We start from the raw sequence: 57,671 nt of genomic DNA, 5'->3' as shown, positions 1-57,671 counted from the left end.
TATGAATTGCACGTACTCTGGTTTTCCATCCTCCTACAATTCCGCCGGACTCACTTAGTTCAGGGACCCCTTTTGAAATGGATGAAATATCGGTACTTGTACCCCCGACATCTATTGTGACACAGGTATGCCTCCCACTTAAATGAGAAGCTCCGATAAGACTTGCAGCCGGTCCTGAAAATACGGTTTCTATAGGTTTTTTGAGTGCATCCTCGATACCTGTTACAGACCCATCACATTTAAGCATCAAGAGTCTGGCACTTATCCCTCTTCTTCTGATGTCTTTGATTATAGTTTCAATAAATTGCTTTATTACAGGAATAAGCCGTGCATTCAGTGTAGCTGTTACAGCTCTTTCATAGGCCCCTATATCCTGAGAGAGTTCATGACCACAAACAACTGGCATATCAACAATTGTTTGAATCAATTCTCTTGTTTTTATTTCGTGATCAGGATTACGGATGCTGAAATGTGATGAAATTGCAAATGCAGATACTTTATCCTTTACATCCTTGACAAAGGACTCGATGGACTTAACGTCAAGTTCTTGCATTTCCAGGCCTTTGTGATCATGGCTACCTTTTGCATGAAATATATGCTGAGAAGGAAAACCTTCACTTTCGCTTCCGTGTTCCCCAATAAGTATAAGTGCTACGGGATATCCGGTATTTTCAAGGACCGTGTTTGTGGCAAGGGTTGTAGAGACAGAAACGACTGCAATATCTTTAAGATATTGAAAATCAAGTCCATCTATTGAATTTTCGATGCCTTCAAGTAAGTCAGGATATGTTGTAAGTGCTTTGTTTGAACTGACTACTTTTCCTGAATTGTTTTCAATGATGACTACGTCAGTATAAGTTCCACCGGCATCTATGCCCAGGCTATATTTCATATAAAGTCTCCCTTCTTTTTTCCAGGTTCAATATGTATGGTAACATCCCTGACTGATGAATAACTTGCTTTTAAGGACGATTCTATTTGTTCAACGATTGGTTTGGTCTGGATGATCTTTATTTTTGGATCCATACATACATGTAGATCAACATAAAGATCGGAATCTGTTCCATGTGCCCTTACATTGTGACATTCACTGGCCCCATCGATTGAGTTTACAAGATTGCATATTTGCTTTTCATCCAGGGTAAATGTATCACTCAAAAAACTGCTACTTTCCCAGATTACAGAAAGGAGTTCTTTTATCAAAAATGAAAAGAAAAAGATTGAAAGGACAATATCCAGGAAAAAATATCCATGTTCAATACCCACCAGACCTATTAATGTAATAATGGTTAAACCCACTTCTTTTTTGATATTGTTTGAATTATTATATTTCTTTTCATCCTGCAAGGAGAAGTGAACTTTTTTCATGGAATAAATTAACAGAAGATAAAATGTGACAGAAAGCAGGACTATAATGTATCCGGACATATCAATAGACGGAACTTTCTGATCACTATATCTGGCTATAAATGAATGGCCTACCAAAAACAACGAAATTATTCCAATTCCAAGAGCTATCAAAAACTGACCCATTTTTGCATATTTGGAATAACCATAAGGGTGCAGGGAATTGGGTGAAAGGGAAGTAACATAAAAACTACCGGCAATAAACACGATTGAAAATCCTCTCAGCAGTGAATAATATCCACTGGTTTCGAGGTAGATTATATTATAAAAATATCCATATAATATCTTTGGTATGGAAATAAAAAATATCAGGAAAACAAATATGAAAAAATATTTTTCCAACAAGGTTTTCCTGTACATTTCTGCTCCTCCAGCATAAATAACATAAGTATATCCAAATATGTTGCTTTAAATACCTGGAGCCACAGGTTTCTCACAAATTTCATTCAGTACCATACCAAGAGCTGCATATAGTGAACCAAATCCAAGTAGGAGTCCATCGATACCTGCAATAACAAGTAAACCGGTCATTCCTGTAGCATTGATAATTGCAAGCAGGATGAACAGGATGAACAGGGTAAGGAACACAAATTGTATGGCTTTGCTGCCATTGCACATTTTCAAGGTACCTATAAGCATCACAAAGGTGTAAATACCCCATATGAAGAGATAGGCGGCCATTGATATTGGTTCAGCGGCAGCGGCCCATCCAAGAGACTGCAGAATAATCAGTCCTGCAAGTGAGAACCAGAAAAGCCCGAATGCATTAAAAGCAGTTCCGGCAAAGACATCTCCTTTCTTCCATGCCATTATCCCTGCAAACACCTGGGCAAATCCACCCAAAAATATTGCCATCGAGACTACCATTGAATCAAGTGGGAATAAACCTATATATGTCAGGCTGAGCAAAACTGCTGAAAGCCCAAGTCCAGTGAAACCAAGTGGTGCCGGGTTGGCCGTTTTATCAGCTACTTCGGCTTGCACCATTTCAATATTTCCTTCCATAAATATCACCTCTATCATTTGAATTAATACATCGATACAGACTAAAAGTTACAATAACTCACAAGTAATTTAAACTAAAAAATAGGAGTAAAGGGAGGTTGTAAGTATTGCATTGCTTTTATATCTCCTCCTTGTTTAGCTACGCCATATAGAAGATTACAAGGTGATTGGGGCTGTGAACTCTTTAAAGGAGCCCACAGCTAAACGTCTGTATGTTTGCCGTTCAGAGACCGTAGTTCTCCGGCCTGAATACCTTGACTTCTTCTTTGTATTGTTCAAGGGAATCACTCATGAACTTATCTGAATCATCAGTAAGTCCAGCCAGAGCCTCACTTGCATCAGCAAGTGCATTCTTTTCGAATCTGGTCATCTGTAGTTTGGGATCTGCATTTTCAAGCAGGTTCACACACTCTACAGCAGCGTTCTTTGCACGCAGATAGATGTCGTCTGAATCCTTGACAATTGCTTCACCGATCTTGTAGGCATTGTCATAGGCCAGGATGTATCCCTGTGGGTCCCTGTACTTGTCGGAGAGAACCATCATGTCCCTGAGGTTCTTGGATTGACCTGTCTGGAGGGCGGAATTCATCAGGGCACAGTCATATGCGAGGGATTCGCCCCAGCACTGCACAGTTGTACCGCCGAATTCACCGTGATATTCTATGGATTCATTGGACCAGAGATCACAGCACTGCATTACAAGATTACCCATTACATCGGAGTGAGCGCATGTGGAGGTTTTACCTTCCTGGGCAATAGGGACACCTGCAATGGACTTTACAATGGTGTTCTCATAAGCACAGTCTTTACCCGGACCAACTGCACCTGCTTCATAGGCGGCAAGGGTACGTGGTGCGGATATAGCCCTGGCAATTATTGCAAGGGTGTGGGCCAAGTTCTTGTCAAGAAGTCCACCTGCAATGAACATTGCAGTGTTTGCCTGTGCACAGTCAGTATCACCAGCAGATACAACATTGTTCTTCTTGGCGATTTTTGTAATGTCCTGCCAGATGTATTCCATATCCATGGTACCCAGGCAACCAATTGCAAAAAGCATACCCGGCACATCATTTCTTAGAATTGCACGGTCAAAGACTTCTTTACCACCCATAGTTTCGATGGATAAGAGATCTGCACCGTTTGATGCAACTTCTTCGAAGGATTCCATCAGGGTGTTGTATTTTTCTCCCCTCAACTGTAGATAATCGCGGTCTTCACGAATGTCACCAGGAGTGTGTCTCAGAGCGCATTTGATGCCATATTCATCATGGTAATCTTCCATAATGGCTTTCTGTGCATTTGCGACCTCTCCTCCCCAGGTTGGGTTATTGGTCATTTGCTGAACGTGCTCGGTCTCCAGTACGACTGATGGAAAACCAACCTGGACCATCCTTTCCATTGAGTCACGGGTAATACGCTCATATTCTTTGATGAGTTTTTCCTTGGTCTCACCGGCTTCTGGCCTTGGTGCATAGTTTATTTCAGGTGTGGTGTAACCGCCACCAATCTCTAAGTCCAGTCCTGCCTTTACAGGATTGGGAGAATTTCCAAAAATCATATCGTCTGCGCTGGCATATGCCATCTTGGTGTATCTGTTTACTGTCATTTTGCTCACCTCTTCAGTGTTGATGGAATTGTTCCTTGAGTTTGCCAAGATCTGCGCCTGCAAGAATTGCCTCTGCCATCTTTGGTGCATCGGCAGCCTCTTCTCCATATACTCCGAGCTCATAGGTAGATACGAAGTCCTGGTTCACAGCACCGCCACCACACTGGAATGGGACTTTTAGACCTGCTTCAAGAAGCCTGTCATTGACAGCTTTGAAAGCATACATTGTAGTGGTCATCAGAGCGGTTCCTGTCACCATTATTGGCTTTTCTTTCTTCACAGTTTCAATTACTTCGTCTACCGGTACATCACGTCCAAGATCCACTACATCGAAAGCATTTGCTCTCAGGAGGGCTGTGACAATGGATTTACCGATGTCATGTACGTCACCTTCTGCAACATGACATACGATCTTTCCTTTGGATACAGGTGCTTCCTTGGCCTGGGATTTACAGAAATCAATACCATCAAGCATTGCATCTGCAGACATCATTACATTTGGCAGGAAAATTATTCCTTCATCGTAGAGTTTTGTTACTACTCCCATTCCTACCATCAGGGCATCATCGATTAAGGCAATTGGATCCTTACCGGCATCAATTGCTTTCTGAAGGGCCTCTACTGTGTCATCTTCTTCGCCTTCATAGATTGATTCTGCAATCGGGCGAATCAGTTCGTCTTTTGGATAAAGTTCTGCTGCCGCGTCATCCGGCGTCATTGCTTTTTCCATTTTGACGTTATACCTTTCCAGAATTTCACTGGGGTCTAAGTCCAAACTGGTCATTCTACACTTCCTTCCATATTTGTTTTAAATATATCCAGGGTCAATGCCTGATGGCGATTGGCCCATCTCCAATCTATTGCGAGGTTTAATCAAACCTCATATTCAAGTGTGATATTATAATATATAAGTATTTCTATTGTTAAATGCTAATATATAAAACTTGCTTATTATTTTGCAAATGCATCCGTATATTTATACAGTATAAAAAGCGCTTATTGTTTGCTTTTTTGAGCATATATGCTTGATTTTAAAAAATAAGTATTATCAATTACAATAATACTTATATATAATAATAAAATAGGCGGGCTGAATAAATATTATAAATAGATAATTACAATCAAATGAATACTATAAACAATTATAATCATACGCACGTTGCAGCATAGCGTTTTCAAAAAAACATTCAAAACAATTAAATTATGATATAATGAATAGAAATAACTATATATATGAGGAATCGAAAAAGCAATATTAGTAGTTAAAATCACAGAAATTAAAGGCCATAATTTGATGGGTTAAAAGTATCCACTTCAGATGAATAGATATCCAGGCAATTATCAATAAAAGATTCCATATTTTCGTCTAATGATTTCAGGTCATTTTGGGCTTTCTTTATTGTAGCTTTTTCAAACTTGGATAACTCCAGAAATCCCGCGGAACCACTTTCTATTAATTCACAAGCTTTCATGCCTGCCTCTTTTGCCCTCAGGTACAAATCATCCGGATGAGCAGTTATTACTTCACCAATACGATACGCATTATCGTACGATAATATGAATGCCTGCGGATCCCTGTATCTGTCCGAAACCATTAACACATCACGCAGGGTTTTACCAACTCCGGCTTCCAATGCCGTATTCATCATGCTGCAATCGTAAGAAAGGTTTTCTCCCCAACACTGTACAGTGGTTCCTCCAAAATCTCCACGGTATTCCACAGATTCATTGGACCAGAGATCGCAACATTGCATGGCCATATTGCCCATCAGATCTGAGTGGGCACATGTAGAACCTTTGCCTTCCTGGGAAATAGGGTATCCTGTAATTGCCTTAATGATATTGTTCTCATAACCACAATCCTTACCCGGACCAATTGCACCTGCTTCATATGCAGCAAGGGATCTTGATGCAGAAATCGCTCTTACAACAGACGCTACACTATGGGATAACTTGAAGTCAAGCAGTCCCCCTGCAACAAACATTGCAGTGTTTGCCTGTGCACAGGCCGTATCGCCGGCTGCGACGACATTGTTCTTCTTGGCAATACTGCAGATGTCCTGCCATATATATTCAACATCAAGCGCGCCAAGTATACCAACTGAAAAGACAACTCCCCGCATGTCATTCCTCAGGATAGCATGATCAAATACTTCTTTACCTCCAAGGGATTCAATCGACAACATATCCGCTCCTGAAGAAGCGACTTGCTCAAACGATTCAAGAATCCGGGAATAAGCATCTCCTCGCAGATCAATGCTTTCCCTGTCTCCCCGGATATCACCCACTGTATGCCTCAGGGCACATTTGATACCATATTCATCATGGTACTTTTCCATGATTGCTTTTTGGGCAGTTGCGACCTCTCCACCCCAAGTTGGGTTATTGGTCATCTGCTGAACGTGCTCGGTTTCAAGTACGACTGATGGGAAACCAACCTGGACCATTCTTTCCATTATATCGCGGGTAATACGCTCGTATTCATTTACAAGCGTTGCCTTATTTTTAGCCGCATCAGGCCGAGGGGCATAATTGATTTCAGCAGTAGTATATCCAGCACCGATTTCCAGGCCAAGACCGGTTTTTACAGGATATTTTGAGTGGCCAAAAAGAAGGTCTTCAAAATTGTCATATTCCATTGAAGAATAACGTTTAACAGACATAATATGGATCTCCTTAGTGTTTATGGAAAGTATCCCTTAATTTCCTTATATCCAACCCCTGCAGGATGGAATCTGCAATTTTGGGTACGTCTGCAGCTTCCTCGCAATATACCCCCAGATCATAATCAGAAACAAAGTCTTGGGTTACAGCACCCCCGCCACAAACTACAGGTACATTTATATCACTTGCCAGCAGTCGCGAATTCACGTCTTTGAAAGCATGCATTGTAGTGGTCATCAGGGCGGTTCCTGAAAGCATGATAGGTTTTTCTTTTTTGACTGCGGCTACAACTTCTTCAACAGGCACATCTTTTCCAAGATCAATAACCTCATAACCATTGGCGCGTAAAAGAACAGTTACAATCTTTTTCCCGATGTCGTGAATATCACCCTCTACAACATAAGAAATGATCTTGCCCTTTGATTCATGAGTCTGTTTGGATTGTTCCTTGCAATATTCTATACCTTCAATCATTGCCTGGGCAGAGATAATAACATCCGGCAGGTACAGCAACCCGTAATCATAGAGAGTAGACACCACTTCCATTCCTGCCATCAGGGCATCGTTTATAAGTGAAAGGGGATCTACTCCTGAATCAATTGTATTTTGCAAAGCAGCGACAACTTCATCCTCATCACCTTCAAAAACAGCTTTGGCGACCTGAAGAATATGGGGGTCTGTGGGGTACAGTTGTTCTGCCACTTCTTCAGGAGTCATGTCGCTTTCAACCAATATGTTGTAGCGTATCAAGATGTTTTTAGGATTGATATCTATCATTTTTACCCCACTTTACTTGCATTCCTTGTTTAATATGCGTCTATATTAATAATTTATGAATTTATCATCATTCAACAATTCTATTGACAACTACGACTACATCACTACCGTTCCATTCCCCTTTTTGCATTGTAGTATCGACATTTATTAGATCACTATTTTTGTCCATCAAAGTGAACAAATGTTTCTGTTTGTTGCCATTAAGTGCTTCGTTAAAGGCATTTGCAGCATCAAGTACCTGAGTATGGGAATGAATTTTCATAAAATTCATACCTGTTATTTCCTGTTTGGAATATTTCAGGGCTTTTGCAACATTAAGATTGGAGTAAAGGATACAGCCTTCCGAATCCACTACAAAAATCAGCTCAGATATTGTGTCAAAAAGCACCTGTAAATCATACTGCCCTTTCTGGATACCTCCCTCTTTTTCAATCCTATCAAGCACAGAACCTATCTGGTTTGCCACAGTTTCAAGTGAGTTACGTATAGAATGTGGAATCTCATAATTTTTATGGGAGCCCAAAAACAGTACTGCAGATAAATTATCATTGGTTATTACAGGTATAATGGCTGCTGCCAGAAGGTTATCTTTGCCTTTATTGGATCTAGAGAAAGGATAGATTTCAGAATAGAGTTTGTATATGGGATATTGTACTGACAGGAACTTTCCTCTAAATGAATCCTTTTCAATTGTAGCATGTTTTTCAACAAAATCATCGGAAATATTACGATGAGCTACAATATTAAGGTCTTTACTGGATTTGTCAACAATATAGAGGACACCTGCATCCACACCTTCAATATGAAGGGCCAGCTCTAGTAACTGATCAAACATTTCTTGCATATTACCGGTGGGTGTCAGGAAATTCCCCACATCAATATCAATATCTAAAAAACGATTTACTCTTTTTCTTTCAGTAATATCAAGGATTATACCCTGGTAGTGGCTTATTTCATTCTTTTCATATTGGATGGAACCCCGTTCTTCAACCCAGCGCACGTCTCCCTTTTTTGTGATTATACGGTATTCAATATTGTAATCCGACAGTCCTTCATCTGAATACTTTGCAAGCTTCTGATGGACATACTCAAGATCAGAGGGATGTATAATGTCCCCATACTGTAATTTTCCGGAAGTAAATTCCTCGGCCCTGTAACCAAAATTTTCAATGTTTTCAGATACAAACTCCACCGGCCAATCTTCTTCCGGGGCCCAAAAGAAAACTATTGCAGGACTGGTACGAATTACAGATTGAAGTACTTTTAGTACTTTAAAAGTTTCAAGAAGTTCATTTTCTTTTTCTTTCTGTTGTGTAATGTCACTTATAAATGCCATTACTGCGGGTTTGCCTTCATGTTCGATTACAGATGTGCTTACGATTACAGGTATTTTCTTGCCGTTTTTTGTAACCAGTTCAATTTCATCCCTGGAATGAGACATCTCATTTTGCTGTATATACTGCTGGTTTTTTTTGGTCACCATACGGCGATATTCTTCAGCAACGTAATTCCTGAAATCTGTATTAAGTATTGAATCACAATCATTGCCCACAAATTCACAAAACATCGAATTTGCAAATTTAAGTTTACCATCCTGAATTACTACTATTGCATCATTGCCATTTTCCACAAGGGAAGAATATTTCATTTCAGAGTCACGTAACGATTTCTCGGCTATTTTCTGTTTGATTGTAGTCCATATATCCTGCACAAAAAGTTCTAATTGATTTATTTCCATTTCTTTGAAAGCTATATTCCTGCTAAAACCTGCAACAATTACAAGCTGGTTCTTTTCAAAAAGAGGTATTTCAATGGTTTTTCCCACATCCATAACATTGGACTTTCGATCTTTGAAATCAAGATTTTCAAATCTTCCAGATACAAATGATTCCAGATCTTCTGTATCAGGAGTATACAGTATTTTTTCAGGGTTGTTATCCTCTCCCATCTTGCAAAGATAGACGCAATCACTGCCTGTGAATTCAACTGTAAGTTCAAGAGCAAAACGAGCTATTTCATCGAAAGAAAATACTTTCATCTGGTTTAATTTTAAAAGGGCTTCGAGTCTGGATTTGTTCATTTGGAGAGTGGCTTCAGCACTTTTTTGCAGGGAAATATCTTCAAAGATACCTATTCCACCCTGTAAAACACCATCCAGTAGCAAGGAATTACATGTAATTTTTATCGATTTGGATGAAGATTGAGTATTAACTTCGTATTCTCCCCTGTAAGAAAGAGCATTTCCGGAAAGCACCTGTTTTATTTGGCCAAATACTTCTGTATCTGGAATATAATCAAAAATTTCAGGTTCTGCCTTTTCATCAATAAAAGATTTGAATATATAATTGAAAGCTTCATTGGAATTTCTTATTTTGCCTTTCCTGTCAAAATAAACGATTCCAATCGGTGTTTTTTCAAAAATTGACCTGTATTTCTTTTCAGCCTCTTTGAGATGTTCTTCTGCTTCCTTTTTAGCCGAAATATCCCGAAATACGACCATTACTGCAGGCCGATTGCCATACTCAACGAGTGATGAGGACAGTTCGAAAGGAGTAACTTTACCTGATGTTGAAAGTAATTCGATCTCATATGTCATTTCCCTGTATATTTTCTTTTCAATACGTTTGGTATATTTTTTGTACAACATTCGCCGATATTGAATCGGAAAATAATCCAAAAAATGTGTGCCTTTTATTTCATCCCATTTTTTACCAACTATTTTTCCAAATTTGCGGTTTGCAAACTGGATTTTCTCATCTTGAATTATGATTATTCCTTCAGAAATACCCGATGTGAAAATGGAGAGCAGGTCTTCAAATTTTTCAGTTTCATTTTCAGAAAAAGGATGTTTTTCAAGTGTGAGCATAAATGCAGGTGTATCAGGTAAATCAGGATTCAAGTAATGAGCTGTAAAATTGTAGGCTTCACCTGCACTATCTTCAATGGAATGAATCGTTGGTTTATTTTGTGAGGAGATACTTTTGAGGGATTGAACAATTTCTTTTTTGGTAAAGGGCCATATTTCAATATCAAAAACTGATTTTCCATAAGGGTTTTCAGGAATTTCTAAAAGATTGCTGATTTTGGAATTTAGATATAGTATATTATATTTACTATCAAGTAAAAGAATACCAGTGTCCAGAAAGTCTAATGCGGGCTCAAGATTAAGTTGCCCTTCTTTTAAAGTCGATTTTTCCATAATGTTCCTGCCAATATATTGACAATTAATATTATACAATGCAAATCAATATTATGTTTATAAGAGGATTGCGTAACTATTATATATATCCTTTTTCAATGGTAACATGCTCACACCGAAAACTCGCTTCCTTCACTCCAATCGATGATTCGTGTTCATAAGGTGTGAGCATATCCTTTAGCAACAATTACACTTACACACCTTCTGGGTGATTGTGATTGTCGTGGTTGTGACTTTCATGGTTGTGCTTATGGACAGCAGTTTTTACTATTTTTATACCATGATTTGTGAAAATTTCCTTGACAAAGAAATCCACAAGTTCCATTAATTCCGATCGGGAAACATTTGAAATTGCAGAGAGAATCTTGATAGAAGGGTTGGAAGAATATGATTCTATAGTTTCAATTTGAGGTTTTTCCTCGGCTCCTGTGACACTGGAACGTACATTTACGGTACCGGCTTGCAAAATCACTTTCATGTGACCGACAAATTCCGGATTCATCACGATTATCTCTTTTTTTAGACCTTCCATCAGGTTTGAGACTATTGATTGGGCTTTTTCAGACTCAAGATAATCATGATTTAGACTGTATTCAGATGCATAAGTAGCCATTTTTGAATACTCTATCGAATTTTCTCCACTAGCGGCAACAATTTCTTCTGCATCGGGACCTTTATCAATACTTCCTTTTCTTCTATCTACTTCAAGGGATGTTTCATCACTTAATAGTGTACTAATGAATTCTGCAAACTCTTCATCCCTGCTTTTCGCGGAAAAACGAACCGTATGCGCCTGCGGATTCATCTGCTGGACTGAAGATTCAACTATCGGTATATATAAATCCTCTATTAAATCCACTTTGTTGATGGCCAGGATTTCAGCATCAATGATCTGTCTTTTGGAAAACTGTTTCGTTTCTTTCATTATTTGCTTGAAACGACTGCCGTCAATTACTGTTACAAGAGGTGCAAATTCGACATCTTTCAAATTCATCAGCATGATATCTTCTTTTATTACAGCAGGAAATGCAATACCAGTGGGTTCAACAAGTAGTATATCCGGTTTCATTTTCCTATAAATTTCATCTACGGTATACCTCATATCTCTCTTGAGAGTACAACACACACAACCATTTGTGAGCTCGATGGAATCAAAACCATAACTGGATATGATATCAGCATCAACCCCGACCTCGCCTATTTCATTTACTATTATAGCAGCTTTCTGGCCCCTTTCTCCAAGATATTTCCCAATACGGAGGATTGTAGTGGTTTTCCCACTTCCTAAAAATCCTCCTACAACGAGTACTTTCATTCGTTAAACCTTCCATCGATTATTGTTCCATTGATGGTTCCTGCATCATAACATCCAGATTTTCCCATTTAAACAGATCATGAGGACAGGCATGTATGCATTTCTGACAATGAGCACCATCGCATAGATCAGTACGTATCATTACTCTGTTATCTTCCATAGAAAGGGCATCATTAGGACAGACCTTGACACACTTATGACAGGTTTCACATCCTTCAATGACCATCGTAAGATATGTTCCAACCTTGTCAAGAACGTGAAGACCTTCTTCTCCCAGTACAGGAATATCTTTCACTACACGCTTTTCAACATCAGGAACTGATTTTACGACATCTATTGTAGGTAATTTCTTTTTCTTCAGGTATTTTTTAAGCACTTTGAAAGGCATGCCTTCTCCCCAATAAGAAAGTTCGAGAATGTAGGCTTCCTTAAATGCATCATCCATAGCAAACATGACATGTGTTCCAACGATTTCTTCTGCAATTTCCTGCAATTCCCATAACCTGTCCTCTGAGAGCAAAATTTCTTTGGCAACTATCAGGGAGGTGTTCCCAATCTGGCTGATTTGACCTACATCATAAGGGATCATGCCAATATTATGCGCCTTAATAGTGTCCATATAGGTTCCTGCAGCACCTGACATATACGCAGTTTGTATGTCCTCCATCCCTATTCCGGCAGCATTACAAAGAGTTATGTGGCCTGCCCTTATGGCCCCAATAGCCCTGCCAGCTTCTACAAGATCATGTTCGTTAAATTTTATTCCATCCTGCAATTGGATGACGTTGTTTTTCAGGTTGATTTTTGGGAGTACTACAAGACCATTTTTAATAGATTCATCAATTAAAGAGATTACACCTGTTCCTGTAATACCATGTGCTTCTATATCTCCCTTATCTATTACCGTGCCATCATCTGGTTTTACGAGGTCACCCTGTACAGCATCCATTTCATCATTAAGGACATAGTTACGTAGTGCTTTATCCTCAAGGGACACATCAGATATCGCATGAGGTCTGGCAATCGTACCATCTGCAATTTCCTGTCCTTCCAGGGCCGGTCCAGCTGCAGCTGAGCCTGTATATATTACATTTCCTACTTTCAAAGCCATCTCGGCATTTGTTCCGTAATCCGTTGCAATTGAAATGTCTGCATTGTCCAGCATACCGGATTTAACAATAAGTGCAAGAGCATCAGCTCCCACTTCATGTTTGATTGCAGGAGGAATAACGACACTGCAATTATCAAGATCTTCAAGACCCGGGATAAAGATACTTTTTACAACAGCAGATTTGCGTTCCTGTTCTTTTATGTTATATTTTGCTTTTTTTTCTCTGCCCCGCATATGCAAGATCATCAATGGGTATTCCCTGAAACAGGGATAACTGGATGGGATTTCCGCAAATCGCGATTTTATCAGGAGATGAATGAATCCCAAGTTCCTCAAGAATATTACGGAAAGCACCTATTACTAGTTCATGGGCAAGATCCTGTCCATAATTCATGGCAAAATCCAAATGGTCCATGACATTGGCTCCCGGAAGAGGATTGTTCATGGTAATTACCGTTTTATGGATATCGCCACTTTCAATATCTATTTTCTGAGCCCTGAAACCACTGGTTCCAAGATCAATAGCAACTCCTACTTTCATATAACCACCTTTTTTGATAAAGAGAGGGATGCGATCAGGCATCCCTTATACAATCAGGAAAAGTATTCATCTCTTGCTTCAACCAGTGCCTTTACGTTCTCAAGAGGAGAATTTGGAGCAATACCACAGCCAGGGGCAACTACCGAAATTCCGTCATCCAGAGCTTTTTTCGCATCCTCTTTTACTTTGTCAGGAGTGCCACTGAGTATTGTGAAAGGACTGGAAACGTTACCAACAAGTGTAGCACGTCCTTCAAGTGTTTTCTTGGCTTCCTTTACATCCTTCACCTTTTCTTCGATACTCAAGCCTTCAAATTTACAATCTCCCATCATATCCAGAATTGGTGTTACATTTCCACATATATGTAGTACTTTTACACAATCAACAGCTTCTGCAAATTTTGCAAGACAGGGTTTAAGGGTATCATTGAATGTGGCCGGACTCATAAGGTCAGGAGAAGCCACCGGGTCTGGCACACATATCATATCTACTCCACTATCCAGAAGTATATTGGCATATTCGATACATGCATCAGTGGCAAAATCAAGGATGGCCTTGAAGTCATCAGGCTTCTTGATAGACCATTTCATGAATTTCTTGACACTGGCAAGATCGGAGGCCAAAGTAACTGGTCCTTCCATTCCGGCTATAATCGGCACATCTTCGCCTACACTATCCCTTACGATATCTGTAGCTTCAACTACTGCCGGAATCCTTCCCAGTCCCGTCAGGTTATCAGGCATTTTGAGATCGTCAATTCCTTTTTTATAAGGATGTTCTGTTATTGATGGTTGCCTGTTTTGAGTACCCATGTTCACTTCACAACCCAGGCCTCGGCCAGGACCGTTAGGCAAAATGGATATCTTACAGCTTCCAAACCGGCTTCAGTGTGAGATGCCAATGCCAGTTTTGCCATTTTGGAAGCATCTGAATGAGCCTCGGGCCAGGATGCACCGGTCATTTCCATGAGCTCTACTGTTGCAGTCTGTGTAACAGAGGCAACCGGGGCTTTGTCTACAGACTCGCCCTTTAAAGCATTCGTTAATCTGGTTTTTTGAGTCAGTTCTGACATACTTTCAACACTCCAATCTATGAGTATGTGCCTTATCTAAAGCACATTATGATCAATTAAATTTGCAATTTCATTATATATAAATGTTTTTATTGCTTATATGTGATATATATAGATTTTGTAAATGCCAATTCGAAAATAAAGAGTTAATTGAATTAAATAAAATGGTCCTTGTTATTGATTTATATATAATATTGTCTGCATATTAGGTACTAATAGATAAAATGTGTTAGAAATACTTATATAACATAATTAAATGCAATATATCATAAACTTATATATAAAAATAATTGTAATTTTAAATCTATACCATACAATTAATAAATATAAAATGCTTATTGGTACCGATTATTTTTCAAACAAAACATCAAAGTTCAATCTGCTTCAAGAAAGAGGAATATATTTATATATCAGTAAACTCAAAAGCAACAATCAACATAAAAATAAAGCACCATAGCATAAAATACTAATATGAAACAATATTTTTATTCTTGATGATATATTCCAGAAGGCAAATTTGGCAGATTGGGAAAATACTTCTCCTCCTATTATTTTTATGCATCACAATAAATCCGGCCGGATGTGCAACATTTATTGAAGCAGGAGATACAAATAATCCTGATGGTGTAGTGGTACTGATAGTTGATGGTCTTGGCAACGGATACATAAATCCTGAGCTGGATGTAAAAGCAATCGATGGTTCCATTCTCAAAAAACCCGGGCTGTCAAATCTTCCAAAAATATATAATCAGGCTGTGATTTTCGATTCTGTTTTTGTCCCTGAACTTAAAAGTAATAGCGGACACAATGTTATCATGACAGGTAACAGGGATGCAGATGACACAATGGTAGGTTATGATAATGCCAGTATTTATGATGTTGTCAGGAAACATGGATACCTGACAGTTGGGGTACTGGAGAGAGGGGACTCCGAAGAAGTAGTTGCAGAAAATGACCTTGTTCTCCATGACACAACCAATTCCATAAATGAACCTGTAATGCAGGTTTCGGTATCCGGAAATAAGGATATAGATGCCCTGTCACTTCTTGAAAAAAAAGTTCAAGACACATGCATCCCGGGCACTATCCAGAGTTGAGAGTACGCCTTCCGGCACAATCCAGAGATATTATGCTTACAATAAATTGGCCCTCGATGCTGCGATGGATTCTATCAATATCCTTGAAAAGGAAGGCAGGGATAGGAAATACTTTATAACCGTCAATATTGCCGCGCTTGACACAGCAGGACTCTACAGGGGATATGAAGGTTATAGTCAGTGTATTGAAAACCTTGATTCCATGATCGTGCCCCTTTATGAAACATGCCAGGAAAACAATCTGGCACTGGTTATCACGTCCGACCATGGGATGGCATTTCCTGATGCTGAATCAAGAGGTGGGGCAAAATCAGACAAATATGCCTCTGCAAATGAGGTTCGCAATGTGCCATTGATAATTTTGTCCCCCAACATTAAACAACAACGAATTAGGGAAACTATTGGCCAGGAAGATGTAGCACCAATTCTGTTAAGTACGCTTGGCATTGCGGATAGGCCTGCTTTTTGTGAGGGAAAGGAAAAGAACCTGAAAGAATATGCAGTGCTAAAAGTCGTATCACCGGGCATTACCAGCATGAAACTTAGCAGTAGTGGTGAAGAAGTTTGTTCTGGAAGCAATGATTCCGTGTACTACATAACCGGTCTGGAAAAGAATAAACAATACACCCTGGAAACAGTAATTGATAGCAGTGGTGAGACGTACAAGGATACACTATATATCGAGAACGATAGGGTAATTGAAATAAAGGAAAAAGATGAAAATCAGGACTCTACCGCTTCCACGGAAAACAACATGCACCTTGTGGGAGGGATTTTGATAGGAGTTATCAATCTCACAGGCCTGACAATGATTTTCAGGATAATGCGCAATTGATAGTTTTTAAGGAATTTAGAGACATCTATCTATATGCTATTTTATCACAAATTATTTTAAATATCAGTCATCTATAAAAGTCAATGAAAATCGGCATTTTGGGGCCTGAAAGTTCATATTCTGAAAAAGCTGCAAATATATGGAAAGCCCAGCTTGGAACTAATCCGGATATTTCATATCTGAAGGACATTTCAGAAGTGTTTGAAGTTCTTCAGGATAATTCCATAGACTATGGTGTTGTCCCAATAGAAAATTCTATAGAGGGTTCTGTCGGTGTTACCCTTGATCTGCTTCTGGAGCATGAATTTTCAATTATCGGGGAAGTTGTAGTTCATATCCATCACTGCCTGCTTTCAAGGGGGAAGAAAGAGGATATAAGAATAATTCTGTCCCATCCTCAGGCACTGGCACAATGTCGCCATTTCATCCGGAAGAACTACACGGATGTGGAGATCAGGACTACAGGAAGTACTTCACATGCTGCTAAACTTGCAACGGAGTTTCCGGAAATGGCTGCTATTGCTTCCAGAAAGGCGTCTGAGAGTTTCGGACTTGACATTCTTGCAGAAGATATACAGGATTGGAAACCTGATCTCACCCGGTTTGTAGTAATTGCCAGAAAGCAAGACAAGGGAATACAAACCTGTATACATGACTGTAAAACTTCAATTATTGTCTATCTTGACAGGGACCACCCGGGTGCTCTCTATGAGATGCTGGGGGAATTTGCTACAAGAGGGATCAACCTGACAAGGATTGAATCACGCCCTTCCAAAATGTCCCTGGGAGATTATGTGTTCTACATCGATATGAATGGAAGTATAAAAGATCCCGATGTAAAAGAAGCACTTGATAACTTGAATCAAAACGTTTATATGTTAAAGAACCTGGGTTCCTACCAGAGTTACATGGAAGAGTGAAATTCAATGACCGGGGCAGAGGATCTTGAACAATTCATTCATCGGCAGGAAAATGCTGTTCGCAAATACCAGCGGTTGTTTAAACTGGCAGAATTTGTCATCCTGACCCTTGCCATTTATACTGTTCTGCTTTTGGTAAATATGGAAAACGCCTTTGGACTGGTAAGAGCACTGGAATTATATGCCGATAAAAGTTATGTTGTTGCTTCCTTAACAATTTCGTTTTCAACTATTGCACTTCTTCTTATCTCAATTGGAATTTCCCTAATAATAACTTTGCTGCTCTATAAAAGAGAAAAGAACACTTCAGTTATCTTACTGGCAGAAGAGAAATATCCGGTCCTGAAAGAAAGGCTCAGGACAGCCTACGATAACCGCAATCTGAACAATGTTATAATCAATGATTTGATTTATTCAGTGCTGGAAGGTACAAAGGAAATTCATTCATCTGCTTTTCTTGACAGGAAAAAACTCAAGGTCATATTTATCCTTTTGATTTTCACTACCTCGGCCCTTGGCATAGTTATATATTCGGATTTTCGCACAGACATAACTCCCGAAGGAATGAAAGAAGTAATCGACAATATACCGGGGATTCCCGATAATGGTGATCCGCCTGAAGATTATTTCCCCTCTGATGGAGACGGGAATGAGGCAGGAAAGGAAAATATTACAGGTGAACCTGTGGTAGTCGTGGTGGATGGTGAAGAAGTGGACCTGAGTATACCGCCGGGATCAGAATCCGGCTTTACACCTACCGGGCAGGAAGATGAAAATCAGCCGGAATTCGAACCCTCTTCTTCATACGAAGTCGGACAGATGACTGCTCCGGCTTATCGTGAAGATTTGCCGGAAGGGTATGAGCCAATCATAAAATCATATTTTGAAGAATTAACCAGATAATGTAGCAGGAGTAATTATATGGACAAAAGTTCTCAATCAGGTGAAGCGGATATCTACCGTAATACCAGTGATATTTTTACCAATCTTTTCAATGAGATTTCAAAGGTAATTGTGGGACAGAAAGAAACAGTGGAACAGATTATTGTGTCTATCCTGTGTAATGGGCATACACTTGTGGAAAGTAATCCAGGCCTGGGAAAAACCCTTACAATATCCACAATTGCAAAGGTTATGGACCTGACATTCAGTAGAATCCAGTGTACTCCGGACCTGATGCCTGCAGATATTACAGGCACTCACTTTATAGAGGAAAGCGGCGGGCATAAGGAATTTAAATTCGAAGCAGGACCTGTTTTGCCAATATCGTGCTTGCAGACGAAGTAAACAGGGCATCCCCTAAAACCCAGTCAGCCCTGCTTGAAGCAATGCAGGAAAAACAGGTGACTGTAGGAAATGATACATTTATCCTGGACAAACCCTTCCTCCTTCTGGCAACCCAGAATCCTATAGAGATGGAAGGTACATTCCCTCTACCGGAGGCCCAGCTGGACAGGTTCTTGCTCAAGATACTGCTGGATTACCCCTCTTTTGATGAGGAAAAGGAAATCGTACGTCGTTACACCATGGTGGATATGCCTGAAGTAAACAGGGTTCTCAAGAAAAGTTCGGTGCTGGAACTGCAACGCCTTACCCGGGAAGTACCGATTGCCGAGGACATAAAGGCCTATGCCATCAAAGTCGTTATGACAACACGTAACTGGAAAGAACACCTGGAATATGGCGCTCTCCCCGTGCCTCTATAGGATTGATACTTGCAGCCAAGGCCCGTGCACTTATCCACGAACGCAATTATGTAAGTAAGGAAGATGTGGATACAATGGCTTATCCAATACTCAGGCATCGTATAATGCTGACATTCGAATCCGAGCGCAGGGGAATTACTCCGGACAAGGTTATTGGCGAGATAATCAAAAGAACTGAATGAACTTTCCCACAAATAATAAAGGGCTCCTTCAATGACTGAAAAAAGACATAGCATTGATGTTAGTTTCCTGAAGGAACTTGACAGGTTTTCCTTTATGGTACGCAAGCGAGTATCCAGCGTGTACGCCGGTAGCCGTCGCTCAATCCACAGTGGGAAGGGACTGGATACCCGGGGATACAGGGAGTATCACTGGGGAGATGAACCAAGGACTATTGACTGGAATGCCTATGCACGTACCGAAAAACTCTATGTAAGGGAATTTGAGGAAAGTAAATCCCTGACAAACCATATCCTGCTGGATGCAAGTAACAGCATGGAATATTCATCAGACGGGCCTACCAAATTCGAATATGGTGCGATGCTTGCTATCGGGTTTGCCTACCTTGTAACAAAAGATAATGACAAATTCACAATATCCACCTTTGCCACCGACGTAAGTTTCAGCCAGCCAAAACGCGGCAGGAAATACCTGCTCAGGGCTATCGACAGGCTGGCAGAGGCAGAAACCGGGGGCAAGACCTCCATAGAGGAATGCGTGAAACAGTATGAAAAAGCGATACGTTCCCGATCCCTTGTAATAATAATTTCTGACTTCCTTGACGATCCAAAATCCATTGAATCCGCTATATACAGGCTTTCAGTCCATGAACTTATTGTAATACAGGTAATGGATAAAACTGAAAAGTATCTGCAAATCGACGGTCTGGCAAAATTGACTGATATGGAAAGTGGTGACGAGTTGCAAACCTATGTCAGCAAGAATTTCCAGAAGAGTTATCAGGAATTGCTCAATGACCACGTTTACAGGATACAGGAAGCCTGTGACCATGCAGGGGCGGATTTTTACCAGTTTTCAACCGATACTCCTGTCTTTGATGCTTTCCTTGAAACACTGAGCAGCAGGAGGCGATGGTAATGCCCTTTGATAATACAATGGCTCTTGCCGCTCTTGCCAGTGTGATCCCTTTAATAATAATTTATCTTCTCAGGCCTAAACCCGTCCAGCTAAGTATACCTTCCCTGATGTTTTTAATGCAGGTGGAAAAGCAGAAAAAACGTTTTCATCGCTAAGGAAACTACTCAAAGATCCGCTATTTCTTATCCAGCTGCTTGTGCTCATACTGCTTTCCACTGCTGCAGCAGCACCATTTTACACCTCACAGGAAGACCTGAGCGATGAACATACTGTAATTATCATTGATGCTTCCGCAAGTATGCAGTCAGGCAATCGGTTTGACGATGCAACACGCCTGGCTGAAGGGTATCTCAGCAAGAAGAACAGTGTAATACTGGCCAAAAGCAGTCCGGAAATTGTTGTTGAGAACACAGGTTCATCGCAAGCATCCGATGCGCTTGAAAATGTAGAGCCTAGCGACACGATAGCTGACCTTTCAGGGGCAATGTCTGAAGGTATGAGACTGCTTTCGCAGAGAGGCGGTACAATGGTGGTGGTATCCGATTTTGCAGCTGGGAAGGAGAAGATCCGGTATCTACAAAACAACTTGCCCAGTCCTATGGAATTGACACTGCTTTTGTTGATGTAAGCTCAGCAGTGGGCAATGTGGGAATCATAGACGGCTGGATAGACACCGAAGACGGTAATTACGTGTATACCTGTGTTGTCAAGAATTACAATGATTTTACCGAAAGGGTTGACATAGAAATTGAAAACCGGGCCGGTTCAGTAAAGCGCTCTCTTAATGTGGGACCCTCGGATACGGCCCAGTTTCGTGTGAATCCCCTATCTTCGGGGGTTACATCAATATCAATCGCAGATGAGGATAGTTTGCCTGCGGACAATAATGCATATGTTGTAATTCCAACCCAATCGGATACTCAGGCCCTTTTTGTTTCGGATGAAGGGAAGTTACCCTCAAAGATTGCTCTTTCGACACTGGCGTCTGTGGATATTTCTACGGCTGAGGGAATTCCTTCTTCCACCGATGATTACCGGATAATGGTCATCGGTCTGAAAAACCGCTCCCTTACATCCAGTGAGGTAGAAAGGCTTGACAGTTTCCTGAACAATGGAGGCAGGGTTGTGGTTGTAGCCAGCCAGATGCTTGCAGGCGGCAATTCCACAGACCAGTTCCAGGGCATGCTTCCGGTTATACCCGGTGATGTGGCTGAAGTTCAGAATGTCCTGGGTATCGATCTGGAAGTTGTCCAGTCCTCAAGCCTGACAGATGATGTGAAATTTGATGAGATTGCCATGTACAGGTATCTCAATGCCACGCCGCGCAATGATGCAACTGTACTGGTTGCAACTGAACAGGGAGATCCTTTACTTGCCCACTGGTCTGTGGGAGACGGGACACTGGTGTATTTCGGCTTCAATGATGAATTGGGTGAGCCCTGGAACAATTTCCACAACCTGCCCGAATACCCGGTACTCTGGGCAAAACTTACAGCCTGGCTCGGTGGCAGCGGGGATATAAGCGACTATAACCATGAGACCGGGGATATCACCTCTCTTGCCCGGGAAATGACAGTACAGACACCCACCGGTACAATAACCACCCAGAAGGTGTTGTTCGAACAGGTCGGGACATATACGATCGGAGGACGCACCGTAGCGGTCAACCTGTACAGTGACCGTGAATCGGATACTACCAGGCAAGGATTGGAGGTAATGGAACGTGTTTCAGACCAGAACAGGGACAGCCCTGATATTGTCCGTCAGGATAGTTATGAGGCAAAGAACTATCTGGACAATTACCTGATTATACTGGCTATACTACTGGCAATACTTGAAATCCTGATTATACGCAACCGGGGTGAACTGTGATGCTTTCCTTTGAACAACCCATTATACTTGCATTTATACTACCCGTGCTGGCAGGTACTCTATACCTTATGCTTAAGGGTGGTAACAAAAAACTGCTCATATCCAGGGCAATTGTCCTGTCCCTGTTGATAGTGGCCCTTGCTTCCCCTTTTACCCTGGTAAGCCAGGTAACAGAGCAGGAAAACCCGCAGCTTGTAATAATCTCTGACGAAACGGAAAGTATGCAGCTCTTCGAAGAAGGTGTGGCCGACGAACTCTATGAAAGCCTTACCACCAAAACCCCCACCAGTCTTGTCAGGCTGACAGGCGATAAGACCGCTCTTGGAGACGCTGTGGTGCAGTATGCCAGCAGTGATAACCAAATCGTGCTGGTGACGGATGGGAACAATAACTACGGTAAGGACCTTGAAGAAGGGCTGGATTTTGCACAAAATATAGGGTCCACTGTATATGCAGTTACACCGGAAATTGAATCAAACGATCTCAGTATTCAGGTAAAGGGTGACAAGACCGCAGTAAAAGGGAATGAATACCGGTTTGAAATAATTGTTTCACAGGCTGAAGAAGTACCTGTGGAATATACATTCAACGCCTACGCAGATGATGAATTGATACGCAGTGGCACCTTCACACAGAGCAGCAGACAACGCAGCTATCAAATCCCTTATAGATTCAATGAGCTCGGTGCACATGAGATCAAAATTGAGCTGAGCACACAGCAGATGAGGCCGATAATATCAATAATGATTTCCTAAAATCGGTCTATGTGGTACCGAAACCTAAAGTACAATATATAACTGATGAACCGGACTCTCCGCTATCCAATATCCTATACAACCTTTATGATACCTCTACCAATTCCAACATATCTGATCTGGATTCACAAAAAGCTGTGGTAATCGATAATATACCCGGCAACAGGATATCTGAATCAGATGTGGAAGTTCTGAAACAATATGTATCAAATGGAGGAGGAGTTGTGGTCACCGGAGGAGAGCGTTCTTACGAATATGGAGATTACCTGAATTCTTCAATTGAGGATATATTACCGGTAACTTCCACGCCGACACAATGGAAAGGAGGTAGGGATATTGTCCTTGTACTTGACATATCTCCTAGTACTGAAAAACACGGCACTCTTTCAGAAATACTGGGGAATGCGATATACCTGGTCCAGAAGGAGGAATTAAGAGGGGGCTATATGGGAGTTATCGCTTTTGGTAAGGAGGGACATGATGTTTCCGGTGGGTTGAAGTATCTTGGTACGGCAGGCAACCGGGAATTTCTGGAAGAAGAAATGCGCCAGTTGCGACCAAGTACCACAAGTGAAACATTGCTTCATGAAGGTCTTGAAGTTGCACAGGAATGGCTTAATACTGAAACCGGGACATTGGATCTGGTAATAATCTCTGACGGGGGTATAGAAGATTCTTATGAAGAAAGCCTTAACATAGCTAAAGACTTGAAAGAAGATAATGTGAACTTCTATTTTGTTCATATTCGGTCTTCAGCCCCCTCCCAGCAAGATGAGTCAGGTAATGTGTATGCTGAAAAACTTGTTGAAAACGTAGAAGGTACAACCAATAATTACTTCAAATTGGATGCCGGGCAACGGGCCAATATAATATCAGATGAAGCCACTGAACCACCATTAGATGAAAGTGAATCCACTGCATCTTACCAGCTTTTCGAATTCAACCCCTCACATTTCATAACCCAGAACTCAAATGTGAAAGCAAATATAACCGGCTACAATGATGTCACTCCAAAACCCGGAGCCAACAGGCTTGTTGTTGCCTCTAATGGGAAACCTGTTGTAACTACATGGAGATACGGACTTGGAAGAGTATCTTCGATCACCACAGATAATGGCAAGGATGGGGGCTGGAGTTCACAGATGTATTCCGGTAACAACTCACAGCTGATATCAGCAACCGTAAATTGGGCCATAGCCAACCCACAACCCGAAGAAGGCGCGATTGTGGAAGCACCGGACACATGGTTCGGCTACCTGCCACAATCACTCTTACAATGTATGATGAGAAGTTCCGGAACTTACATACAGGGGTGATGAACTGGAACTGGCTTTTGTAGGGAAAAACACCTATGAAGCCCAGATATTCCCGAAAACAATCGGGATGCATTATGTGAGTGGTTATCCAATTGCTGTGAATTATGCCATTGAGTACAGGGATGTTGGCCTCAATGAAGACTTGCCTTCCTTGATTACCGGAAATGGCGGTAAGGTCTACAGCCAAAAAGAAGCCAGAGCAAATCTCCTTGCAGATGCCCGGCAGAACTCTCTCCAGAGTCGCATGGAACCTGTCAGCTGGAAGATGTATTTCATTCTGGCTGCACTGTTGCTTTTCCTGGGAGAAGTGATGCTTCGTCGCAGTCTGGAGATAATCGAATCCAGGAAGCAAGAATGAGATAAATCATTAATACGGCTTTGATATTTTTTTAATTTATTAAAAAATCAGGGTCTTTATCCTATTTTAATCCGGTTGTGTTATATCTATCCATGACAATGTAAGAATTGTCCGGGATTTGTGCAGCATTGTTCCGGGCTGGATCAGCCGAGTTGGGGGACTACGGCTGATACATGGAGTGGGGGATTAAATGATAGCATGGTTGGGCATCCATGTTCTCAATCTACTTTTACCGTAAAGATGGTTTAGCTATTATTTCATTTATAAATTAACTTTTTTAAACCAACAACTATTTATATTATAAAACAGTAGTTGCATTTCATATTGTTTCCGAAGATATAATTATTTACAAATTATTTTTTCATATATATTTCCTTCATCTAATATAATATTCCTTTGTAATTTTCAATGGGACTATAATATTATATTGATATCTAAAAATCAAGAGAGGTTATGTTATATACAAAAACATCCTATTAGATTAGGTGGTGATTGGGAGAAATATTCTCTCGACATAACCTGACGGGGTGGGACCCGAGCGGGTATATATAATTGGTGGGGTACGTTATTGGAGGCATAGGAAAGAGTATCTATGCCTTCTCTATTACTTCTTCTACATTCTTATACACTTGATAATGAAGATATTTATACGATATAACTCAAAGTAGAATCATGAGTTATATCTATCTGATAGGAGCCATAATTTTTGAAGTGTTTGGTACCACCTGCATGAAATTATCTGATGGTTTTTCCAATATATTGCCCTCAATAGGGATATTCCTGTTTTACGGAATCAGCTTTGCCATGTTTACTATTGCCCTGAAAGGAATAGACGTAAGCATAGCTTATGCAATCTGGGCCGGAATGGGGACCGCAATGATCACGGCTATTGGAATCTTCTGGTTCAAAGAGCCTGCCACGGCAGTAAAAATGGTATCTATAGTGTTTGTAGTAATTGGAGTGGTAGGCCTCAATCTAAATTTGGGAGGACATTAAGCCCTCCACTAAAATTATTTATTGGCAACAAACCTGCGATACAGGCGTGCCTGGAAACCATGGTATTTGGAAAAACCTTCAGCGTCCTGCTGATCTATGACCTTGCTGTCAAAGGACACAAGATCCTCGGAATACAAACCATTGGGTGAAGTCCTGGCCATAATGTAAACATTGCCTTTGTACAACTTCACGGTAACAGTACCTGTAACACGCTGCTGTGTGGAATCTATGAAGGCATTCAGGTCTTCATACAGGGGTTCATCTACAAGGCCCAGGTAGGCAAGTTCCGACCATTCAGCATCCACCATAGCCTTGAACTTGAGTTCAGAGCGGGTAAGCACGAGTTTTTCCAGATCCCTATGTGCAGTCAATAAAACGGTAGCAGCAGGGTGTTCATAATTCTCCCTGGCTTTCAATCCCAACACACGATCCTCTATCATATCGGTCCTTCCGACACCATGGGATCCGGCGATCCTGTTCATCTCCTCGATAAGAGTTACACCTTCCATGGTTTTACCATCAAGGGAAACAGGAACACCTCTCTCAAAACCGATTTCTATGGTCTGTGCATCCGGTGCCTGGGCCGGGTCGACAGTCCAGTTGTAGATCTCTTCCGGCGGAATGTAACCCGGATCTTCCAGTTTGCCGCCCTCAATACTGCGACTCCATATATTCTCATCGATACTCCAGGGTTTGGAAGATGTCACAGAGACAGGAATACCATTTTGTTTTGCATACTCTATCTCCCATTCACGTGTCAGGTTCATGTCACGCATCGGGGCCACCACTTCCATATCGGTAAGTCTGAATACGGCCTCAAATCTCAGCTGGTCATTGCCTTTACCGGTACATCCATGGGCAAGCATTGAAGCCCCTTCCTTTTCTGCGATTTCCACGACCTTTTTAGCAATAAGGGGACGGGCAATGGATGTTCCCATTACATATCCTTCATAATCCCCGTTTGCCTTTATGAGAGGGAAAATATAATCATTTACAAATTCTTCCCTGACATCAAGGGTAAAATGCAGATCACTTATATTCTGGGCTTTTTCAGTAGCCTCTTCTACATCTTCTCGCGGCTGTCCTACATCCACTGCTACGGTTATTACTTCATCACAATCGTATTTTTCCTTAAGCAGGGGAACACATATTGAAGTGTCCAGACCACCTGAATAAGCCAGTACTGCCTTTTTGACCATTATTAATACCTCTATCTAAACAATAAAAAAGGAATGAAATCAGCCGTAAACTTAATTGTTCCGGCGGATCTCTTCATGATATTCGTTAATTGATTTAATCGTGCTGCTACCCTCAGCCATTGCTTTAATGGCTTCAACTGAAGCACGCGCAGCCTGTATAGTTGTAATGTATGGAACCTTGAAATCCACTGCTGCCCTGCGTATATGGTAACCATCTTTCCTGGATTGGCGGGATGTTGGGGTATTTATGATAAAGGCAACATCGCCTCGCCTGAGCATATCAATAACATTGGGACTGCCTTCATGCACTTTCATGACAGCCTCCATAATGATACCTTTATCGGAAAGATAACGTGCAGTACCTTTTGTACCCATGAGTTCAAGTCCCATTTCCTGCAACCTGCGGGCAATTTCTACAATCGCTTCCTTATCTCTTTCCCTGATTGACAGGAAAACTTTTCCATTCAGCGGAAGGAGGTTATCAGCACTTAGCTGGGCCTTGAAAAAAGCTCTCCCAAAGTCATAATCAATACCCATTACTTCACCGGTACTCTTCATTTCAGGGCCAAGCACCGGATCTGCACCGGGCAATTTGTCAAACGGAAGGAGGACTTCCTTGACAGAATAATGATTCAGGGAAGGTTCCCTGTCCTGCAGGTAACCAAGGTCCCTGAGGCTGTGGCCGATAATAACCTGTGCAGCAATCTTTGCCAGGGGAATCCCGGAAGCCTTTGCTACAAAGGGGATAGTACGGCTGGACCTTGGATTTGCTTCCAGTACATAAACCTCGCCATCCTTGGTTGCCATCTGGATGTTTATAAGGCCCTTTACCTCAAGCGCCATAGCAATCTTTCTGGTATAATCCCGAACCGTTTCAAGGATGTTCTCAGAAAGATCATAAGGAGGGATCACACAGGCAGAATCACCGGAATGTACTCCTGCTTCTTCGATGTGTTCCATGATAGCACCGATCAGGACATCCTTTCCGTCACTCACAGCGTCCACATCGATTTCAACCGCACCCTCAAGGAAATCATCAATAAGGATGGGATGTTCGGGTGATACCCTGACAGCTTCTTTCATGTACCGCTCCAGATCTGCGGAATCATAAACGATTTCCATTGCCCTTCCCCCAAGTACATAGGAGGGGCGGACGAGGACCGGATAACCAATATTATTTGCAACCTTAAGAGCTTCTTTTTCGGATATTGCATAACCTGCATCCGGCTGATTGATTTTCATTTTTGCAAGACGCTGATTGAATTTTTCCCTGTCTTCTGCCACATCCATATTTTCAGGGGAAGTTCCCATTATCTTCGTCTTCAGGTCTGTGCGCCTGGCAAGTTCCTTTTGCAGGGGGATTGCAAGGTTAACCGAAGTCTGACCACCAAATTGTACGAGTACACCGTCCGGATTTTCCCTTTCAATGACATTCATTACGTCTTCAAGTGTCAGGGGTTCGAAGAACAATTTATCCGAAGTGTCATAGTCAGTAGAAACCGTTTCAGGATTGTTATTGATGATATGGGCTTCTATATCTTCCTCACGTATGGCATGAACTGCATGCACAGTACAGTAATCAAACTCTATTCCCTGCCCGATACGTATGGGACCGGCACCCAGAATCAGGATCTTCTTTCTGTCTGTGGGCTTACATTCACACATCGTTTCATAACATGAATAATAATAAGGGGTCGCTGCAGCAAATTCTGCTGCACATGTATCCACCATCTTGTAAGTGGAAGTGATGGCCCCGTCCCTGCGTATATCATTTATTTCTTCCCTAGTCTTTGAACAACATTTGGCTATCCTGCTGTCAGTAAAGCCCATTCTTTTGGACTTACGAAGAAGATCAGTGTCTACTTCTCCATTCTGGACAAGGTGTTCTGTAAGCCGGGACTCCATATCTGCAATGTTGGCCATTTTTTGCAGGAAGAACTGGTTTATGCCCGTATATTCAGAGATTTGTTCAATGGAATAACCTTTCTTCAGGGCTTCATATATTACAAAAAGACGCTCGCTTGTAGGAGTTTTGAGTAATGTGACAATCTCCGGATCATCACGGCCTGTGACCTCAAAGTCCATATCGTTATCCAGAGAACGGATGGCCTTTAGCATGGACTCTTCAATCGTCCTTCCAATGGCCATGACCTCACCGGTACTCTTCATGGCCGTGGTAAGTGTCTTGTCTGCAGTTACGAACTTGTCAAAAGGCCACCTGGGTATCTTTGTAACCACATAGTCAATGGTTGGCTCGAAGGATGCAGGGGTTTTCTTTGTGACATCATTGAGGATTTCATCAAGTGCCATTCCCACAACAATCTTAGCGGTTACCCGGGCAATCGGATAACCGGTCGCCTTGGAGGCAAGAGCCGAGGAACGGGACACACGGGGATTGACCTCTACAACACGATATTCGCCGTCCTTTGTTGCAAACTGGATATTACATCCACCTTCAATACCCAATTCCCGGATTATCTTGATAGCTGCGGTCCTGAGCATCTGGTGCTCTTCATCGTTAAGTGTCTGGGAAGGGGTAACCACTATTGACTCGCCTGTATGGACACCCATGGGGTCAATGTTTTCCATATTACAGATAACAATGCAGGTATCATTGGAATCACGCATTACTTCATACTCAAATTCTTTCCAGCCCAGGACACTTTCCTCCACAAGTACCTGATTTATGCGGCTCAGCCGGATTCCCCTATCCACGATCTGCAATAATTCTTCCTTTGTATGGGCAATTCCCCCGCCTGCACCTCCCAGAGTATAGGCCGGGCGGACAATAATGGGAAGACCGAGTTCCTCTATCATTTCTTCTGCTTCCTGCAAAGAGGAAATGGCCCTGCTGCGGGGAACTTTTTCCCCGATATTTTCCATGGTCTGCTTGAAAAGTTCCCGATCCTCGGTATTTGTGATTGCATCAAGAGGTGTACCCAGCATCTCTACGCCGTATTTTTCAAGAATACCCAGCTCTGCAAGTTCACTTGTAACATTAAGACCCGTCTGTCCACCCAATCCGGCAATTATACCGTCGGGCCGTTCTTTTTCAATGATTTCACCGATTAGAGGGGCTTCCAGAGGTTCAATGTAAACAGAATCCGCCATCTCCGGATCTGTCATAATAGTTGCCGGATTGGAGTTTACAAGTACGACTTCAAATCCTTCTTCACGCAGGGAGCGGCAGGCCTGACTTCCCGAGAAATCAAATTCTGCAGCCTGTCCTATCATAATTGGACCGGAACCTATGAGCATAATCTTTTTTATGTCAGTCCTTATTGGCATCATTTATCGCCCCCTGCCATTTTGTAAATTTTGTCAAAGAATCGTTTTTCAGTATCCATTGGTCCCGGATGTGCATCCGGGTGGTATTGTACACTCAGGATATCAAGGTCCCGGTGTGCCACACCTTCGATCGTATTGTCATTGGTATTGAGCTCGGTAGTGTAGAGATCGGTTGCCTCAAGAGAACCATTATCAACAGCAAATCCATGGTTCTGGGAAGTAATATGCACAATCGAACTTGAAAGGTCCTTTACCGGCTGGTTGGCCCCGCGGTGTCCGAATTTAAGTTTATATGTATCCGCACCCATTGCCCTTGAAATAACCTGATGCCCCAAGCATATACCTGCAATGGGTAATTCCGATGCAAAGTAGTTGACAGCCTTTGTGGCATCCATAGCATTCTGTGGATCTCCCGGACCATTGGAAAGGAAAAGAAGATCAGGTTCATAATCACTTATTGCTGAAGCAGGTGTTGATGCAGGGACTACTGTTACATCCATGCCTCTTGCAAGCAGGCTATCCATAATATGGGCTTTCATACCCAGATCAATAAGTACAATATGTTTTTTATCAGCAGTATTAACCTTGCTTTTTACACTATATGCTTCATTACATGTAACTTTGGAAATTAAGTCAATATCAGATATTTTGGGTTGCTCCCTTGCAAGCTGCACGGCTGCCTCGCCGTCATCACTTCCATTAATAAGGGCAGCTCTCATTGTACCGTGCTCCCTGTTATTTAGGGTGAGCATCCGGGTGTCAACCCCGGCAATACCCGGTTTTCCCTCATCTTCCATGAGTTTGTAAATGGTGCGCTTTGAACTGTGATGAAAAGGGTCAGGACATGCTTGTCTGACTACAAGGCCCTCGGCCTTTACACCATCTGATTCAAAACATTCATCGCTGACACCATAATTACCAATAAGGGGATAAGTGAACATAAGGATCTGACCCTTATAGGAAGGATCACTTAGTGCCTCCTCATAACCGGTATATTGAGTAGTAAAAACGAGTTCTCCGCAAACTGTACCTTCGGCACCAAAACCGGTGCCTGTGACAATTGTCCCATCTTCCAAACCAATTACTGCACTCATCATCGGAACCTGCCTATACATGTAAAAAGTAGGCTATAAGTATTTCGATAGGAAAAAGAAAAGATTCATTCAAAGTGCAATTAGATATAAATATCAATTACATTTTCCTGAAAATTAATCTGGCCACCAGGAATAATATTATGCCAAGTACAAGCCCTCCGGCAAACAAAGCAAGATTATCATTCACCTTTCCCAACAATCCACCGGCGCCTTCATCCATGTTCTGATTGTTTTCGGAGGTTAATGCAACATCCTCATTCCCCGTTACGTCCACATTAGTGTCTTCTACATCAATACCGGAAACCTCATCTGTGCCTTCAGGGTTTTCCATTTCCAGCATCCAGAGATCAAAGGTTTCATTTGCTTTGGCTCCAAAGACTATTTTTTTACCGTAAGGGCTTACGGCAGGAGAAAATTCAACTTTCCTGTCATCGGTAAGTAATTGTCTCTCATCATCTTCAGTATCAATCAACCAGAGATTGGTTTCCCCTCCACGATCAGAAATAAACACTATCTTTTCACCTGATGGCAGGAAAAAAGGATCGACATCATTGGAAGTACCATGAGTAAGTTGCCAGGATGTATCAAATTCTACATCTGTCAACCATAAATTACCCTTAAAAGAGTAAATTATTTCGCTCCCATCAGGGGACCAGGAAGGCTTACCTTCATCTTCTGAAGTAAAAGTCAACTGCCTATGTGATTTGTTTTTTATATCCATTATCCAGACGTCATAATTACCCGCAATATTGGATCGATATGCCAGCATTGAACCATCCGGGCTGATTGAAGGTGAACGGCGGTCTGCACCATCTGTTAATTGTGTAATATTGGACCCGTCAACATCCATCTTAAAAAGATTGATATAGGTAGAAGAATACGGTTTTCGGGATTCGGATGCAAAGTAAATTTCCTTACCATCTGCAGAAAAACAGGGATCTCCGTCCCATTTCATTCCATCATAAATAATATGTGGATCACTACCATCTGCATCCATAATCCCGATTGCCTGATCATTCATGTAAGTAATCTGCTTTCCATCCGGACTCCATGCAGGATAATGATAGTCACTGCTAAAGTCATCAGTAAGAGGATATATATCCGCAACCTCTATTCCGGCAAATACCGGTGTTGCGGAACAAATGATAAGGACCAGGCAAAACAACGCCATAGGTCCCGTTTTCAGCATTTTCATCACTCTTATTAACTATTTATGTGATTTTCAATCTTTTGCTTCAGGATGTCACTTACGACCTTTCCATCGACTTTTCCACGGAACTGGCCCATGACAATCCCCATGAGGGGGCCAACAGCTCCCAATCCCTTTTCATTGACAAAATCAGCCCTTTCCCTGACAAGATTGGCTGCAAAGGATTCTATTTCAGAAGTATCTATACCTGAAAACCCAAGCTGCTCCAGGGCTTCATCTATACTTAAATCCGGTTTTTCAGCAAGCAGGCGTAGTAATTCATCAATACCTTCCTTGGCAATTTTGCCTTCTCCTATGGCATCAAACAAGGCAATAAAGTGATCATCCTGTAGTTTTTCGACATCAATCCCGTCTCTGCGAAGTTCAGGCAACCTGCCTGTAAAAGTACGTGCAACCAGGGTAGCACCTATTGAGTCATTTAACGCAAATCGATCCATGATGTTCTCAAAAAGGGGCAGGTACTTTGAGTAAACAATTTTTTCAGCAAGTTCATCGTTTAAGTTGTATTCTTCTGTGAACCGTTTGCTTTTATCAATAAGAAGTTCAGGGGTTTCAATTGATTCAAAGTAAGAAGGAGATATATCAATTACTGGAACATCCGTCTCCGGATACATACGTGAAGCACCAGGCAGTGGTCTCATGTAGGCAGTATTTCCATCAGGCAGAGCCCGTCTGGTTTCCTCGGGTACAAATTCCAGGGCTTCACGAGCCCTTATAAGTACGCTTTCCATCGCACCGTGTGCCTTTTTATAAGAATCAGCAACCAGTACAACTGCATCCTCATCAACAGCTCCTACGGCACTTTTTAGGGATTCCACCTCATCTGCAGTAATACCATATTTCGGAAGCTCATCAGTATGGAAGATTCCACCTACGCCGGAAGGTTTTGCCCTGTCTGAAAACTCCGTGCCAAGCCTTCTTCCCGGCTGCACTTCTTCTCCTATGATACCATCAAAGCCGATTAACCTGATTGCAAGGACTTTTCCTTTTTTAAGTGCACGTTTGATAACCTTGGATTCAGTATCCCTGGAAACATCAGTCACATCAAATATTTCATTATGTATGCCCGCACCCCTCTGTTGCAACATTTCACGGATACGTAACAGGTTAACCTGTCTTTCAACTTCAAGTTCTACAATGGTTTCGATCATATCTAGGGCCTGTACTCCCTTGACCTCTACCCTTGCACCTTCAGCAATCGAGATATTCACATCCTGACGGATTGTCCCCAATCCCCTTTTGACCTTCCCGGTAGAACGCAGCAACATACCTATTACCTGGGCTGTTTCCCTGGCATGAGCAGGGGTTATTATATCGGGAGCAGTCCCAATTTCCACAAGAGGAATACCCAACCTGTCAAGGGAATAAACAATGCTATCCTTTTTATCCTCAATCTTCTGGGCAGCTTCTTCTTCGATACACAATACATCAACACCCACCTCATCCAAACTTGTGGGTATCGTTCCATCATTTGCAAGAAAAGCAGTACGCTGAAAACCGGTTGTGTTGGAACCATCGACAACTATTTTACGCATTACATGAAGTTGCTCCACTGGTCGCATGTTCATCAGTTTTGCAACCACAAGGGCAATGTCCAGAGCCTCGGTATTCAATTTGCGGGGTGGTTCCTCATCATATTCTACAAGACAGGTAGTATCATAGCCTTTGTAAATATACTTACGGTTGACCTTTGTCTGTTCCACAGCAGCACGGTCTTTTTCACCCATTTCACTTTCAGTGGCCCTTAAATATCTGTAAAATTCCACATTGGACTCTTCAGTTTCACGCAATGTAGTCGGGCACCTGCAAAACAGTTTTTCTTTTGAATCAAGCTGCTGGTGGATCTCCAGTCCGCACTTTAGGCCAAGTTCCCTGTAATAATCATCATTGTTCATATGGATATCACCAAGATCTGCTAAACAAGAACATGTAAAGATATAAAATAGTTATTTTTCGATATCTGAAATTTGCTCTGTACCTTCTTTCCTTTTTTCCCATTTCCGCCTTAATTTCACATCTTTAAGAGCAGGGCGCAACCCTTCCATTTTCTCTTTTACTTTTTCCTGTAAACTTTCATCAATTTCCGGGAATTCGATATCAATGTGCTCCTTTGCCTTTTCTACAGGCATTTTCAGGACTCTTGAGGTATCCGGCCTTTTACGTTTGCCGCTTACCAGCGCATCAATAGCATCTTCCCATTGTTTTGACCAGGGGCTATCAGGTATTGGAGAATGGCGCACACTATCTCTTCTCACTTCCATGACATTATCAGGACAGGCTTTTTCGCAGGCACCACAGTAAGTACAAAGGTCATCCCTGGCAGCTATTTTCTGTCCGTTTTCGGGAATATACCAGAGATGGGAAGGGCAGACATTGAAGCAGGCATGACAACCGGTAGGGTCACATTTGTTTATGTTTGCATCGATAAGCTTTAACTCACCCTCAAAAGGCTTGGTAATATCCACTGCATCATAGGGACAAACAATATCGCACCAGCCACATACCGTGCATTTCTCCGGATCAATCCGGGCACTACCCTCTATTACGGGTGCTTCCCCGCGTCTTGTCCCTTTCACCTTGATAGCATCTTCCGGACAGAGATCTGCACACAAGACGCAGTAATCACACTGTTCCTCATCCACAAGTAGCTGTTCAAATGGCATAGGATCCAACGGACCCGGTTGCTTTTCAAGCAGCATGAAAGCATCACAAAAACGTGCACACAGCCCACAAAGTGTACACTTATTTTCATCAATAGTAATCTCACCCTCTTCACCTTCCTTAAATGGGGCAATTTCCTCCTTGGTCTGCATTTCAATTTCAAGATCAATTGCATCTACGGGGCAGGTTGCTTCACAAAGCAGACATGGAAGGCATTTTTCATTTATCGTTGCCTGTCCTTCCAAAACAGGGAACAGGGCATCTTCCGGAAAATCTCCTTCTGCAGACATCCGAAATGCATTTACCGGACAGAAATTAGCACACATGGAGCAGAATGTACATTTATCAAGATCCAGCATTACCGGAGGAGCATCCATTCCGGTGGCAATCTCATGTATAGGGCCGGCTTCAAGTGCCTCAGTGGGACATATCCTAACACACAAGCCGCAACCGATACAACGCTTGTAATCATAATCAAGTGTTCTGGTACCTTTATCAGTTTTTTGCCGATACAATATGTGACTGCCTTCCACATCCATTTCCTTTTCCACGGAAAGGGACTGCTCTACAGCACATTCTTCTGCTTTTTGATCCTCACTCATCTGTCAGCCTCCTCAAGTTCCGAACCTATCGGACCGATGGCTGTCAGGTAATCAACGAAATCTTCAATCGTATTGGCAAATTTTTCCCCTTCTGCAGCTGAGATCCATTCAACACGCAACCTGCCGGAATCAAAGCCTGCTTCCGTAAGAACCTCTCCCAGGTTTTCCATACGGGTTTGTGCATGATAGTTACCATGCACATAATGACATTCCCCCAGGCGGCAACCGGCAACAAGCACGCCATCTGCCCCCATTTCGAAGGCCTCCACCACAAAATCAGGATCTACACGGCCCGCACACATTACCTTTATAATTCTTACACTGGTGGGATACTGGATACGGGATGTTCCGGCAAGGTCTGCTGAAGCATAACTGCACCAGTGCACAGGAATGCAACAATCAGGGGGAACTCATCTTTTACTTCCAGGGCAGCCTTGATCTGTGCCCTTACCTGTTCATCGGTATGGTTATGCATTGAGATGGCATCCACAGGACAGGCTGCACTGCAGGTACCACAACCATGACAGGAAACCTCATCAATAAAGGCCTTTCCATTTTTAATTTTGATTGTACCGTAATCGCAAACATCAGTACAGACACCACATCCAATACAGGCATCATAATCCACATGGGCGCTTAAGGGGTCGGTGCGAAGCTCACCGGGCTGAAGCAGCCTCATGACCCGGGACGCAGCCGCACTACCCTGTGCAATGGAAACCTGGATTTCTTTGGGGCCAGAGGCACAGCCTGCAAGAAAAACACCATTGATATGTGAATCCACAGGTTTCATCTTGGGATGGGACACAGCAAAGAACCTGTCAGGTCGGTTTGCCATTTTCAACATGCTTCCAATTGGTTTTGCGGACGGATCAGCCTCCATCCCGGTGGACAATATGACAAGATCGTACTGTTTTTCTTCTATTCTGGATTCCAGGGTATTCTCATATCGCAGGGAAAGGGAACCATCATGCTCCTGCACAATCTCAGCTACTCGTCCTCGTACAAAATCCATCCCCATCGCCTGGGTTTTGATATAATATTCTTCGTACATCTCCCCCGAGGCACGTATGTCAATATAGTGAATCGTTATTCGGATATCGGGATAGCGTTCTTTTAGCAACTGGGCGTTTTTCATTGCTGACATGCAACAAACCCGGGAACAATAGGGATTTCCCACAGATTCGTCCCGCGAACCCACACATTGTATAAATGCCACTTCTTTTGCAACCTCACCTGTTGAAGGACAGGTAACCCTGCCCCTGGTGGGTCCGGAAGCATTCAGTAGCCGCTCAAGTTCCATATTTGTGATGACATCGGTATATATGCCATACCCATACTCCTCTTTCCTGGACGCATCAAACAAGCGATATCCTGTGGCGATAATTATTGCTCCTACATTCAGCTGGAATTGAGTGGTCTGCTGCTCAAATTCCACTGCATCTGCAGGACATGCCTGTGCACAGAGGCCACAGCCAACACAATAATCACTATCAATATGTGCAACTTGTGGAACAGCTTGCGGAATAGGGATATTGATTGCCCGGGTTTTACCAAGTCCACTATCAAACCGGGAAGGAATTTCCACAGGACATACCCTTGAACATTCATCCACACAACCCTTGCATTTTTCTTCGGATACATATCGGGGCTGAGTGGTACCGGTGATCTCAAAGTTACCGACCGAACCTTCAATTGCAGTAATTTCGGAAAGGGTGTGAAGTTCGATGTCAGGGTGGTTAACAACTTCAGTCATCTTTGGGGCAAGGACACAGATGGAACAGTCATTTGTAGGAAATACTTCATTTAAAAGAGCCATCTTTCCACCAATCGTGGGCTCTTTTTCAATCATATGGACTTTATAGCCCGTATCGGCAAGATCCAGGGCTGCTTCAATTCCTGCCACGCCCCCACCTATTACAAGTACCTCCTTACTAACAGGTGTACTCTGGATCTTAAGGGGCTTCAAAAACTTTAGTTTTGCCACACCCATCTTGATAAGATCAAAAGCTTTCTGGGTGGCCATCCTTGGATTATCCATATGCACCCAGGAACACTGTTCCCTGATGTTAACAATCTCAAGAAGGAATGGATTGATCCCTGATTTTTCCAGCACGTTGCGGAAAGTAGTTTCATGAAGTTTAGGAGTACAGGCTGCAACAAGCACACGTTCAACATTATGTTCTTCAATATCCTTTGCAATTTTATCCTGCCCGGAATCCGAACACATGAACTGGATATCGGATGCGACCACAACATCATCCAGAGATTCTACCTGTTTTAGAAGAGCTTCAATATCGACTACACCTGCAATATTGAGCCCGCAGTGACAAATGTATACTCCTATTCTCATAAAAGTGCCCCTTCGTGGCTCTCTGATTTCATTTTAGACATGATATACCTTTGGATATAAAAAACGGTCGTGTGAATTGTGTGAACACTGTGCACAAAAGAAATAATATAGAAGGAGAATATAACTAAATCATTGAAGGTGATTAATGATGGGACTGGGAAATTTTATCAAAGGACTTTTCGGCAAAGGCGAACCTGCAATGTCAACGTCAGAGCCTGTTACAGAGACCATAAATACAAATCTCTATAAAGTTAATTCCCTGGCTTTTGAACAGGAAGTTGTGAAAGCAGAAACTCCTGTAGTTGTCGATTGTTTTGCAAAATGGTGTGCACCCTGTAAGAAAATGGCCCCTATGTTTGAAGAGGTAGCTGCCGAATATGAGAACCAGGTCAAATTTGTAATAATTGACCTCGATAAATCAAAAGATATTGCCAAGCAATACCATGTAGTAGGGATTCCAACACTTTTGCTTTTTGACAAGGGGGAAGTAAAAGAAAAACTGGTAGGCAATACCACAAAAGATAAACTTAAAAAATCAATCGAAGAGGTATTCGAAATCAAATCTGAATGATTAAGGTGAAAAAACTATGGTCAGTCATGAAGACAAAGTAAAAACAAAAAACTGGGTTACTAAATATGCTCAAAAGAAAGGGTACAAACTAAACCCCGATCCTGAAATGCTGGATCTGGTAATTGAGGGGCTGGCGAACAACAAAATAAAGTATGGCAAAGGTTACTGTCCCTGCAGAATACCTTCCGGGGATGAGAAGGAAGACAGGAAAATAATCTGTCCCTGCGTCTACCATGAGGATGAAATTGCAGCTGATGGTTCATGCCACTGTGATTTGTTCTTCCAAAAAGAAGACAATGAGAAAAAAGATGAGCAACAAAATGATTCAGAAGACTAAGATTTCCTTTTGTCCGTCAGAGTGTTGAAACAATGGCCAATGCGATGGAGATATACCAGCTTCTTCCGAAGACCAACTGCAAGAAATGTGGCAAATCCTCATGTATGGCCTTTGCTGCAGCCTTGCTTTCCAGGGAGAAAAATCTTGACGAATGTACCCCGATGCTGGAAGAGGAAAAATACAGTGAAAATTACACAAAACTTAAAAGCCTGGTTTCACCTGCAGAGCAAGCATCAGAAACCGGTATGATTGTACATGAGGACAGATGCATAGGTTGTGGCAATTGTGTTGTCGCCTGTCCCGTAAATGTTGCAGAAGACCCTAAAGGTGCAGGTAGTGGAAACGCGCCTACTAATGAAAGGGTAATCCTGAGAGTTGGAGATGGTGTAGTACGCCTGTCCAATGTGGAAGATTGCCGCAGATTCGGAGAGAACAAAATACTTTGCAGTGCTTGCATAGTAACCTGCCCCACAAAAGCAATTGAATTTGTCTGATTTTAGGAGGGAGCCTTTGGAAAGAGAATACCATGTTTGTACAGGATGCGCCCTTTTGTGTGACGATATCGAACTGAGGGAAGTAGAAAACAAGACCATTATAGATAGTGCCTGTCGCAAAGGGGTTGCTTGGATGAAAAATTGCCAGCATCCTTTAGAGTGTACTGTGGATGCAAAAGATACCACAACCCAGGATGCAATTGAAAAGGCAGCTGAAATTCTGAAAAATGCCAAAAATCCCCTCATATTTGGTATGGGAAATTCAAGTCTTAAAGCCCAGGAAAAAGCCATTGAACTGGCAAAAAAATCAATGCATGCATTGATGATACCTCATCGTTCTGCCAGGGTCCTTTTGTTGAAGCAATTCTCAATGATACAATCAAAAGTTGTACACTGGATGAGGTAAGGGACAAGGCTGATGTAATTGTATTCTGGGGATGTGATCCTTCAAATTCCCATCCGAGACATCTTTCTAAATACTCTTATTTCCCCCGGGGAAAAATGCGCCAGAGAGGTTGGGAAGAAGACAGGACGGCAATAGCAATTGATGTACGCAAATCGGATACAGCAATAATCTGTGAAGATAATTTTTACCAGATTCCTCCAAAAGCAGACGCAGAATTTGCCCGGGCCCTGACAGAAGCCCTATCCGGAAAGGTGCCAAAGGCAACCTTTGGTATGAAACCAAAAGAAATTCTTGAACTTGCAAACGTACTGAAAAAGGCAGAATTTGGTGTGATATTTGCAGGATTGGGGCTGGTCTATTCAATGCCCGACATATCACCCATGAAAAACCTTCTGGAAGCCATGAACAAGAAGACGGACTTCCATCTGATGCCCATGGTCGGACAGTATAACATGCGTGGCTTCAACCACACTCTGTTTGACAAAACCGGCTATATTAACAGGGTAAGTTTTGAAGGGGAAAACACATATCACGGGCCTCAATGTTCAGTCGTGGAAGTATTGAAAGAGAAAAGGGCAGACGCTGCGCTTATCATCGGTTCAGACCCCCTTTCAAGCCTGCCCGGAAGGATAGCTGCAAATCTCAAAGAAATTCCGACCATTGTAATTGACCCCTGCAAAACCTTTACTTCCCAGATTGCAAATGTGACAATCCCGGCAGCTGTTACTGGTGTGGAATGCAAAGGGGAAGCAATCCGGATGGATGGGGTCAAAGTCGAACTAACACAAATGAGAAAATCGGATAAAATGGCCGATGCAGATATCATTGAAAAAATAATGGAGGCCATATGATGGGTTTTGATCAGTTCCTTTCATCTCCTGAAATGGAAATCCTCATTATCACCCACCGTGATATCTTCCAGAGTGCAGCAAGTAGTCATTCCCGTTTCTCAGATGATTATGCAAACCTCACAGCAATAATACGACTTGATAAACAGGACATGAAAAAAGCTGGACTGAAGGAAGGAAATCTTGTAGCGGTTGAAAACAGTGCAGGGAAAGTAGTTGTAAAAGCCCTCCAATCTACCTATGAAGAACCACATCCGGGCACCGCTTATATGCTAAATGGACCCTGGGTAAATGCACTTGTATCTGCTGAAACAAGCGGCACAGGAGTACCTGCATTCAAGTATATAGAAGCAAAAATGACAAAATCAAAGGAAAGTTCAATTACTTCCTTTGAATAATTCAGACAAGTTCCCGGGGCTGTTTATGTTCAGGTAACACCGGCAGGGGCATTGTATTTATTAGGACAGGGGATTCCACTTCCTTTGCCCTTTCGAGCAGCATTTCCTTACCCTTTTGTGTTAATGCAAAAAGTGGTACTGCCGTACCTACCTGTGCAAGGGGTTTTATTAATTCCCGTATCTGGCGGGAAGCACACCCTGTAGTAATGTCCACATGCTGGAAAAGTTCCATTGCTTCCTCCTTTCCCAGACCTGTGGTATGTGCCGCAACGATTAGCAGGTCCAATTCTTCGTCAGCTTCAATTTGTCTCAGGCGTGCTGCATTTTCGGAATGGACCACAGTGACTGCAATTCTCCTGTATCCCAGTTTAGCTGCTTTGATTACACCGCCTTCGGGGTTTATTTCAGCAGTTGATGGATCCAGTACAATTCCACCCTTTTCTGCTATACCATTAATTACAGCATCTATGGGTTCTGTTTCAATCAGTCCTGAGATACGGGCACCCATTCCCTGTACAAGTTTAGGGTTGTTTGTGATCACAGTACCCGCTCCATCGCACACGGTGACGGTAGTATCAAGCATATCCCGATTCAGACCGGTCATCATGACTTCAGAAGCACCGAAGCCTACGAAAACATCCTGCTCCAGTTTCCTTTCGGGTGTGAAAAGACCAAAATCCTTTATCCGAAATTCCATATTTTCCCGCGCAGCTTCTGGAGTAATTTCCTTAATTCCACGCACCTTATCAAAAATGGGACACCATTTCACGGTAGGCTCCCCAACCTCGATGACTTTGCCATCTCTTACAACAATCCGGGTCTTTCCCAACAATTCCATTACATGTGGCATATATTTACACTTCCCTTTAGAGTGCTTCACGATGATCGATTACGCGTTTTGCTTTTCCGGTGGTGCGGGGAATAGTACCTTTTTCCACAAGATCAACATTGGTGCGTATATTCAGTACACTTTTAAGTTCATTTTCGACATGTTTTTTAACAGCAGCCAGATCTTTCAGTTCCCCTGTAAAAGCATTGTCGGAAAGTTCCACCCTGACAGTAATTTCATCCATCTTATGTGCATTACGTTTGAGCAGTATCTGGAACTGATCGGTAATCTCATTGATACCCACAAGCACATCCTCAATCTGGGATGGGAATATATTGATCCCGCGTACGATTAACATATCATCTGCCCGGCCCATTATTCGGGATATTCTAGTGCTGGTTCTCCCGCATGCACATTCGGATTCAAGCAACCGGGTAATGTCACCTGTATGATAACGTATGACAGGAAAAGCTTCCTTGGTGAGGGATGTCAGGACAAGTTCACCTTTTTCCCCCTCAGCCACCTGTTCGCCATTAGAATCCAGTACCTCTACAAGGAAATGATCATCCCATATATGCAACCCATCCTGCTCTTCACATTCAAAAGCAACCCCTGGACCGATAAGTTCAGATAGGCCATAGGAATCATAAGCCTTCATTCCAAAGACATTCTCAATATCTTTTCGTGTGTTGGATGACCAGGGTTCTCCTCCAAAGGTGCCTATACGTAATGAAAGTTTATCCAGAATATCCATCTCTTCTGCAGTTTCAGCAAGATAGAGGGCATAAGAAGGAGTACAATTAATTACAGTTACTCCAAAGTCCTGCATCATTTCAAGTTGCCTGGCGGTATTGCCGGTGCCCGCAGGAACGGTCATTGCACCAAGCCTTTCAGCACCGTTATGGAAGCCAAGCCCGCCGGTGAAAAGTCCATAATTCAGGGAGTTCTGGAAAACATCATCCGGTCCAATTCCTGTCATGTTAAGATCACGAGCCATCATGTCTGCCCATGTACGAATATCATTTTCTGTATATCCGACAACCGTGGGTTTTCCACTGGTTCCTGAAGAGGCATGAATACGGACTACATCTTTTTTATGAGTTGCGAAAAGTCCGAAAGGATAGTTGGCACGGAGATCGGGTTTTTTTGTGATGGGAAGATTTGTGATATCATCAACTGAATTGATATTTTCAGGGGAGACATCAAGTGCTTTAAATTTGTCATTGTAGAATGGAACGTTTTCATAGACGCTTGCAGCCGTTTTTTTTAGTCGTTTTAACTGTAATTGGCGCATTTCATCTTTTTTCATGGTTTCATATTCTGGCTGCCAGTATTTCATCGGAGGATCACCCTTTCGTTTTTGATTGGATTCAATATTTATAAAGATTTACCATGTGAAATTTGCAAATTTAACGGTATAATGATACTGGTAATTTTCTTTTATGGATTCAGTTATATAAATCAAATAAGAAAGGAGAAAAGTGTTACAGAGCATTACATGATGGCAGCCTGTGAACCTATTCTTTGGGCACTCCTTATCCAATCAGGTAATCTATGTGTAAATCCCCTGCAGACTTCATCCAATCTGCTGTAAAATAAGCATTTCCTACTCTGGAAATCTATAAAGATATCCTCCCTTTAATGATAACACACAAAGATATCCGGATCATGTCATGAAAGAAAACCAGCACTCCATTGACAGACAACTCTACATCCTGTCTTTTTCCAAGATATTCAAAGATCTGGCAACAGGTATGCTACTGTTTTTTATACCTCTATATGCGGCCAGGCTTGATGCAGGAATAATAGCAGAGATGCCTGCAGTACTGAAAGCGGGAATTGCAACTGCAGCTTTTGGAATTGCAAATTCATTATCCCAGCCTCTTATGGGCCGCTTGAGTGACCGCCTCAACAGAAGAAAGGATTTTCTTGTTGTGGGATATGTCATTTACACCCTTCTATGTTTATCCTATCCATATACTTCCTCACTTGAGAGCCTGACAGTGCTGCGTGTTATACAGGGAATTGCCATTGGAGCTACAGTTCCTGCGATTGTAGCAATGGTCACCCATCTTTCCACCTCATCTATGAGGGGCCGGGCAATCGGAATATACTCAAGCCTGAGGGGGTTTGCTTTTGGGATAGGTTTCATCATCGCCGGGGGAATACTGGCCGGCTATGTATCATTCGGGACACCATTTCATATATGTGCGATATTGATATTGGCTTCGGGGTTTTTAATAATGAAAGGGATTCGCACAGAAACATGCCAAGAAGGAGCCCTTTAAGCATGCTTTTAAAAAAATAATTTAATTTAAGATTGGGAACTGATCCATAAAATGCAGCCCAATTATCACCAGTGTGCATAGTGCAACTAAAAAATAACATTTCGAATTGTCATGATATTAACAAGTACATTTTAGTTTTATTACTTATTCAAATGAGGATTTCTGAAAAGCCATTTTTTAAGTCTTCCCAAAAAAGATGGAACATTTTGCATGTATTAAAAAGATTGAAAGTATTGCATATATTGTCCCTATTAATATTAACTTAAAATTTAGAAATGTTTGAAAAAAAATAATTAGTGCTAGTATATATGCAATTCCTAGCAAGATTCCAAAAAAGGTGCGAATAAAGTTATGGCTCTTATGCAATTTAAACGCTGAAATCGACCAATCAATTAGTGTGAACATAGGAAATATAGATATAATTAAGTAATACTCCTTTTGTGTAAACAAATTAAAAGGAAATAGAATAAAACCAAGAAGAATTCCCATATAGATACCTAAACACCTTGAGCAAAAAAAAACATGGCGCCCAAAAAACGAACAATGATAACATTTATAGTATTCATGGGGCTGATGATGGGATAAAATATATTTTGATGTTAATTTGACTCCTTCTTTCATCTCAGAATATATGATTTTTTTTTTTTTTTTTTTTTGCACNAAAAAAAAACATGGCGCCCAAAAAACGAACAATGATAACATTTATAGTATTCATGGGGCTGATGATGGGATAAAATATATTTTGATGTTAATTTGACTCCTTCTTTCATCTCAGAATATATGATTTTTTTTGCATGCAACTAAAAACAAATATTGTTACTCATCCGTATTGTTCTTCAAAATCTTCATCTGATTTCGATAAGTATATCAGTCCTTCGATGAGACCAACAAGAGCAGGGATGAACGTCCAGCACAAACATAGGTACAATAATCCCTCAACAATTTTGCCTAAATAAAATTTGTGTGCACCTATTCCTCCTAATAAAATAGCTAATAAAGCAGCAACAATTTTATTTTTTTCTCCGTGTAATGATGAGGACTTTTTTTGTCTAACTCCACAATGTGGACAAATTTCTGCTTCCGTTTTTATAATTTCTCCACAACTACTGCAATATGACTCATCTGCTTTTTTTTCCTTTTGTTCCATATATGTTTAAAATGAAAAACGAGTATAAATATTTTTCTAATTTATAATAAGAAGAAGGAATAGTATTGTAATAAATATAAATTAACTGTGTGAGTAATAATTTGTTTCATAATTTATGGCTTTTCGACTTAATTCAAGATATAACTAAATTACATCCATAATTTTTCCATAAATAACATAAAGACTTGCAGTATCTTCATCTTTATTCCAAATCGTTCTTCCGCTACCACAGTATAGTTTTATAGTAGAATCGGTGATTTCCTCTGTGTATAAAGTAACTATATCCCCTGCTTCCAGCGTAAAAGATGAGAATGTGTAAGTATCTTTGTCACCTTCATATTTTATATTCCAGCTTTTCAGTGATACCGCAGAAGATTCCTAATTTGCACTGTAAAGGAGCTGCCAAAAAGCCATTTTTCATTATTAATGATTCTTAAAAAACTATATTTAGTTGAAATTATGTGTACCGTTCAGGGTTCATCAACATGGTATGGATAAAAGTAAAAGAGGGTAAATACCTGGCTTCTGGCAAGATCAGGACAATATATAAAAAAGTAGAAGGAAGCAATGCACGATTCTTAAGAATTTATTGCGACCAGACTATAATATACACAAATGATTTGCACAGGGTAGTTAAAAGCAAAAAAATTCCTGAAGACGTCCTTCTGGATCCCGAGTATTACAAAAAATGCCAGGATGCGGATAAATTGATACAGCTGTTACTTCAGGAAATAGAAGATGCCAAAAAAAGCGGTGACCTGATAATGGATTTGCAAAATATCCTGAAAAAGTATGATTACATCTGATTTTCAGATAGCAAGCATCTTGCTATCTCTTTTTTTAAGCAGATTTGTTACTGTTGGCACTCTTTGAGCGTACATTGGTCATCTCCGCTACAAAGGTCACTGCTATGAATGAAAAATATACCCAGAGCAAAAATCCAATTATGGAACCTATGGCTCCGTAAACTGTGGTTATATTGCCATAAGATAGGTAAAAGGCAAAAAAATACTTGGCTATTGTAATCAGTAATACTGTAAAAAGTGAACCTTCCAGTACATATCTCATGCCGATTCTGGCAGGCTGAATAGTTACAATATGCATACCTTTACCCCAATTAAGACTTGTATTCAACATGTTTTATCCTTAATCTATTATACAGTCGTCTATATGTATAAATCTTCAGAACTACAGGTAATAACCAATGGTACACAACAAATAAATTTGAACCTTTGTTTTTTATATTATGAAACATAAAAAACAGTAAAAATATTACTCCAAAACAGAATGAAAGATAATAAATAATTAGACATAAAATATTATAGGTAATCCATGTTTAGCAGCCAAAAATTAGCGGTTTTTGTAGACGTGCAGAATATGTTTTATTCTGCCAGAAATATCCATTACGGAAGACTTGATTACGAAAAACTTTTACGTGCTGTCGTAATGGAAAGAAAATTGACAAGGGCAATAGCCTATCTTGTCGAAGCACCGGATATCGACCAGTCAGGTTTTAAGAGTTTTATTGGTTCAATTGGATGGGAAATAAAAAGCAAGGCCCTGAAGGTAAGACCTGATGGTTCCACCAAAGGAGATTGGGACATGGGGATCGCAATTGATGCGATTTCAATTGCACCCAAAGTAGATACCATTGTGCTTGTTAGTGGAGATGGCGATTTTGTCGATCTGATAAACCACCTGAAAGCTATTGGTGTACGGGTTGAAGTCCACTCTTTTAAAGAAAGTACAGCCGAAGAACTTATAAACGCAGCTACAGCCCATTATCCAATTGAAAGAAGGATGTTACTGGATAGATGAACAAGGTGCTCTATTATTCGCAAAATATGCCTTTGAGGATTCCATATAATCCAATTTCATTTTCCCTTTACATTAACTCTGTTTAGGGGATTTTGCTTTATTTTGCGGATAGTTGCAATGAAATCCTCTGTTTCTCTCCTGACATTATCACTGCAAACGATTGCTGAAATAGCAACCAGACTATCGGCCCCGTTTTCAACAACTGAAACACAGTTGTCTTTATTGATGCCTCCTATGGCAACAATCGGAATATCAATTATAGTTTTCATCGCCTGAATCCTTTCAGGTCCAACACCCATACCTGCATCTTTTTTGGTAGTAGTGTCAAAAACAGGACTGAAACCTACGTAATCAGCCCCCTATCTTTCTGCCTCGATTGCTTCATCTGTATCATGGACTGTAAGGCCGATTATCTTATTTTCACCCAGAATATTTCGTGCCAGATCAATCGGCATATCGTCCTGTCCGATATGCACTCCATCAGCTCCTGCAGCCAGGGCTACATCGATACGGTCATTTACCAGAAAGATGGCATTATCCCCACATATTCTCCTGATCAGGATAGCCTCTTCGATCATCTCTTTTGTAGTCTTGTCTTTCTCACGATACTGAACAATCTTACACCCGGCCGCAACTGCACATTTCACATCGGACAATGTACCTTTCCTGGATAAGCCGGAATCTGTCACAAGATAGAAATCGATATCATTAAGCAAAGATTTCCAGAATGGCATAAATGGAATCCTCATAAATCTATAATTCAGCCTTCAATACTCTCAACATTAGTCATAGGTTCCGCTTTTTCATCAGTAAGCCCGGATACTTCATCATATAAATGCATCTTGAAACTACCGCTGCCGGTTGACTTAGCCGCCGCAAGTTCCCCGGCAACCCCAAAGAAAGACAAAGCATCTATTGCTGCATCAACGAAATCATCGTTCCGGGCTGCAAATGAACCAATTATTGAAGCAGCCATGCAACCGGTGCCCACAATTGAACCCATTTCTGCATGACCATTTTTAATGGAAAATATCCTTGAACCATCACTGACTATATCTTCTCTGCCGGTCATCACAACAGTACATGATCTTGAGATGGCCAAATTCTTTGCAAGCCAGAAGGGATCAGCATTGATAGAAGTTGCTTCAACTCCTTTTGTACGGGCATTTTCACCTGCCAGTTTTGCAATCTCAGAATAGTTACCTTTAATGATATCAACATGAGCACTATCAAGGATCTTTGCAGTCATTTGGTTTCTGAATTGGGTTGCCCCTACCCCTACTATATCGAGTACCACAGGAATTTGTTTTTCGTTTGCAGCCTTTGCGGAAATTATCATGGATTCAATAAGTTCAGACGTCAGGGTTCCGATATTAAGTACAAGGGCAGAGGAAATCTTGGTCATATCAGCACATTCTTCTACAGCATGAGCCATTACGGGAAGAGCACCAAAAGCCCTTGTTATATTTGCACAGTCATAAATTGTAACCCAGTTGGTAATATGATGAACCAATGGTTTTGTTTCTCTCAGTTTTTTTAATGCATCCTTCATTGCCTTCCTCCGTAAAATTTCCCTTGCATAAGAGGCAAACATCTCCTCCTCAAATTGTCAATAGCTGCAAGTCTGATAATTATATGCCGAAAATATGTTGGTACTAATGAATGATAATTTTTCCTGTGGGTTTATCAAAGTACTTTCAAAAAGAAGAAGTAGAGTATAAAAATTTTATTGATTGTTCTTATTGCTACATATGAAAGATTCAGCAATTTTTGATCTATTTAATAGCTCACCGCATCAGGGGCCGGGCAGTGACTAATGTACTGCAAAAAGCCTTCCATTCACTCCCTAACTTTGCGGCAGGTTTATAGGATAATTGGGGTTGAAGGTTGCGAAATCATAAGCAAATTCAGGTTAACGGCATCTGCCACGGATGCTTTCTATACTTATTCAGTCCCAAACCTCGATGGAATTGAAGAGAAATATAAGGAAAATGAAAATAAAATTCACAATCAGAATGATTTAAATAGACCAAATTTTGAATAAAGCATCACGGGGACATCAATGCCAGTCGATGAGAATATCAAGAAAATTTTCGAGGAAATCGGTGACAGGACACTAATTTGTGTCACCAAGACTATTGAACCTGAAAGGATAAACGAAGCCATCCAGGCCGGGGCTGCCATAATCGGAGAGAACCGGGTTCAGGAATATGAAGATAAACGCGAGGAAATCCTGCCCTGTGAGACACATTTGATAGGTCACCTGCAGACAAATAAAGTCAAAAAGGCTGTTGAGTTTTTTGATGTTATCCAGTCAGTCGACTCCCTGAAAGTAGTAAATAATATTGATGGTAGAGCCGGGGATATCGATAAGGTACAAAGGGTCTTCCTTCAGGTAAACATAGGCAATGAGCCACAGAAAAATGGTTTCAGGCTGGACAGTATCAAAGAAGTGATAAACGAAATCCGCTCCCTTCAAAATATCCGCGTGGAAGGCCTGATGTGCATCCCTCCTTTTGTCCCTGCCGAACAAACCCGTCCCTATTTCCAAAAGATGAAAGCCCGTTTTGATGAAATGAAACAGGAAAACCGCGGCAATATCGATATTCAGGAATTGTCAATGGGAATGTCCAATGACTACATGGTAGCCATCGAGGAAGGAGCTACAATGGTACGTGTGGGTTCGGCTATATTTGGGGAAAGGGAGTATTGAGAATTCAATGGGCCCGCTGGAATTCGAATCCAGGATCTCCGCCGTGTGAAGGCGACGTCATAACCGGCTAGACTACGGGCCCATAAAAGATATTCACCTAAGTGGACCACAATAAAATATAAGGTTTTCGACAAATTAGAAATGGGAGAAAACAATTTTATAGAAATGTAAAAAAGAAAATGTGTGGTGAGAGACACCACTTTTATTCAACGTACATCAATTCACCTTCTTCTCCGGGGTCAACGTGATACCTAGCATCACGTTTCCATTCGTAATTTCCATCGTTTTCACTGATTGTCCAGATGTCGTAATCCCAGTGTACCCTGTCACCATTTTCATCGAGTTTTGTCCAGCCGGTGACACCAAAGTAAGTATCGAAAAAGGGTATTCATTGCCAGTTTTATGCTTTCATCATTCTCAGGCACTGCAATCTAGATCCACGAATGTAGCCAGCCAGAGAGCATCATATGCAGCCAGTCCATATGTTTCAGGGGCCCTGCCAAGTTCTTCCTCTATTCTGGATTCTACCAGTTGATAACAATTATTTTCTTTCTCATAACCAAAGATTGGTGCCTTTGGATAATAAGTGAATCAATGATAAGGTCTATCAATTCGGTACAATATTATGCTCAATAGTCAAATATACAATCAGGAAAAATGATAATAGTCAGGTTTCTACTTTCTGAAAAAATAATCATATAAAAGGCATCATTATTACTAAGGGAGAAATGGATTATGTTCGATAAAATATTACCACAACAAAAAAGCATGTCCACAAAATTGGGCGGATTACTTGTACTTGTAGGAGAAACAATGTTCCTATTCTCCTTGATGAACTTCCTGATGATCACCAGATTACAATATTACAGCGAGGGGGATTCTTTCATACGCACTCTCTTTCCTCACTATTTATTCTTTGTAATAGCCCTGTTTCTCGTGGCTTTCACAGGTATGTGGTTTGCCTATGTTTATATCATTCCCAGTAAACAAAAATTCTCCCAGGAGCAGGCAGTAAAGGATGCACGCAGTCCGATGTATAACCGTGTGATAGAAGTACATGAAGACATCAAAGGTATTGACAGTAAATTGCAGGGCCTATCGGACAGACTTGATGAACTTGAAAAAAGAAGCGTCCGGGAAAATAATAAATGACAATTGACATCGAGCCTCTATTGGATGAACCTGCCCTGCTGGTAAAGGGCCAATCCCGCACCCTTGTACTTTCAGACCTCCATATAGGTATCGAATGGGACCTCTACAACAGTGGTTTCCTGGTTCCCAGTGGTCTTGAAAGAAGACTCAAAAAGATAGAAGGTTATATCGAGCAGACCGAACCCGACAGGATAGTGTTGCTGGGTGATATAAAGCACAATGTCCCCCAAATTTCATGGCAGGAGCGAGATGAAATACCCATGTTTCTCGAGAACTCGCCCTGCACGCAGAAATCGATATTTTCCCGGGCAATCATGACGGTGGAATTGAATTCCTGCTGCCAAAAAACAAAGTATTCACCTCCACCCTTCCAGAGGTGACATAATTGAGGAGGTTGGATACTTCCACGGCCATACATGGCCCGATCCAAAACTCATCACAGCACAACATTTAATTGTAGCCCACAATCATCCGACCCTGCGAATCACCGACAGCCTGGGATATTCCTCATCCGAACAGGTGTGGGTTAGAACTAAATTAAATCATGAAAAACTAAACAACCATTTTGAAAAGATCGGTGTTGAAATGCCGGAGAGTGATACACAACCTGATGTTGTAGTTATTCCTGCTTTCAATGAACTTTGTGGAGGGGTAGCTTTTAACGAAGCTATTCTTGATGACCTGCTTGGACCTGCATTCTCTTCGGGTTCCATTGATGTATCAAATGCGGATATCTACCTGCTTGATGGAATGTACATGGGTAAACTAAAGGATATAAAAAAACTCAGTATTACAAAAAAGCGCACAGGCAAAAGGAGGCGAGGGCGATGATGGATACGGTATTTGGCCAGTTGCACCCTCATATCAGAAAAGCCCTTGCAAAACAGCAATTCCATACACCCACCCAACCCCAGCAAGAGTCCATTCCACCCATTCTGGAAGGCAAGAACGTCCTGCTTATTGCACCCACCGGTTCGGGAAAGACTGAGTCTGCAATCCTGCCTCTTTTTGATCACATCCTTTCCAAAAACCCAGAGGAAAGGAAAGGCATTTCTGCTCTCTACATAACACCCCTGAGGGCTCTGAACCGTGACATGCTGCACCGCATACAATGGTGGGGCCAGGAACTAGATATAAAGGTCATGGTGAGACACGGGGATACCAGCCAGTATGAGCGCCAGAAACAATCAAAAAACCCTCCGGACTTATTAATTACGACTCCTGAAACCCTGCAGGCAATGTTTACAGGTAAAAGGCTGCGCAAAAACCTGAAAGATGTGAGTTTTATCGTGGTGGATGAGATCCACGAACTTGCCGAATCCAAAAGAGGAGCACAGCTGGCTATTGGACTGGAAAGGCTGGTAGAATTATCAGGCGAATTCCAAAGAATAGGCCTTTCTGCAACTGTCGGCAATCCCGATGTTGTGGCAGCTTTCCTTGCAGGGGCAGAAAGGGACATGCAGGTAGTAAAAGTGGAGATGCTCAGCCTGCTCAAGTTCAATGTGGTAACCCCTCACATGGAGGATGAAGATCTCAAAACAGCACGTAAGATAGGATGTTCTGCGGAACTGGCCACGCATCTGCGTTGCATTCAGGATATTGTAATGCAGAAAAAATCCACCCTGATTTTTGTCAACACACGTCAAAGTGGCGAAGTGCTCGCATCGGGTTTCAGGATGCTGGACCTGCCCATCGGGGTACACCATGGTTCCCTGTCCTATGAAGTCCGCCTGGAAGCAGAAGAAAATTTCAAGAACGGGGATTTGCGAGGGCTTATCTGTACATCCTCAATGGAATTGGGAATCGATATTGGCAGCGTGGATCATGTAATACAGTATGGCTCGCCCAGACAGGTTGCCCGGCTGCTGCAAAGAGTTGGCAGAGCGGGACATCGTATTCATGAAATTTCGGAAGGAACGATAATTGCACTGGAATTTGATGATATCGCCGAAAGTATGGCCATCGTTGGAGCCGCCAGGGAAGGTAAGGTGGAGGATATTTCTCCCCAGAGCGGGGCCCTGGATGTAATCGCCAACCAGCTTTCAGGTATCGTGCTGGACTTCGGGGATATAGAGATTCCCCGTATACTTTCCATTCTCAGGCGAACCTACCCTTTCAAAGATTTAAGCCTGCAGGCACTGGAAAAGATCGTGGAACAGGTAACATACAACAGGCTTGTGTGGCGGAATAAAGGTTCCAGTATCATCAGTCGGCGCAAAAGGAGCTGGCAGTATTACTACCAGAACCTTTCCATGATCCCGGATGAGAGAAAGTTCGAGGTTTATGATATCGTTACCGGCAAGGCTGTCGGAACACTGGATGAGGCCTTTGTGGTAAACTTTGCCAATCCCGGGGCTATTTTCATAACCCGTGGAGAGGTGTGGAGAGTACTGGAACTCGACCCTGAAAGAGGGCGCATAAAGGTTGAACCGGTGAGAAGTATGGGGGAGATCCCCAGCTGGGTCGGGGAGGAAATACCCGTTCCCTTCGAGGTGGCACAGGAAGTCGGGAAATTACGCCGGGAAACTGCAGACCTTATTGCAACAGGTGCAGAAGAGAAGGAAATCATCAATACATTGATGGAACGCTATCCTGTGGACAAATATTCAGCAGATGGGTTTTTCCGGCTAATCAAAAAACATGTGGATCAGGAATGCCCAATGCCACATGACCGGCAGGTCATTATCGAGAAGCAGGAAGATGGAATGGTTATCAATGCCTGTTTCGGGCACAATACCAACGAGACCCTGGGCAAGGTACTGACAGCCCTGCTTGCGGCCCGTTTTGGCAGCAGTGTGGGACAGGAGACAGATCCCTATCGCATTAAACTCGCCCTGCCGGTAAGTTTCCGTGCCGAACAGATACGTTCCATGATAGCCGATACACTTCCCGAGCATGTGGAACCTATTTTGGAGATGACACTGAAAAATACCTCCCTTTTGAAATGGAAAATGGTACAGGTAGCCCGCAAATTCGGTGCCATCAGCAAAGAAGTGGACTACGAAAAGATCAGCATGAAAAAACTTATCGACATTTACGAAAACTCGGCTATGTATGATGAGGTATTAAGAGAGATTTTCCACAATATGCTGGATGTAAGTCGCACAAAGGAAATACTGGAAAAGGTGCAGCAGGGAGAAATCAACATCTCAACAGGTCCTCCATCGCCTCTGGGTGGAGCGGGGTTCGATGCGAAAAAAGATCTGATAGCACCGGAAAGAGCTGAAGGTTCGATTATAACAGCACTGAAAAACCGTATTGAAAATGACAGGGTAATCCTGTTCTGTGTGCACTGTACTAAATGGGTATCCCGCCGAAAAGTGAAAAATGTGCCTGAGAACATTGTGTGTCCGATTTGTGAATCCAAAATGATAGCTGCCCTGAAACCCTGGGAGGAAGAAGAGATAAAACTGGTTAAGAAAAAAGATCGAATGGATTCAAAAGAGGACCAAAAACGAATCCAGAAAGTATTTCGCAATGCTAACATCGTAATGACACAGGGAAGGACTGCGGTTGTGGCCCTGGCAAGCCGGGGGGTTGGTCCTGAAACCGCCACCCGTATTATCCAGAAGATGCAGGTGGATGAGGAAGGGTTCTATAGGGATATCATGGAAGCCGAACGCAACTACGCTAAGACAAAGCGTTTCTGGAGTTAAAAAGACTTAGAGATTGAACACGCTTCTGATTTCGTGACAAAAAAGCAACAATTTTATACCATTATATTGCAAATTATTTTACATAGATTTCATTCGAATACAAGGGATAACAAATGAACTGGAAGAAGATCATAGTTTCAGCATTTGCCGGAGGATTAATCCTTACCGTCGCAGGTTTTGTGTTTCAGATACTTGTTAATGCAATCGCACCATTCAATATGTTGGAGGTCGGCGGAATGCGTCCTGCAGATGATCCTCTGATGATGCTGTTTTTTGCCTATCCCTTTGTTTTCACCTTTGCCGCAGCGATTCTCTTTGATATTATCAATCCGGTTCTTGAGGAACCAACAACTAAAAGGGGAATTACCTTCGGCCTGATGGTTGTATTGATCTATACTATTCCAGGCCTTTTTGTTATTTACATCTCTATGCTTTACCCTGCCGGTTTTTACATCTCAAATGTGCTTACAGGTTTGATCAGTTATCCAGTGTTTGGAGTTGTAATGGCCACAGTCTGGGAAACAATGGGATGATGCTAAAATTTTAGCATGAAACAAGTTTTACTTGTTGTTCAAATGCAATCTTTCCAAAAACTAAAATACATTACAAACTGTTATTCTTATCATGAGCTCAACTATTGAAGATTTAGTCCAGTCATTAAATCCCAAACAGCAAGGTTATGTAAATCTCGAATTGCCCGACCCGACCAACGGTGAATACCTGCTTACGGTTTTCAGGCTAGTTCCCGGAGGGGAAATGAATATGCTACAGGCAGCAGCTGAAATCGCAGCGGAATCATCAACGGGTACGAATTTCAGGGTAAATACCGAGACGAAGTTCTCAAAGGTCATGAATGCCCTGGTCTACCAGATGGATCTGGAAAGGGAACTTGTGTGGATAGCCTATCCCTGGAGACTTTTTGACCGGGGAGGCAATGTACAGAACATCCTGACCTACATCGTGGGAAACGTCCTTGGAATGAAAGAGATATCTGCCCTTAAACTGCTGGATGTCTGGTTCCCTCCCTCAATGCTTGAACAATATGACGGGCCCGGTTTCACAGTCGATGACATGCGCAGTTACCTTGGAGTTTACGACAGGCCAATTCTCGGTACCATCGTGAAACCCAAGATGGGGTTGACCTCTGCTGAATATGCCGAAGTCTGCTATGACTTCTGGGCAGGTGGCGGGGATTTTGTCAAGAATGATGAACCACAGGCAAACCAGGACTTCTGTCCCTACGACAAGATGGTAAAGCACGTTCAAGAAGCCATGGACAAAGCAGTAAAGGAAACCGGGAAGAAAAAGGTGCATTCATTCAATGTCTCTGCACCGGACTTTGACACCATGATAGAGCGCTGCGAAATGATCAGGAATGCAGGATTTGAGCCCGGAAGTTATGCTTTCCTCATCGACGGTATAACAGCCGGATGGATGGCTGTTCAGACCATCAGGAGGAGGTATCCCGATGTTTTCCTGCATTTCCACAGGGCAGCCCACGGCGCCTTCACACGCCCGGAAAATCCAATTGGTTTTTCGTGCTTGTACTGTCTAAATTCGCACGTCTGGCAGGCGCCTCCGGCATCCATACAGGTACCGCAGGAGTCGGAAAAATGAAAGGAACTCCTGAGGAAGATGTAGTTGCAGCCCACGGTATTCAGTACCTGAGTTCACACGGTCATTTCTTCGACCAGAGCTGGGCCAAGATCATGGAAACGGATAAGGATGCTATAGAGCTTGTGAATGAAGACATAGCCCATCATGTCATACTGGAAAAAGATAGCTGGAGAGGCATGAAAAAATGTTGTCCCATTGTTTCCGGAGGATTGAACCCCGTCAGGCTGAAGCCCTTCATCGATGTAATGGGTAATGTTGATTTCATCACGACCATGGGCTCAGGAGTACATGCCCATCCGGAAGGAACCCGCTCAGGAGCCAAAGCACTGGTACAGGCATGTGATGCCTATCTGCAGGAAATTGATATCACGGATTACTCCAAAAATCACAGGGAACTTGCCCAGGCTATTGAATTCTTCCCGGAAAAATGATATCATAGAATTGAAAAGGACGTACTGTGCATGCAATTGCTGCGGGCCGATAAATTGCGGCTTCGCAGCAAATTGCCAGAAAATAAAAAAATCAGCCGTACTTATTCATGTAATTTTTATAGGTCCGGATATATTCGGCATGAGGCCAGATCAGTGGAATGGTGACATACGCAAGGCCATCATTCCACTTGGGATGAGCACGGACGTGTTCTATCATCTTCATCTTGCTGTCCCTGAGAATTTTGGCATTGGTATAATCCTCCAGCCACATCTCAAACCGTTCTATGGTTGATATATGTTCAGGCAACTGGTACTCATGAGCCATATCAACAACCCATTCCAGGTACATTTCAGCCATTTCTTTTTCATCAATATTTATGAAATGGTTTGCAAGTTCACAGGTAAAGTGGCACCATGGACCATAGCCACCATTATTCCGATCCCAGTGTTCAGGGTAACGGTTCAGGCCGCCAATTTCCTTATCCCATAAATTATCATGAATTCGTTTTACAGTAGACTTTATCTTGACATCTGAATCCGGGAGAAGGCCGAAATAAGCAGGTGCATATTCCACAGCATCCACATCAATAACACTGGATGCAAATGCATCATAACCTATTGGATTACTGCTCTTATCCTTCACACGGATACATTTTATAAATGAACGTCTGCGTGGACTGTAGAGACGTGTCATGATGGCATTCCTGACCTTTCCTCCTTCTTCCTTCCAATTTGAGACGTCCTTGCCCAGTGCCTCGCCCATCTTCACAGCTTCCAATACACCCGCACAGCATGCACAGTTGGCATAAATCTCAAAACCATGCTCATAAGCCGGATATTCATGAATACTGTTAACTGTATGAATAAGGTCAACTTCTTCATTTTTATTCATCAGAATAAAACCAACTGCTT

Annotated in this window: 49 protein-coding genes, 1 tRNA gene and 7 pseudogenes (2 of these 57 running past the window's edge); 29 read left to right on the top strand and 28 right to left on the bottom strand. The window is 42.0% G+C overall.

Annotated features, from left to right (window positions below; all coding sequences use genetic code 11):
- The 11 genes and pseudogenes from C9889_RS01705 to mtaA all read right to left on the bottom strand — a co-directional run.
- On the bottom strand, positions 1-892 hold the beginning of the coding sequence (locus C9889_RS01705; protein ID WP_129596707.1) for a hydantoinase/oxoprolinase family protein. Its footprint begins 1,034 nt before the window's first position; 892 of the gene's 1,926 nt are visible here — the first part of the coding sequence; it begins with the start codon at positions 890-892; the stop codon falls past the left edge of the window.
- The gene (locus tag C9889_RS01700) at positions 889-1,767 is read right to left on the bottom strand and encodes a cation diffusion facilitator family transporter (RefSeq protein ID WP_129596705.1); all 879 of its coding nucleotides are present in this window, start codon (positions 1,765-1,767) and stop codon (positions 889-891) included. Before C9889_RS01700 ends, C9889_RS01705 begins: the two co-directional genes overlap by 4 nt.
- A 48-nt stretch (positions 1,768-1,815) precedes the next feature.
- Positions 1,816-2,412, bottom strand: a complete 597-nt coding sequence (locus tag C9889_RS01695) for an acetate uptake transporter (protein WP_129596703.1) — start codon at positions 2,410-2,412, stop codon at positions 1,816-1,818.
- 223 nt (positions 2,413-2,635) lie between these two features.
- On the bottom strand, positions 2,636-4,018 hold the full coding sequence (mtaB, locus tag C9889_RS01690) for a methanol--corrinoid protein co-methyltransferase MtaB (RefSeq protein ID WP_129596700.1): 1,383 nt from the start codon (positions 4,016-4,018) through the stop codon (positions 2,636-2,638).
- A 13-nt stretch (positions 4,019-4,031) separates the two neighbouring features.
- Complete coding sequence (gene mtaC, locus C9889_RS01685; protein ID WP_129596698.1) at positions 4,032-4,802, bottom strand: methanol--corrinoid protein MtaC; 771 nt, start codon at positions 4,800-4,802, stop codon at positions 4,032-4,034.
- A gap of 493 nt (positions 4,803-5,295) precedes the next feature.
- The gene (gene mtaB / locus C9889_RS01680) at positions 5,296-6,681 is read right to left on the bottom strand and encodes a methanol--corrinoid protein co-methyltransferase MtaB (protein ID WP_129596696.1); all 1,386 of its coding nucleotides are present in this window, start codon (positions 6,679-6,681) and stop codon (positions 5,296-5,298) included.
- Positions 6,682-6,694: 13 nt separating this feature from the next.
- On the bottom strand, positions 6,695-7,459 hold the full coding sequence (mtaC, locus tag C9889_RS01675) for a methanol--corrinoid protein MtaC (RefSeq protein ID WP_129596694.1): 765 nt from the start codon (positions 7,457-7,459) through the stop codon (positions 6,695-6,697).
- Positions 7,460-7,526: 67 nt separating this feature from the next.
- Positions 7,527-10,658 (bottom strand): PAS domain S-box protein, encoded by a 3,132-nt coding sequence (locus C9889_RS01670; protein WP_129596692.1) that lies wholly within the window; start codon positions 10,656-10,658, stop codon positions 7,527-7,529.
- A gap of 193 nt (positions 10,659-10,851) precedes the next feature.
- Positions 10,852-11,973 (bottom strand): GTP-binding protein, encoded by a 1,122-nt coding sequence (locus tag C9889_RS01665; protein WP_129596690.1) that lies wholly within the window; start codon positions 11,971-11,973, stop codon positions 10,852-10,854.
- Between the two features lie 19 nt (positions 11,974-11,992).
- A pseudogene (locus C9889_RS01660) lies at positions 11,993-13,625 on the bottom strand (methylamine methyltransferase corrinoid protein reductive activase).
- A 53-nt stretch (positions 13,626-13,678) separates the two neighbouring features.
- A pseudogene (gene mtaA / locus C9889_RS01655) lies at positions 13,679-14,697 on the bottom strand (methylcobamide:CoM methyltransferase MtaA).
- Positions 14,698-15,326: 629 nt separating this feature from the next.
- On the opposite strand from mtaA, the gene C9889_RS01650 reads away from it, so the two are divergent.
- From C9889_RS01650 to C9889_RS01610, 13 genes and pseudogenes are all read left to right on the top strand, one after another.
- Entirely contained in the window at positions 15,327-15,794 is a 468-nt protein-coding gene (locus tag C9889_RS01650) for a hypothetical protein (RefSeq protein ID WP_129596688.1), read from the top strand.
- Complete coding sequence (locus C9889_RS01645) at positions 15,745-16,629, top strand: sulfatase-like hydrolase/transferase (RefSeq protein WP_164999249.1); 885 nt, start codon at positions 15,745-15,747, stop codon at positions 16,627-16,629. The genes C9889_RS01650 and C9889_RS01645 overlap by 50 nt, the downstream gene beginning before the upstream one ends.
- 83 nt (positions 16,630-16,712) lie before the next feature.
- Positions 16,713-17,549 (top strand): prephenate dehydratase, encoded by an 837-nt coding sequence (gene pheA / locus C9889_RS01640; RefSeq protein ID WP_129596684.1) that lies wholly within the window; start codon positions 16,713-16,715, stop codon positions 17,547-17,549.
- Positions 17,550-17,555: 6 nt separating this feature from the next.
- On the top strand, positions 17,556-18,452 hold the full coding sequence (locus tag C9889_RS01635; protein ID WP_129596682.1) for a DUF7502 family protein: 897 nt from the start codon (positions 17,556-17,558) through the stop codon (positions 18,450-18,452).
- A gap of 18 nt (positions 18,453-18,470) precedes the next feature.
- Positions 18,471-19,437: pseudogene (locus C9889_RS01630) on the top strand (AAA family ATPase).
- Between the two features lie 31 nt (positions 19,438-19,468).
- Positions 19,469-20,353, top strand: coding sequence for a DUF58 domain-containing protein (locus tag C9889_RS01625; RefSeq protein WP_129596680.1), 885 nt, complete (start codon positions 19,469-19,471; stop codon positions 20,351-20,353).
- Positions 20,353-20,508, top strand: a complete 156-nt coding sequence (locus C9889_RS10250; RefSeq protein ID WP_225419938.1) for a BatA domain-containing protein — start codon at positions 20,353-20,355, stop codon at positions 20,506-20,508. Before C9889_RS01625 ends, C9889_RS10250 begins: the two co-directional genes overlap by 1 nt.
- Before the next feature lie 41 nt (positions 20,509-20,549).
- Positions 20,550-20,981, top strand: coding sequence for a VWA domain-containing protein (locus C9889_RS10245; protein WP_225419937.1), 432 nt, complete (start codon positions 20,550-20,552; stop codon positions 20,979-20,981).
- A gap of 17 nt (positions 20,982-20,998) precedes the next feature.
- A complete protein-coding gene (locus C9889_RS01620) occupies positions 20,999-22,225 on the top strand; it encodes a DUF7408 domain-containing protein (protein ID WP_225419936.1) in 1,227 nt (408 codons plus the stop codon).
- Positions 22,225-22,980 (top strand): vWA domain-containing protein, encoded by a 756-nt coding sequence (locus tag C9889_RS10990; protein ID WP_318531476.1) that lies wholly within the window; start codon positions 22,225-22,227, stop codon positions 22,978-22,980. The genes C9889_RS01620 and C9889_RS10990 overlap by 1 nt, the downstream gene beginning before the upstream one ends.
- Before the next feature lie 11 nt (positions 22,981-22,991).
- Positions 22,992-24,296, top strand: coding sequence for a vWA domain-containing protein (locus C9889_RS10985; protein WP_318531475.1), 1,305 nt, complete (start codon positions 22,992-22,994; stop codon positions 24,294-24,296).
- Positions 24,297-24,372: 76 nt separating this feature from the next.
- Complete coding sequence (locus C9889_RS10980) at positions 24,373-24,654, top strand: hypothetical protein (RefSeq protein ID WP_318531474.1); 282 nt, start codon at positions 24,373-24,375, stop codon at positions 24,652-24,654.
- Between the two features lie 672 nt (positions 24,655-25,326).
- A complete protein-coding gene (locus C9889_RS01610) occupies positions 25,327-25,650 on the top strand; it encodes a DMT family transporter (RefSeq protein WP_129596678.1) in 324 nt (107 codons plus the stop codon).
- Between the two features lie 14 nt (positions 25,651-25,664).
- Here C9889_RS01610 and C9889_RS01605 read toward each other — a convergent pair whose 3' ends face one another.
- The 7 genes and pseudogenes from C9889_RS01605 to hdrA2 form a co-directional block, all read right to left on the bottom strand.
- Entirely contained in the window at positions 25,665-26,849 is a 1,185-nt protein-coding gene (locus C9889_RS01605; protein WP_129596676.1) for an argininosuccinate synthase, read from the bottom strand.
- Between the two features lie 51 nt (positions 26,850-26,900).
- Positions 26,901-30,137 carry a carbamoyl-phosphate synthase large subunit gene (carB, locus tag C9889_RS01600; RefSeq protein WP_129599361.1) on the bottom strand — a complete coding sequence of 1,079 codons (3,237 nt, stop codon included), beginning with the start codon at positions 30,135-30,137 and terminating at the stop codon, positions 26,901-26,903.
- Positions 30,137-31,234: a glutamine-hydrolyzing carbamoyl-phosphate synthase small subunit gene (gene carA / locus C9889_RS01595; RefSeq protein ID WP_129596674.1), complete on the bottom strand. Its 1,098-nt coding sequence runs from the start codon at positions 31,232-31,234 to the stop codon at positions 30,137-30,139. Before carA ends, carB begins: the two co-directional genes overlap by 1 nt.
- Positions 31,235-31,328: 94 nt before the next feature.
- Positions 31,329-32,426 carry a TolB family protein gene (locus C9889_RS01590; protein ID WP_129596672.1) on the bottom strand — a complete coding sequence of 366 codons (1,098 nt, stop codon included), beginning with the start codon at positions 32,424-32,426 and terminating at the stop codon, positions 31,329-31,331.
- An 8-nt stretch (positions 32,427-32,434) separates the two neighbouring features.
- Positions 32,435-34,336 (bottom strand): Glu-tRNA(Gln) amidotransferase subunit GatE, encoded by a 1,902-nt coding sequence (gene gatE, locus C9889_RS01585; protein ID WP_129596670.1) that lies wholly within the window; start codon positions 34,334-34,336, stop codon positions 32,435-32,437.
- Positions 34,337-34,387: 51 nt separating this feature from the next.
- Positions 34,388-35,704: a 4Fe-4S binding protein gene (locus tag C9889_RS01580; protein WP_129596668.1), complete on the bottom strand. Its 1,317-nt coding sequence runs from the start codon at positions 35,702-35,704 to the stop codon at positions 34,388-34,390.
- Positions 35,701-38,054 (bottom strand): annotated as a pseudogene (hdrA2, locus tag C9889_RS01575) (CoB-CoM heterodisulfide reductase HdrA2). The gene C9889_RS01580 and the pseudogene hdrA2 overlap by 4 nt, the downstream one beginning before the upstream one ends.
- A 145-nt stretch (positions 38,055-38,199) precedes the next feature.
- On the opposite strand from hdrA2, the gene trxA reads away from it, so the two are divergent.
- The 6 genes from trxA to C9889_RS01550 are packed head-to-tail and all read left to right on the top strand — an operon-like array spanning position 38,200 to position 41,108.
- Complete coding sequence (gene trxA, locus C9889_RS01570) at positions 38,200-38,625, top strand: thioredoxin (protein WP_129596666.1); 426 nt, start codon at positions 38,200-38,202, stop codon at positions 38,623-38,625.
- Positions 38,626-38,641: 16 nt separating this feature from the next.
- Entirely contained in the window at positions 38,642-38,962 is a 321-nt protein-coding gene (locus C9889_RS01565; protein ID WP_129596664.1) for a ferredoxin-thioredoxin reductase catalytic domain-containing protein, read from the top strand.
- Between the two features lie 32 nt (positions 38,963-38,994).
- On the top strand, positions 38,995-39,456 hold the full coding sequence (locus C9889_RS01560) for a (Fe-S)-binding protein (RefSeq protein WP_129596663.1): 462 nt from the start codon (positions 38,995-38,997) through the stop codon (positions 39,454-39,456).
- A 16-nt stretch (positions 39,457-39,472) separates the two neighbouring features.
- Complete coding sequence (locus C9889_RS10975) at positions 39,473-39,862, top strand: molybdopterin-binding domain-containing protein (RefSeq protein WP_318531473.1); 390 nt, start codon at positions 39,473-39,475, stop codon at positions 39,860-39,862.
- Positions 39,763-40,713 (top strand): formylmethanofuran dehydrogenase subunit B, encoded by a 951-nt coding sequence (locus C9889_RS01555; RefSeq protein WP_318531581.1) that lies wholly within the window; start codon positions 39,763-39,765, stop codon positions 40,711-40,713. The genes C9889_RS10975 and C9889_RS01555 overlap by 100 nt, the downstream gene beginning before the upstream one ends.
- Positions 40,710-41,108 (top strand): molybdopterin dinucleotide binding domain-containing protein, encoded by a 399-nt coding sequence (locus C9889_RS01550; RefSeq protein ID WP_318531472.1) that lies wholly within the window; start codon positions 40,710-40,712, stop codon positions 41,106-41,108. The genes C9889_RS01555 and C9889_RS01550 overlap by 4 nt, the downstream gene beginning before the upstream one ends.
- Before the next feature lies 1 nt (position 41,109).
- Here C9889_RS01550 and C9889_RS01545 read toward each other — a convergent pair whose 3' ends face one another.
- Together C9889_RS01545 and C9889_RS01540 are read right to left on the bottom strand one after the other, a co-directional pair.
- A complete protein-coding gene (locus C9889_RS01545; RefSeq protein ID WP_129596661.1) occupies positions 41,110-41,958 on the bottom strand; it encodes a methanogenesis marker 8 protein in 849 nt (282 codons plus the stop codon).
- 16 nt (positions 41,959-41,974) lie between these two features.
- Complete coding sequence (locus C9889_RS01540; protein ID WP_129596659.1) at positions 41,975-43,276, bottom strand: phenylacetate--CoA ligase family protein; 1,302 nt, start codon at positions 43,274-43,276, stop codon at positions 41,975-41,977.
- A gap of 334 nt (positions 43,277-43,610) precedes the next feature.
- Between C9889_RS01540 and C9889_RS01535 the strand changes: the two genes are divergently transcribed.
- A complete protein-coding gene (locus C9889_RS01535; protein ID WP_225419935.1) occupies positions 43,611-44,225 on the top strand; it encodes an MFS transporter in 615 nt (204 codons plus the stop codon).
- Between the two features lie 177 nt (positions 44,226-44,402).
- Here C9889_RS01535 and C9889_RS11390 read toward each other — a convergent pair whose 3' ends face one another.
- The 3 genes and pseudogenes from C9889_RS11390 to C9889_RS11385 form a co-directional block, all read right to left on the bottom strand.
- Complete coding sequence (locus C9889_RS11390; RefSeq protein ID WP_164999248.1) at positions 44,403-44,846, bottom strand: DUF2085 domain-containing protein; 444 nt, start codon at positions 44,844-44,846, stop codon at positions 44,403-44,405.
- Between the two features lie 199 nt (positions 44,847-45,045).
- Positions 45,046-45,372 (bottom strand): NINE protein, encoded by a 327-nt coding sequence (locus C9889_RS01525; protein ID WP_129596654.1) that lies wholly within the window; start codon positions 45,370-45,372, stop codon positions 45,046-45,048.
- A gap of 144 nt (positions 45,373-45,516) precedes the next feature.
- Positions 45,517-45,735 (bottom strand): annotated as a pseudogene (locus tag C9889_RS11385) (MBL fold metallo-hydrolase); the annotation flags it as partial.
- A gap of 122 nt (positions 45,736-45,857) precedes the next feature.
- Here C9889_RS11385 and C9889_RS01515 point away from each other — a divergent pair.
- Positions 45,858-46,178 carry a hypothetical protein gene (locus C9889_RS01515; RefSeq protein ID WP_129596652.1) on the top strand — a complete coding sequence of 107 codons (321 nt, stop codon included), beginning with the start codon at positions 45,858-45,860 and terminating at the stop codon, positions 46,176-46,178.
- A gap of 34 nt (positions 46,179-46,212) precedes the next feature.
- On the opposite strand, the gene C9889_RS01510 is transcribed toward C9889_RS01515, so the two are convergent.
- Positions 46,213-46,476, bottom strand: coding sequence for a YhjD/YihY/BrkB family envelope integrity protein (locus C9889_RS01510; RefSeq protein ID WP_164999247.1), 264 nt, complete (start codon positions 46,474-46,476; stop codon positions 46,213-46,215).
- 228 nt (positions 46,477-46,704) lie between these two features.
- Here C9889_RS01510 and C9889_RS01505 point away from each other — a divergent pair, with 228 nt between their 5' ends.
- Complete coding sequence (locus C9889_RS01505) at positions 46,705-47,190, top strand: LabA-like NYN domain-containing protein (protein WP_129596647.1); 486 nt, start codon at positions 46,705-46,707, stop codon at positions 47,188-47,190.
- Between the two features lie 56 nt (positions 47,191-47,246).
- Here the strand turns inward: C9889_RS01505 and thiE are convergent.
- Positions 47,247-47,924 (bottom strand): annotated as a pseudogene (gene thiE, locus C9889_RS01500) (thiamine phosphate synthase).
- Positions 47,925-47,950: 26 nt separating this feature from the next.
- Positions 47,951-48,742, bottom strand: a complete 792-nt coding sequence (gene thiM / locus C9889_RS01495; RefSeq protein ID WP_129596645.1) for a hydroxyethylthiazole kinase — start codon at positions 48,740-48,742, stop codon at positions 47,951-47,953.
- Between the two features lie 510 nt (positions 48,743-49,252).
- Between thiM and C9889_RS01490 the strand changes: the two genes are divergently transcribed.
- Positions 49,253-49,903 (top strand): YggS family pyridoxal phosphate-dependent enzyme, encoded by a 651-nt coding sequence (locus tag C9889_RS01490; protein ID WP_129596643.1) that lies wholly within the window; start codon positions 49,253-49,255, stop codon positions 49,901-49,903.
- An 8-nt stretch (positions 49,904-49,911) separates the two neighbouring features.
- Here the strand turns inward: C9889_RS01490 and C9889_RS01485 are convergent.
- Positions 49,912-49,985 (bottom strand) — tRNA-Val (locus C9889_RS01485).
- Positions 49,986-50,638: 653 nt separating this feature from the next.
- On the opposite strand from C9889_RS01485, the gene C9889_RS01475 reads away from it, so the two are divergent.
- The 6 genes and pseudogenes from C9889_RS01475 to C9889_RS01455 all read left to right on the top strand — a co-directional run bounded on the left by C9889_RS01475 (position 50,639) and on the right by C9889_RS01455 (position 56,759).
- Positions 50,639-51,055, top strand: a complete 417-nt coding sequence (locus C9889_RS01475) for a hypothetical protein (RefSeq protein WP_129596641.1) — start codon at positions 50,639-50,641, stop codon at positions 51,053-51,055.
- On the top strand, positions 51,052-51,435 hold the full coding sequence (locus C9889_RS10970; protein WP_318531471.1) for a hypothetical protein: 384 nt from the start codon (positions 51,052-51,054) through the stop codon (positions 51,433-51,435). The genes C9889_RS01475 and C9889_RS10970 overlap by 4 nt, the downstream gene beginning before the upstream one ends.
- Before the next feature lie 205 nt (positions 51,436-51,640).
- A complete protein-coding gene (locus C9889_RS10965; protein WP_318531470.1) occupies positions 51,641-51,886 on the top strand; it encodes a hypothetical protein in 246 nt (81 codons plus the stop codon).
- Positions 51,886-54,711 carry a DEAD/DEAH box helicase gene (locus tag C9889_RS01465; RefSeq protein ID WP_129599352.1) on the top strand — a complete coding sequence of 942 codons (2,826 nt, stop codon included), beginning with the start codon at positions 51,886-51,888 and terminating at the stop codon, positions 54,709-54,711. Before C9889_RS10965 ends, C9889_RS01465 begins: the two co-directional genes overlap by 1 nt.
- A 113-nt stretch (positions 54,712-54,824) precedes the next feature.
- Positions 54,825-55,244, top strand: a complete 420-nt coding sequence (locus C9889_RS01460) for a hypothetical protein (protein WP_129596639.1) — start codon at positions 54,825-54,827, stop codon at positions 55,242-55,244.
- A 91-nt stretch (positions 55,245-55,335) separates the two neighbouring features.
- A pseudogene (locus tag C9889_RS01455) lies at positions 55,336-56,759 on the top strand (ribulose-bisphosphate carboxylase).
- 91 nt (positions 56,760-56,850) lie between these two features.
- Here the strand turns inward: C9889_RS01455 and C9889_RS01450 are convergent.
- Positions 56,851-57,671: the 3' portion of a glycoside hydrolase family 15 protein gene (locus tag C9889_RS01450; RefSeq protein ID WP_225419934.1), read on the bottom strand. Its footprint extends 412 nt past the window's final position; the window shows 821 of its 1,233 coding nt (coding positions 413-1,233); its start codon lies off the right edge, out of view; its stop codon occupies positions 56,851-56,853.

The sequence above is a fragment of the Methanohalophilus profundi genome, from assembly GCF_004137855.1.
Taxonomy (GTDB): Archaea; Halobacteriota; Methanosarcinia; order Methanosarcinales; family Methanosarcinaceae; genus Methanohalophilus; species Methanohalophilus profundi.
Note: the sequence above shows the minus strand (reverse complement) of the source record. Positions and strands in the feature narration are given on the sequence as shown.

Excerpts from the sequence above, each read along its gene's own strand:
- C9889_RS01540 (WP_129596659.1), bottom strand. The coding sequence starts at position 43,276 with ATGAAATACTGGCAGCCAGAATATGAAACCATGAAAAAAGATGAAATG.
- C9889_RS01545 (WP_129596661.1), bottom strand. The coding sequence starts at position 41,958 with ATGCCACATGTAATGGAATTGTTGGGAAAGACCCGGATTGTTGTAAGA.
- C9889_RS01535 (WP_225419935.1), top strand. The coding sequence starts at position 43,611 with ATGAAAGAAAACCAGCACTCCATTGACAGACAACTCTACATCCTGTCT.
- C9889_RS01590 (WP_129596672.1), bottom strand. The coding sequence starts at position 32,426 with ATGAAAATGCTGAAAACGGGACCTATGGCGTTGTTTTGCCTGGTCCTT.
- C9889_RS01550 (WP_318531472.1), top strand. The coding sequence starts at position 40,710 with ATGATGGGTTTTGATCAGTTCCTTTCATCTCCTGAAATGGAAATCCTC.
- C9889_RS10990 (WP_318531476.1), top strand. The coding sequence starts at position 22,225 with ATGCTTTCCTTTGAACAACCCATTATACTTGCATTTATACTACCCGTG.
- carA (WP_129596674.1), bottom strand. The coding sequence starts at position 31,234 with ATGATGAGTGCAGTAATTGGTTTGGAAGATGGGACAATTGTCACAGGC.
- pheA (WP_129596684.1), top strand. The coding sequence starts at position 16,713 with ATGAAAATCGGCATTTTGGGGCCTGAAAGTTCATATTCTGAAAAAGCT.
- mtaC (WP_129596698.1), bottom strand. The coding sequence starts at position 4,802 with ATGACCAGTTTGGACTTAGACCCCAGTGAAATTCTGGAAAGGTATAAC.
- C9889_RS10965 (WP_318531470.1), top strand. The coding sequence starts at position 51,641 with ATGCCGGAGAGTGATACACAACCTGATGTTGTAGTTATTCCTGCTTTC.
- C9889_RS01625 (WP_129596680.1), top strand. The coding sequence starts at position 19,469 with ATGACTGAAAAAAGACATAGCATTGATGTTAGTTTCCTGAAGGAACTT.
- C9889_RS01670 (WP_129596692.1), bottom strand. The coding sequence starts at position 10,658 with ATGGAAAAATCGACTTTAAAAGAAGGGCAACTTAATCTTGAGCCCGCA.
- C9889_RS01605 (WP_129596676.1), bottom strand. The coding sequence starts at position 26,849 with ATGGTCAAAAAGGCAGTACTGGCTTATTCAGGTGGTCTGGACACTTCA.
- C9889_RS01560 (WP_129596663.1), top strand. The coding sequence starts at position 38,995 with ATGGCCAATGCGATGGAGATATACCAGCTTCTTCCGAAGACCAACTGC.
- C9889_RS01505 (WP_129596647.1), top strand. The coding sequence starts at position 46,705 with ATGTTTAGCAGCCAAAAATTAGCGGTTTTTGTAGACGTGCAGAATATG.
- C9889_RS10970 (WP_318531471.1), top strand. The coding sequence starts at position 51,052 with ATGACAATTGACATCGAGCCTCTATTGGATGAACCTGCCCTGCTGGTA.
- carB (WP_129599361.1), bottom strand. The coding sequence starts at position 30,137 with ATGCCAATAAGGACTGACATAAAAAAGATTATGCTCATAGGTTCCGGT.
- C9889_RS10250 (WP_225419938.1), top strand. The coding sequence starts at position 20,353 with ATGCCCTTTGATAATACAATGGCTCTTGCCGCTCTTGCCAGTGTGATC.
- C9889_RS01665 (WP_129596690.1), bottom strand. The coding sequence starts at position 11,973 with ATGAAAGTACTCGTTGTAGGAGGATTTTTAGGAAGTGGGAAAACCACT.
- C9889_RS01465 (WP_129599352.1), top strand. The coding sequence starts at position 51,886 with ATGGATACGGTATTTGGCCAGTTGCACCCTCATATCAGAAAAGCCCTT.
- mtaB (WP_129596696.1), bottom strand. The coding sequence starts at position 6,681 with ATGTCTGTTAAACGTTATTCTTCAATGGAATATGACAATTTTGAAGAC.
- C9889_RS01525 (WP_129596654.1), bottom strand. The coding sequence starts at position 45,372 with ATGGAACAAAAGGAAAAAAAAGCAGATGAGTCATATTGCAGTAGTTGT.
- C9889_RS01580 (WP_129596668.1), bottom strand. The coding sequence starts at position 35,704 with ATGAGTGAGGATCAAAAAGCAGAAGAATGTGCTGTAGAGCAGTCCCTT.
- C9889_RS01460 (WP_129596639.1), top strand. The coding sequence starts at position 54,825 with ATGAACTGGAAGAAGATCATAGTTTCAGCATTTGCCGGAGGATTAATC.
- mtaB (WP_129596700.1), bottom strand. The coding sequence starts at position 4,018 with ATGACAGTAAACAGATACACCAAGATGGCATATGCCAGCGCAGACGAT.
- gatE (WP_129596670.1), bottom strand. The coding sequence starts at position 34,336 with ATGAACAATGATGATTATTACAGGGAACTTGGCCTAAAGTGCGGACTG.
- thiM (WP_129596645.1), bottom strand. The coding sequence starts at position 48,742 with ATGAAGGATGCATTAAAAAAACTGAGAGAAACAAAACCATTGGTTCAT.
- C9889_RS01510 (WP_164999247.1), bottom strand. The coding sequence starts at position 46,476 with ATGCATATTGTAACTATTCAGCCTGCCAGAATCGGCATGAGATATGTA.
- C9889_RS01475 (WP_129596641.1), top strand. The coding sequence starts at position 50,639 with ATGTTCGATAAAATATTACCACAACAAAAAAGCATGTCCACAAAATTG.
- C9889_RS01565 (WP_129596664.1), top strand. The coding sequence starts at position 38,642 with ATGGTCAGTCATGAAGACAAAGTAAAAACAAAAAACTGGGTTACTAAA.
- C9889_RS01700 (WP_129596705.1), bottom strand. The coding sequence starts at position 1,767 with ATGTACAGGAAAACCTTGTTGGAAAAATATTTTTTCATATTTGTTTTC.
- C9889_RS01515 (WP_129596652.1), top strand. The coding sequence starts at position 45,858 with ATGGTATGGATAAAAGTAAAAGAGGGTAAATACCTGGCTTCTGGCAAG.
- mtaC (WP_129596694.1), bottom strand. The coding sequence starts at position 7,459 with ATGATAGATATCAATCCTAAAAACATCTTGATACGCTACAACATATTG.
- C9889_RS01610 (WP_129596678.1), top strand. The coding sequence starts at position 25,327 with ATGAGTTATATCTATCTGATAGGAGCCATAATTTTTGAAGTGTTTGGT.
- C9889_RS01635 (WP_129596682.1), top strand. The coding sequence starts at position 17,556 with ATGACCGGGGCAGAGGATCTTGAACAATTCATTCATCGGCAGGAAAAT.
- C9889_RS01695 (WP_129596703.1), bottom strand. The coding sequence starts at position 2,412 with ATGGAAGGAAATATTGAAATGGTGCAAGCCGAAGTAGCTGATAAAACG.
- C9889_RS01490 (WP_129596643.1), top strand. The coding sequence starts at position 49,253 with ATGCCAGTCGATGAGAATATCAAGAAAATTTTCGAGGAAATCGGTGAC.
- trxA (WP_129596666.1), top strand. The coding sequence starts at position 38,200 with ATGATGGGACTGGGAAATTTTATCAAAGGACTTTTCGGCAAAGGCGAA.
- C9889_RS11390 (WP_164999248.1), bottom strand. The coding sequence starts at position 44,846 with ATGAAAGAAGGAGTCAAATTAACATCAAAATATATTTTATCCCATCAT.